Raw genomic sequence first — 57,671 nt, 5'->3', positions numbered from 1 at the left:
GAAAGATGCGCGCGCGAAAACTCTCGGGAATCCCTTCACCTTGATCACGAACCAGAATACGTAGTCGATCGGTGCCTTGCCACTCGGTGGAGATCAGCACCCGGCCCTGTTCCGGCGAAAACTTGATGGCATTGGACTGCAGGTTGAACAAGGCCTGCAGCAGTCTGTCCCTGTCTGCCTGCACCCGCGCCCCCGCCGCCATGGTGCCCATCTCGAGGCGGACTCCTCGCTCCTTGCCCAATGGGCGGTTCATTTCCACCGCCTCATGGACCAGCTCTGCCAAATCACAGGCTTGCAGACAAAACGGCATCTTGCCGGCCACCAGCTTTTCCATATCGAGCAAGTCGTTGATCAACAAATTCAGTCGCTTGCTGTTGTTATGCGCCACCCGTACCATCTGGCCGGCTTTGGCCGGCAGGTCACCCAGCACCCCCTGGTTCAACAGCCCGAGTGAGCCGGTAATGGAGGTCAGCGGGGTGCGCAGTTCGTGGCTCACGGTGGCCACGAATTCCTTTTGCATCTGCTCCACCTGCTTCAGCGCGGAAATATCCTCGACCAGCGACCAGAGCAGCGTTCTGCCTGCCGCATCGCGGATCAGCATCCCCTGCTGGCGAACCGGAAAGCGCGAGCCGTCCCGGCGAATATATTCTTTTTCATAGGGCGCGTAGCGGCCATCCAGCTTCAGTTCCACCAGTGCTTGCCGATCCCGGGCCTTATATTCCGCCGGCGTCAGTTCCCGAAAGTCCAGCCGCAGCAGCGACGCCTTGTCGTAACCGATGGCGGCCAGCAGCGCCCGGTTGACATCGATAAAGGCGCCGGTCGAAAAATCATTGAGGGATATGCCGATGGAAGACAGCTCGAACAGCCCCCGCAGCCGCTGCTCGCTGTCGGCCAGCGCCAGTTCCGCCTGTTTTTCATGCTGAATATCGGTCAGGTAGCCGTGCCAGATGGTGCTGCCATCATCCAGCCGTTCGGGCCGGGCCCGCCCTTCCACCCACCGCAGGGAGCCGTCTTGCTGCACGACCCGGTACTGGGTATGCCAGATGGCAAGGTGGCGCTCCGATGCCTGAATAGACGCGCTGACCTGCTCCAGATCCGGCGCATAAATACGCTCGAACACCACGTCGGCATTCTCTTTCACCGCCTCGGGCGAAACCCGATAAATCTGCTCGATGCCGCTGCTGCTGTAAGGAAAGGCGCTGTGACCATTCGGCCACAGTCGGTACTGGTACAGCATGCCCGGAGTCTGCTCGACCAGCTTGTCCAGCCGCTCCTGCTGCGCCCGCTTGCCCAGCATGTCTCCGAGCCAGTGCGCCAGCAGTCCGATGAACATGCGGTCGGTGTCATCGAAAGGCCATTCCCTCGGTGCAACGGCAGAAAAATTAAGGGTACCGAACAACTGGCCATCCACCAGCAGCCGAATGGCGATGTAGCTTTCGAGCCCTAACTGGCGATAACACTCGGCCTGTTGAAACGACGAATGACCCATGTGCTGGATGGCCAGCACGCCAGGTTGTTGCAGCAACAGGTGGCAGTAGGTTTGTTCCAGCACAAAGTGCAATCCGGGCGCAACTTCGGCTTCGGGCGGCGCCGCCACCCATCGCACCGCATACACCTCGCCCAGGATCTCGCTGACGATCCCCAGCTCCAGCTGCAGATAATCGCACCCCAGCGCCAGTGCCTGGGTGATTTGTTGGTCCAGGCTGCCGTCCAGCTCAAAGGCGATACGATTAAGCAACTGGAGCGCCCGGTTCTTGCGCTCCAGCTGGGCCAGCGTTTCTCGCTCGGCGGTAATATCCGCATGGGTGCCATACATCATCAGCGGCTGCCCGTCGTCGTCACGGCTGAACAAGCGGCCCCGGCTTTGTAACCAGACCCAGTGCCCTGCCTTATGCTTCATGCGAAACTTGCCTTCGTAGACCGGGGCGTTGCCCGCCAGATGCCGCTCCATCGCCACCATAGCGCATGCCACATCGTCCGGATGAACCCGGCTTTTCCAGATATCAATGGTCAAGGGCCCCAGCTCCGCCAGCCGATAGCCCAGCATATCGGCCCAGCGCTCGTTGAATTCGCAGCTGCCGGTTTGCATGTCACACTGCCAGACGCCGATGTTCGCGCCCTCAATCACCAACTGGGCGCGGGATTCGCTTTCCTTCAGGCTGCGACGCAGCTCGGTCAGCTGGGACTGGTTGATTTGCTCTTCCACACTGTCGGCCATGATCCGTAACAGCTCGCTCTCCGCCGCGCCGAAGGCGCGCGGCTTGCTGTCGATGATACAGAGGGTGCCGATGCGATAACCACCCGAGGTATGCAGGGGCGCGCCCGCATAAAAACGAATATGCGGCGGTTGCAATACCAGCGGGTTATCGAAAAACCGGGGGTCGAGATGGGCGTCTTCCACTACCAGCAGGCCGCTGTCCAGGATGGCATGACCACAAAACGAGATCTCGCGGCCGGTTTCACACACATCTCCCAGCCCCTGAGCCGATTTGAACCACTGTCGTTCGCTGTCTACCAGCGATACCAGGGCAATATCGACGCCAAAGCTGCTCTGGGCAATGCGGGCCAGTCGATCGAAACGCGCTTCCGGTGGGCTGTCCAGCAGACCGGTGGCCATCAGCGCCTGCAACCGCTGCCATTCATCGGTCGGTACAGATGGGATGATCATCACTCATATCCTCAATAATCCGATGCTCGGTACTATCGCTCGAAACCGCCCCCGGCAGCTCCACCCACAGATGGGCCCCTTCCCGGTTATAAAAACCGATGCGCCCTTCCATCAATTCCACCAGTTCCTTGCAAATCGCCAGGCCCAGCCCGGTTCCTCTGCTGGCACGCATGGTGCCGTGTTCGGCCTGGGCAAAACGCTCGAACAGACGAGCACCAAAGGCTTCCGGAATGCCCTCACCCTGATCGCTGACGATAATCCGCAGCCAGTCGGGGGGGTGCCACTCGACCCGTACCGTGACGGTACCGCCGGGCGGAGAAAATTTGATGGCATTGCTGATCAGGTTATCCAGAATCTGTCGCAAGCGCAGCGGATCGAGATACGCCGCCGGCACCGGGGCGCCGGCACAGCACAGGGTGACCCGGTAGTCATCGGCCATGGGCCGGTTACCGGCTATCGCCTCCTTGACCAGCGTCATGATACAGCAGGACTCGGGCGCCAGTTCCAGCTTGCCAGCATTCAGCTTGTTGAAATCCAGCAGGTCATTGATGATAGTCTGCAAACGCTCGCCGTTGCGTAATGCCAGTGACGTCAGGTTATCGGCTTTTTCCGGCAGGGCGCCCACCGCTCCCGACTGCATCAGCTTCAGCGCCCCGTTGATCGAGGTCAGCGGAGTACGCAGTTCATGACTGACCACCGCCACGAAGTCATCCTTGACCTCGCTCAGTGCCTTGCGCTCGGCGGTCAGCTGGTTGAAGGCGCGCGCCAGCTCCGCCACCTCGGTTACGCCGGTTTCGGGCAACTGCGGATTATTCGTGGCCTGGGTCGCCATGCGCCGGATTTGTCGGGTCATGAATTCCAGCGGCCGCATCGCGGTCCAGGCCAGCCAGAATGCCAGCAACGCCAGTCCGCCGCCAATCAGCACACTGATGCCGGCAAAGCGCAGAAAAAATGCTCGGGCCGGGGCAATCACCTGGTCGTAGGGCACGGCACGAACGAACACCCACCGCAATTGCTCCAGATGGGTGGTGGCAAACAGCATTCGCTGCCGGTCTCCATTCTGGGTGATGCCGATACTGAAACCGGACATGGCCGCATCTATCAGCGGGTCGTCTCCGGGGGCCGGCAATGGTTGCAGCTCACTCGACAAATCGGCACCGTTATAGACATACACCAGGTTGTCGGTGTCCAGAATCCTGAAAGTCACCCCTTCCCGCAGGGCATCGGCCAAGCGCCGCTTCGGCAGAATGGAGGTATTGGCCAGATTGAGCACCCCGCCCACAATACCGAGCAAATCGCCGTCATCCGACAGAATCGGACTCAAAAAAGACACCAGCGGCGCCCCTGTGGTGCGCCCGATAATGGGGTGACTGATCACCGGCTTGCGGGTAGTAAAGAGCCGCCTGAAATGCGGCCGATCCGCATAATTGGTACCCACTCGCCCCGGTACCAGGGTGCTTTCGGCAATGGCGGTGCCGTTGCTGTCAAAGACCATAAGACCGTCCGGAAAGAATCTTCGTAGATGGCGCTGCCGCTCCATCTTGGTGAGCAACTGGCTATCGGAGTCGAGTGTGAGTCCGTTGGACAACTGGGCACTGAAGCTTTCCAGCGCATTCAGCCTGAGGGCCAGCACCTGCTCCACCTGCTCGGCCGCCCTGACCGTTTCCTCCGCCTGGCGCTGGCGGTGCAACTGCTCGAAGTCGTCCACCAGCGAGTGATAGACGGTCGCCAGCACGGCCACGACCGTCAGCACGGCACCGGTCATGATAATGAGCGCTATTCGTCCCTTCAGCGATAATCGCATGTGCTATCTCGTCCTTGTCGTGGTAGTGCATAACGGATACGGTGTCAAACATGGGTATACCACAATCGGCAACCTCATGATAAGTTTCGCATGGGGCTTTATAGCCTATCATCCCTGCTGTCATCCCCCGATGGCCGCAGAAACACAAGCCGAGTACCGGAGGTAAAAATGCCGCCTGATCCGAGCGTAATGGAGAGCAAGCTTGCCCTGTTGAAAACCCGGTTTGCCGAGAGAACGGCCCCCCAGCTCGACGCCATGGTGCTGGAAGTTCAACAATGGCAACAAGCAGGCGGCCGATGTGGCGATATTGCCGCCCTCTACCAGTTACTGCACCGGCTGGCCGGCTCTTCCGGCACCTTCGGCTTTGTCGAACTGGGGCAGAAGGCCCGCAGCCTGGAGCATCGCCTCACGTCATTGCTGGAATGCCCCGACCTGTCTGCTGCCCACATTTAGAGCGTGATCGACGCCGATTTTATGACGCAACTGCAACGGTTAACCTCGCTGCTGCACCAGGATGATGAATCAACCCCGCCCTCGGCCACAACGCCACTCACATCGCCTTCAACCGCAGCAGAGGCGACCGAAGTGTTGCTCCTGGGAGCCGAGCTGACCGAGCTGGTTTCGGCCCTCGGCCGCTACGGTTTCAACCTCGCGCACCATGTTGCCGTTGATGATATTCCGGCCCGGTACTGGCATCACAACACCACCATCGTCACCTGTGCCCATCATCTGGAGCCGGCCGCCACCTGGAACACGGCCCAGGCCCGTCGTTGCCGGCAGAAGAAGGCCCCGATTATCTGCATCGGTGCCGATGACGACTTTGACGCCCGCTATCGCCTCGCCGAACTGGGGGCCAGTGGCCTGTTCACCCTGCCGGTAGAGATACCCGGCCTGGCAGAACGCATCGAGCAACTGAATCGCGAGCAACAGCAGGCACAGGCCGCCAGGGTATTGTTGCTGGACGACGATGAAGAACTGGCCGAGCATTATCGCCTGGTGCTGACCACCGCCGGCATGAATGTCAGGGTCATGACCCGGCCCGCCGCCCTGCTGAGTACGCTGGCGGAGTTTCGACCGGACATAGTGCTGATGGACATCAACATGGCGCCCTATTCCGGCGTGACCCTGGCGCGAATGATCCGTTTTGAACCCCAATGGCTGAGTCTGCCGATTATCTACCTCTCTTCGGAGCAGGACCGGGATCAACAGCTCAGCGCCCTGGCCCAGGGCGCCGATGAATTCATCACCAAGCCGATTTCCGATCAACAGCTGATCCGTACCGTGCGTATCCTCTATTACCGGGCCCGTCAGCTGTCGAAACTGGTGTCCTGCGATGGCCTGACCGGGTTGCTCAATCACACGCACATCAAGCAGGCCCTGAGCCACGAGTTTTCCCGGGTGCAGCGGCTCGGTCACAGCACTACGGTGGCCATGCTGGATCTGGATCACTTCAAACAGATCAACGACAATCACGGCCATGCCATTGGCGATCAGGTGATCAAGGCGCTGGCCAACCTGCTGCACAAGCGGCTGCGCATTACCGATCATCTGGGTCGCTACGGCGGTGAAGAGTTTGTGGCCATACTGCCCGACTGCGATCTGTCACAGGCCAAAACCATGTTCGAGCAGATCTGCCGTCATTTTGCCGCCCTGAGCTTCAATGGCAGTGAACACAAGTTCGGGGTGACCGTCAGTGTCGGCCTGGCCGATCTGAATCAATTTATATCGGCAGAACATGCACTTAATGCCGCCGACGAGGCGTTGTATCAGCGAAAACATCAGGGCCGAAACGGAGTCAGCTGTTATTATTTACCTACCTTGCCTGTCGACAACGGATAAACCATGAACATACTGCTGCTGGAAGACGATTTGCTCATCGCCGATCTGGTGGAAATGGTGCTGACCAATTCGGTTGCCGGGGCCCGAGTGACCCAGGCGACCAGCGTCGGTCAGGCCAAAATGGCCTGGCGCCGACAGCCGGCACAACTGGTGCTCTGCGACTGGAATCTACCGGACGGCTCGGGGCTCGAGCTGGTCAAACTCATTCGCAGCACCGACACGGCCACCCCCATCGTCATGATCAGCGCCAGCTCCGACCGCCAGCACGTGATGGCCGCCGCCCGTTATGGCATCAGCGACTTTATTGCCAAGCCGTTCGATGTGGCCATGCTGCAACAACGCCTGATGCCGCTGCTGCATGCCGATCTGCCCGTCGGCCAGCAGCCGTCTGCGCTGCCGTCGCTGGACGACTGGCTGAACCAGGCACTGACCGACAAGCTGCGCCTGCCAACCGAACTCGATCAGAACGCCGTGCTGCCCCTGCTGGCCGACAGCGACAGCCTGTCACCGACCGACCTGGCCCAAAACTGGAAAAACCAGCCGGCATTGACCGCCCGCTTGCTGAAACAGGCCAACGGCGCGTCGCTGAAACGCAGCGGCAAGCCGGTGAGCCGGCTGGACGAGGCCATTGCCACCCTGGGCGTGGATCTGTCGTTACGCACCGCCATGGCACTGGCGCTCGACGTTACCGGCTCCCTGCACGATGAACGCCTGATCGAGCTGGCCCGTCACTACCAGACCACCGCCGAGCAGGTCGCCACTATCGCCCGGGCCATGGCACTGAGCATCGGCCTGAATGGCTTGAACTGTTATACCGCCGGTTTGCTGAGTCGCAGCGGAGAGCTGGCGGTATTGCGCGTACTGCAGGATTTTATTACTCGCGGCGGCAGCCTCGATGACGCGCCGCCGGAACAGTTGCTCGCCCAGTGGGCGCCGAACTACGGCAACCGGCTCAAGCAGCAATGGGGGCTACCGCTACCGACAAGGGAGCTGATTGGTGCCATACATATTGCCCCGGCCCATGCTACCCAGCGCGCTCTGCTGATCATGCACCTGGCGGGGCTGCGGGTTGCGTCAAAACTGCACGGCCGCGACGCGCTGCGCATGTTGCGCCAGGCCGGGCTGGAACCCGAAAAATGGCTGGCCGACACACCGGAATAAATCTGACACCAGACGACAAGGACGACATCATGCTCAAGACCGCCCCCCAACGTATTCTGTATGTGGAAGACGACGACGACATTCGTGAAATCGCCCAGCTGGCGCTGGAGACCGTCGGCGGTTTTACGGTACTGCTGTGCGCCTCCGGCGAGCAGGCCCTGGAGCAGGTGGCCGATTTTGATCCCGACATGATACTGCTGGATGTGATGATGCCGGGCATGGACGGCCCCTCTACCCTGACGGCGCTGCGGCAGAATCCCGCCCAGGCGACCACTCCGGTGGCCTTCATGACCGCCAAGATACAGCCGCAGGAAATTGCCGCCTACAAGGCGATGGGCGCGCTGGACGTGATCGCCAAGCCCTTCGACCCCATACAGTTACCCGAGCAGATCAAGGCCATCTGGCAGTTAAGTCATAAGCGACCCTGAGCAGTCAACTGTCGAGTCTGAACGGCGGTTCTGGGAAAACTCTAAAACGGTGGTCACTTTTTGTTGACCACTACAGTATTAAGTAATGCTGCATAACAGGTGTGGTTCTGTCGTCATTCCCGCGAAGGCGGGAATCCAGGGCCTGTGGCGCAGATTTGTCAGCCTGCGCTTCTCCTGCAAAGACACTGGACCCCCGCCTTCGCGAGGGTGACGAGAAAGAAAAGCGAGCCCCAGTATCCACATAAGTTATGAGATATTACTTACGCGGGCGTAATATATAACGAAGAGCCGAATGCGCCAGTCCCGCACATTCTGACCCGTGGGAACGATTGAAATAACTTGCCAGCCTATCACTACTACGTAAAAGGAGTTTATATTTAGTGAGTAAAATCATAGATAAAGCTGTTTCTTTTGTTCATAAAGCAAAAAAATGGATGTCGTTTTTCGTACTTATATTAATGTCCATAATTGTTGCTATTGCGATAGTAGAGCTTGGTATAATTCTTTACTTGGATATATTTGACCCTACTGACGATGTCATTTTTCTTGAAATAGATGAATTATTCAGAATATTTAGCTTCTTTTTTATTATCCTCATTGGATTCGAGCTTGTAGAAACAGTAGAAATGTATTTCAAGGATAACATCATACATGCAGAAGTCGTTTTATTAGTCGCAGTTATAGCAGTTTCTCGAAAGGTGATTCTACTTGATCTAGAAAAATATGATCCCTTAGCAATAATAGGTTTGGGTTTTATTATCCTTGCGCTGGGAGGTTGTTATTGGTTTATCAAACAGAGTTACAGAGTCAAAACGTAAGTAGTTCGGCGTAATAGATGTGGTTAAGTAATCACGCATAACCGGTATGCTTCTGCGACCTTCCCGCGCGCCCTCTCTTGTCATTCCCGCGAAGGCGGGAATCCAGAACTTGTAATGCAGAATGGTGACTGTGAGTCGCCTGCAAAGACACAGCCCCCCGCCTTCGCGAGGGTGACGATAAAGGCAAACCGGACCCAGTGTCCACATCAGTAATGAGAAATTACTTACTGGCAAATAGATCGTTTGTTCAGTCGGCTTGGTATACCACAGCCCTTTAGTCTTCTTCCCGCTTGCGAGGCGAGCTGCCCAGCCGGTGGGTCTTGAGGTCGTAGCGTTCCTTGATCACGTCCTTGACCGTGCCTTCCCACAGCTTGATGCCCACAAAGTAACCGGCCCGGGCCAGCACATGGGCCGCCACCGGAGCGGTGACAATCACAAACACCACCACCGCCAGGGCGCGCACCACCACACTGACGTTATCGCCATAAAACACCGCGAAGCCGCAGGCCATCAGGCCAATGCCCAGGGCCCCCGCCTTGCTGGTCGCGTGCATGCGGGTCAGCAAATCCGGCATGCGAATAATGCCGATGCCGGACAGCAGCATCAAAAAGGAGCCGAGCAACAACAGCAGACTGGTAATGATTTCAGTCATCATGGCGCTTGCCTCCCCGCTCCAGGTAGCGGGCAAAGCCCACCGCCGTCATGAAAGAAGTCAGCGCCAGCGCAATGGCCACGTCGATAAACTGGGGCACCTGGTAGCTGATGCTGTACAGCAGAATAAAGCCCACCGTCAGCGAGGCGATCACTTCCAGTGCCACCACCCGATCCGGCAGGGTCGGGCCACGCAGCAAGCGTATCGTGGCCAGCACCAGCCCGACACTCAAAAACACAAACGACAAGGTAATAACAAATTCAAGCATCGGCTTATCTCAACAAGTCCAGTACACGGGCCTCCAGGGCCTTCAATTCCGCCAGTTGGCGGGCCTCGCTATCCAGATACATCATATGCACATACAACACCTTGCGATCGCTGGACACATCCAGCGACAGTGAGCCCGGGGTCACGGTGATCAGGTTGGCAAACAGCGATATGCCGGCATCATCCTTGAGATCCAGCGGTATGGCGATCACCCCGGGGCGCATCAGGTGCGTCGGCGTCAGCACATCGTAGGCGACCCGGGCGTTGGCCTTGATCAGATCCCAGATAAAAAACAGGATGAAGCGAATGATTTTCGGCAGCTTGCCGAAATAATTGGCAAACATCGGCTTGTCCCGCGCCACATAGGCCAGCACCAGATAGCTCAGCAACATGCCGGCCACCAGGTTGCTGATGCTGTAGTTGCCGGACAATATGACCCACAGCAGGGCCAGCAGCATATTCCAACCAAAGGCTCTCATCGGCTTACTCCCAGTACCGCCTCGATATAACCGGCCGGCGTCAGCAGCTGCTCCGCCGTATCCAGCGCCAGCTGCACAAACCACTCGGCACCAAAGCCGATGGTCAGGGTCAGCAGGGCCAGGCTCAACACCGGCAGATACAACACATACCGGCTCGGATCCTCGGCGCCACGCAGCGACTTGGCCTCTTCCGGCAACGGCTTCCAGAACGCCTCGGCCCAGATTTTGACCATGGAATACAGGGTCAGCAGGCCGACGATCAGCGCTATGGTCACCATCAGCCAGGACTGCGCCTCGATACCGGCCTTGATCACCGTGTATTTGGCGAAAAAGCCCGACAGGGGCGGCAGTCCCGCCAGCGACATGGCCGGGATCAGAAACAGCAGCGCCAGCCAGGGGGTGGAACGGTACAGGCCACCCAGTCGCGCCAGATCATAGCTGCCGTGATAGCGATACATGATACCGCTGATCAGGAACAGGTTGGTCTTCACTATGATGTGATGAAAGATATAGAAGACGCCGCCGGCAATGGCCAGCGGCGTAAACAGCGCCAGCCCCACCAGCATGTAACCAATCTGGCTGACGATATGGAAAGACAGGATGCGGCGCACCTCGAACTGGGCCGCCGCCCCCAGCACCCCGGTCAGCATGGTGAAAATGCCCATGCCCATCAAGATGCCGTGGTGGGTCAGCCCCACATCCTGCACGAAGATCAGGCTGAATACCCGATACAGCGCATAGACCCCCACCTTGGTCAACAGACCGGCAAACACCGCCGAAATGGCCACCGGCGGCGTGTGGTAGGAGGCGGGCAGCCAGAAGAACAGCGGAAAGGCCGCCGCCTTGATGCCGAACGCCACCAGAAACAGCATGGCGATCACCGTTACCAGCCCCGGCTGCTCGCCGTTGCCCAGCTTCAGCGCCAGATCCGCCATGTTCAGGGTACCGGCGTAACCGTACAGCAGGCCCACGGCGGTCAGAAACAGCGCCGACGAGATCAGGTTCAGGGTCACGTACTTGACCGCCCCCTCCATCTGGGCGCGCTCGCCGCCCAGTATCATCAGGCCGAACGAGGCCACCAGCATGATCTCGAACCACACATAGAGGTTGAAGATGTCACCGGTGAGAAAGGCGCCCACCACCCCGGCCAGCATCAGATGCAGCAAAGGGTAATAGCCAAAGGCTTCATGGCTGCGGCTCATGGTGGCCAGCGAGTACACCGCCACCGCCAGGCCGATGATGCCGGTCACCAGCACCATGATGGCACTGAGCAAATCCGCCACCAGGGTAATGCCGTAGGGCGCCGACCAGTTGCCGACGTAGGCCACCAGAATGCCCTCTTGTCGCACCTGAATGAACAGATAGAGGGCGGCCAGCAGCAGACCGCTGCCGGACAGCACCGAAATCCAGCGCTGGACCAAACGCCAGCGCCAGCAGATCAGGGTCAGGGCACCGGCCAGCATGGGGATAAATATGGGTAGGATAACGGCTATATTCACGAGTCTGTGCTCTTCATTTCGTTCATGTCATCGGCCCCGATAACTTCATAGGCGCGATGGATCAGCACCACGGCAAAGGCCAGCACACCGAAACTGATGACGATGGCGGTCAGGATCAGCGCCTGAGGCAGCGGGTCGGCGATGATGCCGGCCGGTTGCGACAGTCCTTCCGGAATCAGCGGCGGTGCGCCCCGCACCAGGCCACCCCCGGTCAGGATCAGCAGGTTGGCGGCGTTGGACAGAATCATGAGCCCGATCACCAGTTTGACGATGCTGCGTCTGAGCATCATGAACAGCGCCGTGGCGTAGAGGCCGCCAATCACGAAAGCAAACAGGTTTTCCATTTATTCCTCCACCTTGTCCAGTGACAGCAATATGGTCGACACCACGCCGATCACCACCAGGTAAACACCGATATCGAACAGCAGGGGGGTACTTACCGCCAGCTCGCCGATGCCCGGCACATAGAGGGTGCCCCACTGGCTGGTCAAAAAGGGCTGGCCCCGAAACACCACGCCGACCATGCCGCTGAACAGCGCCAGTAACAGGCCGACGCCCATCAACAGCTGACTTTCCACCTTCATCAGCTTCTTGGTACTGCTGGCATCAAAGGCGAACAGGTGCAGGGCAAAGGCGCTGGACGCCACCAGCCCGGCGATAAAGCCGCCCCCGGGATCGTTATGGCCGCGCAACAGCAAAAAGATGGAGAACAACAGCAACAGCGGCACCAGCATGCGGGTAGCGGTCTGCAGTATGATGGAGGTATCCGATCTCATTTCTGCGTCTCCCAACGAAAGCGAATCATGGCATTGACGCCGATGGCCGCCAGCGCCAGCACGAAGATCTCGCCCAGAGTATCCAGCGCCCGGAAGTCGACCAGTATGACGTTGACGATGTTGCGCCCGTGCGCCACCACATAGCTGTTTTCCACCAGATAGGCGGTAATGCCCTCGCCCGGCAGGGTCGACTGGTTCACGGTGAGCACCATCATGGTCACCAGCACCCCGAAGGCACCGGCCACGGCCGCATCGCGCCAGCGTACCAGCGGGCTCGACAGATCCTGAAAACCGGGCAGACGAAACAGCACCAGTACCAGCATGATCACGGTCAGGGTCTCTACCAATACCTGGGTAATGGCCAGATCCGGTGCGCTGAAGAACACGTAAATCATCGCCATGGCAAAACCCAGCACCCCGATGGCCGCCACCGCGCCCAACCGCAGATGGGTGGCGCTGGCATACACCACCGCCACCAGCATCAGCAAGCCGATCACTACTTCGTAAAGCCGTACTCCCTCGAACGACAGCGAGTAGACAAAGGCGTCTTCCGACCAGAAGGCATAGGTCAGCAGGACGATGGTGGTCAGCAATATGGTCAGAATATAGTGGGTCATATAGCCATTCTGCAGTATGCGGGTCTGGCCCTTCGCCACCACCTGAAGGCCATCCATCATTCGCTCATAGCTCCGCTCGGGGCCATAAGCCAGGGGATTAAGGGCGGCGGCCAGCGGATCGCGTATGCGATCCCAGTGATGATAAAGCAGGCCGCCACACGCCAATGCCAGCGCACTGAGCAGCAGCGGCAGGTTGAAACCGTGCCACAGCGCCAGTTTCAGCTCGGCCGCCGGGGCGCCGCCAATGGCGGTTACCGCCGCCTGCAGCAGGGGCGTCACCAGACTCGGCATCAATCCCAGCAACAGACCGACAATGGCCAGCAGGGTAAAGCCCAGTCGCATCGCCAGTGGCGCTTCGTGGGGCGTTTTGGGCGTGGGCTTCAATGGCCCGTAAAAGGGTTTTATCGCCACCAGCGCGGCCGACGCCACTATGCCGATGGCGGTGATGACCGACAACCCGATCAGCAGGTTCGACAACCAGGGCGCACCCAGCGCCGCCTCGAACATCAGTTCCTTGGCGATAAAACCGAACAGCGGTGGAATACCGGCCAGCGACAGCGCGGCCAGGGTGATGAACAGCGCCGTTTGCGGCATGTATTTACGCAGCCCGCCCAGATCGCGTACATCCTTGGTGCCGGTGGCATGATCCAGGGTGCCCGCCGCCATGAACAAGGCGCCCTTGTATAGTGCATGGGCCAGCAGGAACACCATGGCCGCCTCCAGCGCATGGGGGGTACCGATGCCGATCAGCATGGTCAGGGTGCCCAGCGCCATGATGGTGGAAAAGGCGAGAATACGCTTGAGATCGGTGCTGCATACCGCCATCAGGGCGCCCACCGTCATGGTCACGCCGCCAAACAGCGACAGGGTCATCATCCAGGCCTCGCTACCGGCCATCATCGGCTGCAAGCGCGCCATCAGATAAACACCCGCCTTGACCATGGTGGCCGAGTGCAGATAGGCGCTGACCGGGGTCGGCGCCGCCATGGCGTTGGGCAGCCAGAAATGGAAGGGGGTCTGAGCCGACTTGGTAAAGGCGCCCAGCAGGATCAACACCATCATCGCCAGAAACAGCGGGTGTTGCTGTATATCCACATCTTGAGCCAGCAGTTCATTCAGCTCGAAGCTGCCACCGATGTTGCCCAGCAGGATCAGACCCGCCATCAACGCCAGGCCGCCACCGACGGTAATAAAGAACCCCTGCAGCGCCGCCTTGCGGGCTTTTTCCTGCTCGTGGTTGAAACCGATCAGCAGATAGGAGGTAAAGCTGGTCAGTTCCCAGAACACAAACAGCGAAATCAGGTTGCTGGACAGCACCAGCCCCAGCATGGCGGCCATGAAGGCCAGCAGGTACATCAGCAACTTGTGAATATCTTTATGGCCCTGCAGATAGCGGCCGGCGTAAATAAAGATAAAGGTACCGATGCCGGTGATCAGCAGCGCGAACATCAGGCTGAGGCCATCCACCATGAAGCTGAGGTTGATACCCAGGCTGGGAATCCATTCATGGCTCTGCAGCACGGTCTGACCCGTGGTCACCTGTGGCCAGAAACCCAGAAAGTAGCCAAACAGGGCAGCCGGCAGCACCGCCAGGACCCAGCCGATTTTCGTCCCCAGAACAGACGACAGGCGGGGCACCAGCGCCGCTAACACAAAACCCGAAATAACAGCAAAAAGCATAGGCAAACGGCCTCATTTCCATGCCTGTTCAGGCAACAGAATTAGCGAAAAAACAGAGGGAGAACGGCACAGGGCGCAGGCTATATTAGGAAGCATTTCAATTAACTTTCAAGCAGTTAATCGAATGTTTTTTTAAGTTGTTATGGCGGTCGATACTACAAGCCACCCCATCAAAACGCAAGCAGAGCCCGGTAATGGCGGCTCTGCGTGCGATACCGATCGCTATTTATGCCATTCCTTCAGCGCGAGAAGAAATGCTCCACCGGCCCTCGCCCCTGGCCGATGCGCAAACTGCTGCCGGCCAGAATGGCCTGATCGATATAATGCTTGGCGGTGGAGACCGCCAGATCCATCGCCAGCCCCTGCCCCAGATAGCAGGCCAGCGCCGCCGACAGGGTGCAGCCGGTGCCGTGGGTATTGGGGGTGATCACCCGCGGCGTATCGAAGCAGTGTACTTCGCCATCCTTCAATAACCAGTCCGGACTGCGCGACTCCTGCTGCAGAAAACCGCCCTTGAGCAGCACAGCGGCACAGTCCAGGTTGGCGAGTCCGGCAAACAGAGACTCGACATCGGCCAGGGTTGCAGGCACTGGGCTGCCGATCAGCGCCGCCGCCTCCGGCAGGTTGGGGGTGATCACATCGGCCAGTGGCAGCAGTTCTTCTCGCAGGCTGATGACCGCATCCTCGGCCAGCAGCATGTCGCCATTGGCGGTGACCATCACCGGATCCACCACCAGATGGGCCGGACGATAACGACGCAGCACCTCGGCCACGGTACGAATGGTGGCGCTGTCGCCCAGCATGCCGACCTTGACCGCCGTGACCTGCAAATCACTGAATACCGCTTCCAGCTGGGCGCGGATCATCTCCTGCGGTACCGGATGCACGGCGCTGACACCGCGGGTGTTCTGGGCGGTCAGGGCGGTGATCACCGAGCAGGCATAGCCGCCGGTGGCAGAAATGGCCTTGATGTCGGCCTGAATACCGGCACCACCACCGCTGTCGGATCCGGCAATGGTCAGCACTATCGGTTTGTGACTGGCGGCTTGATGATCTTGGGGGGTGTGACTGGTCATATCCTTATGGTCCTCCGGGCGAAGGCACCACCGGCAAACTGACGCTTGCCCGTTAGTTTCCTACGCCAGCATTAACTGGATCAGGTACGGCGGGTCCGGCATTGATACCGTCTCAGCCTCGCGGCTCCCCGACTAACAAGACTCGATAATAACGACCCGGGACCGTAAAGACCAGAAATCCCCGCTGTACGCTGTAAGTCATACCAACCCCACTAAACAAATGATCTATTTCATTCTTGTATAAAAGTCGAACAAAGGGTCCGCTCCGCCGACTCGCCGTGAATCCCTCCCTGGAGGCTCAGCCGCGCCATCCGTGGCGCGGATGGTCGGCTGAACAGCTCCCTTTGTCCTCCTTGATGCACCGGAGTTGTCTGTTAGCGCCGTCTACAGACAACTCGATGCTCGAGAAGAGGCAGCAGAGATCGCCTCCCACGACCGTGAAATGCCATGGATGGCATTTCCGAGCCCCCATGGGGCAGCTTGCTGCCGTGTATCTTTGTTGGGTAATGGACCGAATATCCAGTGAATATTCGCAGCCGTTACCCAGCAAAGATGGCTAGCCCAGTGGCGTGTCGAGGGAGGCGGCTGTGTTGCCTCTGAGCTCGGGTTTAAAAATGATCAGATCTTTATTCAAGTTGGTATCACACATAAAAAAACACCGAGCCTGCTGGTTCGGTGTTTGGTTTTTAACTGACGGCTTATAGCTTACGGCTGCAGTTAATGCGCCTCGTCCCAGTTGTCGCCTTCGCCAACTTCCACCAGCAGCGGCACATCCAGGCTGGCGGCCTGCTCCATCAGATCGCGGATCTGCTCCTTGAAGGATTCGACCTTGTCTGCGCGAATTTCGAACACCAGCTCATCGTGCACCTGCATCAGCATCTGTACTTCATCGATTTGTTGCTGCTCCAGCCAGCCGGAAACCTGAATCATCGCCTTCTTGATGATATCGGCGGCGGTGCCCTGCATCGGCGCGTTGATGGCGGCCCGTTCGGCACCCTTGCGGCGGGCACCGTTCTTGGCATTGATCTCCGGCAGGTACAGTCGGCGACCGAACAGGGTAGACACATAACCCTTGTCGGCGGCCAGGGCACGGGTGTCTTCCATGTAGCGCAGCACGCCCGGATAACGCTCGAAATAGATATCCATGTACTGCTGGGCCTCATTACGGCCGATGCCAAGCTGGCGCGACAGTCCAAAGGCGCTCATGCCGTAGATAAGGCCGAAGTTGATGGCCTTGGCCCGACGGCGCTGTTCTGTGGTCACCTGATCCAGCGCCACGCCGAATACCTCGGCGGCGGTGGCCTTGTGAATATCCAGCCCCTGGGCGAAGGCGTCCAGCAGGCCCTTGTCTCGCGACAGGTGCGCCATGATGCGCAGTTCAATCTGGGAGTAATCCGCCGCCACCACCCGGTAACCGGGCGCCGCCACGAAGGCCTGGCGAATACGCCGTCCTTCCGCGGTACGGATGGGAATGTTCTGCAGGTTGGGATCCGACGACGACAGCCGGCCGGTGGCGGTATTGGCCTGATGGTAGGAGGTATGAATGCGACCGCTGTGCTCGTTGACCATTTGCGGCAACTTGTCGGTATAGGTCGACTTGAGCTTGCTCAAGCCCCGGTATTCCATCAGCAGCTTGGGCAGCGGATAGTCCAGCGCCAGTTCCTGCAGTACTTCTTCGGCGGTAGAGGGTGCGCCCTTGGGGGTTTTCTTCAGCACCGGCAGTTCGAGCCTGGTAAACAGGATTTCGCCCAACTGCTTGGGTGAGCCCAGATTGAAGGGTTCGCCGGCCAGCTCAAAGGCTTCCAGCTCCAGCTCTTTCAGGCGCTTGGCAATTTCTTCGCTCTGAATGGCCAGCAGGCCGCTGTCGATGCGCACCCCGGTATATTCCATTTGCGCCAGAATCGGTACCAGCGGCATTTCGATATCGCTGAACACCTGCTGCAGCTCGGGTTCGACCGCCAGTTTCGGTGCCAGATGGTGATGCAGCCGCAGGGTGACGTCGGCGTCTTCCGCCGCATAGGGACCGGCCTGCTCCAGCGGTATCTGGTTGAAGGTCAGCTGTTTGGCGCCCTTGCCGGCAATAGACTCGAATGACATGGTGTTATGGTTGAGATAGAACGCCGCCATGCTGTCCATGTCGTGCCGGGTTTGCACCGAATTCAGTACATAAGATTCCAGCATGGTATCCAGGCCGATGCCTTTCAGCTCGATACCGTGATTTTTCAGCACGTTGGCATCGTATTTCAGGTTCTGGCCCAGCTTGACGACTTGTTCGTCTTCCAGCAGCGGCTTGAGCGCGCCCAGCACGGTGGCTTCGCTCAGCTGTTCGGGCGCATCCAGATAATCATGGCCGAAGGGCACATAGGCGGCCTGACCCGGCTCGACGGCAAAAGACACGCCCACCACCCGGGCATCTCTATAGTTGAGGCTGGTGGTTTCGGTGTCGAAGGCAAAATAAGGCGCCTGCGCCAGCCGCTCGACCCAGTCGTTCAGCTCTGCTTCGGTAAGAAGGGTCTGATAGTCGGTGGCCATGGCCGGCGCCGGTGCTGTGGCGGGTTCCTTGTTCTGGCCCGGCTCCAGCTCTTCCAGCAGGTTGCGGAACTCGTATTCCCGGTAAAGCGCCTTCAGGGCCTCGGTGTCGGGCTCGCTTTGCTGCAGATCGGCCGGGCCCCACTCCAGTGCCACGTCGGTCTTGATGGTCGCCAGCTCGCGTGACAGCCGGACCATCTCCTGATGTTCGACGAATTTGGCGGCAAACGTCTTGGAGCCGCGAAAGCCCAGCGCGGCCACCTTGTCGGTATTGGCGGCAATCTCGTCGATCGAACCCAGCCCCTGCAACAGGGCCAGCGCGGTTTTTTCGCCCACTCCGGGCATGCCCGGTATGTTGTCGACCTTGTCGCCAACCAGCGCCAGCAGATCGATGATCAGCTCCGGCGGCACGCCAAACTTCTCTATCACGCCGTCGCGATCCATGAAGCTGTTCTTCATGGTATCCATCAGCAGCACATGATCCGACACCAGCTGGGCCATGTCCTTGTCGCCGGTGCTGATCACCACATCCAGCTGCTGTTCGGTCGCCTGGCGGGCCAGGGTGCCGATCACGTCATCCGCCTCAACCCCATCTTCGATCAACAACGGCAGCCCCATGGCTCGAATGATGTCATGAATGGGCTGAACCTGGCTGCGCAGATCGTCCGGCATCGAGGGTCGTTGCGCCTTGTATTCCGGGTAGATTTCGTCGCGAAAGGTTTTGCCCTTGGCGTCAAATACTACCGTCACCCGGGAGTCGGGAAACTGCTTGTGCAGGCTGCGCAGCATGTTGGTGACCACTCGGATCGCACCGCTGGGACGACCGTCGCTGGTGCGTAAATCGGCCTGCTGGGAAGCAAAATAGGCACGGTACAGATAGGAAGATCCATCGACCAGGATCAGGGGTTTGGCAGGAATGGCAACCATGACATCTTTCTCGTTAATGCGTTGGCCGCTAGCATGCCACAGCCGAGCCGCCGACACCACGATGGCCCCGGACAAGCCTGTGGATAACTCTGTGCAAAGCGGATCGCGGCAAGATCCTGATAAAATAAAAGATCCATTAAATATCAAAAGCTTATATTTTAAATGTGGATCTTGCTTGCGGATCTGAAAATGTGGAAAATCGACAGCAACGAAGTTCTGAACAATTGTTGAGCGAAATAAATGCTAGCATAGTTCTGACGGATCGCCCGGTGCGGGATCACAGATTGTGAATGCCAAATAAGGAGACTGACATGAAAAAAGTTGCCGTTATTCTGAGCGGCTGCGGCGTCTATGACGGAGCAGAAATTCACGAGGCCGTGTTGTGTCTGCTGCACCTGGCCAGGCAAGGGGCCAGCTATCAGTGTTTTGCCCCCGACAAGCCCCAGCATCATGTGATCAATCATCTCGGCGGTGAGGAGGAACCGGGCAATCGTAATGTGCTGGAAGAAGCCGCCCGCATCGCCCGTGGCGACATCAAGCCGCTCACCGAGCTGAACGCGGACGACTTCGATGCCCTGTTGCTGCCCGGCGGCTTCGGTGCCGCTAAAAACCTGTGCGATTTTGCCGTCAAGGGTGCCGACGCCCAACTGGATCCGCAGGTGCTGCGCGTCTGCAAGGGCTTTGCCGCCGCACGTAAACCCGCCGGTTACTGCTGTATCTCGCCGGTCATGATCCCTCGCGTTTATCCGGCGGGCGTCAAGGGCACCATAGGTACCGAGGCGGCGGTGGCCGAGGCCTTTACCGCCATGGGCGGTGAACACATCGGCTGCGCGGTGACCGACGTGGTGGAAGACAGCCATTACCGGGTGATCTCCACCCCCGCCTACATGCTGGCCCAAAACATCACCGAAGCCGATACCGGCATCGGCAAGCTGGTGAAACGACTGCTGGAAATGTAAGAAGCAAAAAAAGGCCGGCATAAGCCGGCCTAAAACTCTGGAAGCAATGTGAGCAATGTCGTGCCTTCGCAAGCTGTCTTCACCTACCGCTGGAAAGAGGCTTCACCTACTGCAGAAGAGAGTGGAAGTCATGTTCCGAAAGCAAGTTAACGATAATCGTTATCATTTATAATTGCAAACAAATTTCTTCATTTATACCAAGCAGATGAAATAACTGATCTATTTGGTTGCTCTGCAAAGGTCGGACAAATGGCCCGTTCCACCGACTCGCTGTAAATACCTCCCTGTACGCTCTCTGTTTCATCCCTGAAACAGAAGGTCGGCGGAGCAGATCCCTTTGCCCTCCCTGATACCAAGGAGTATGCCACTACAGAGTTCCTTGGGCCCGCCGCTGACTCTCCCCCGATGACAGCTTGACTACAATGGATGAAAGACAGCCGGAGGGAAGCAGATGAACAAACCGTATTTATGGATTGGGTTATGGGCGGGGCTCTTGCTGCCCGGTGCACCGTTCGCCGATGAGACCGACACTCAAGCCGAAACCAACGCCGACATCAGGCAGGCCATCACCGAAGGTAACCGGGCCTTTGAAGCCGGCGAGCTGTCACAGGCGGCGGCACAGTTCGATTATGTCGCCACCCTGATCCGTCAGCTGCAGGCCGGCGAACTCGGCACCCTGTTTCCGGAGCCACTTGCCGGCTGGCAGGCCGAAAAGGTAAATACCCAGGCCGGTTCGGCGGCCTTTTTCGGCGGTGGTATCAACGCATCCCGCCGTTATCGTAAAGACGGCGGCAGCCTGGAAATCAGCATTACCAAAGACTCACCCCTGCTGCAGACCATGGCGGTACTCTTTACCAACCCCAGCATGGCGGCCATGGGGGGTTACAAGATAAAGCGCATTCAGGGACAAACCGCCATGATGAAAGAGGAAGGCAGTCGCCGGGAGCTGCAGATGCTGGTGGCCAACCGCATCCTGATCCAGCTCAACGGCCGGAGCGTAACGGAAGAGGACCTCAACGCCTATGCCGAGGCCCTCGATATCGCGGCAATCACCCGGCTTTAACGCCAACCTCGACGCCGGTGTTGGCGTGGCCGACAAACTTGCTGCTCAGGTATTTGAGCAGCAAACCATAGGCGGGCACGAACAACACCAGACTGAACACCAGCTTGACGCCGTAATCCACCCAGGCAATTTCAACCCAGTGCTCGGCCATGAAGGGATCCGGTGAGCGATAAAATGCCAGACCGAAGAACACCAGAGTATCGACCAGGTTACCGAAGATGGTGGAACAGGTGGGTGCCACCCACCAGGTCTTTATCTGCCGCAGCCGGTTGAATACCGAGACATCCATGATCTGTCCCAGCACATAGGCCATGAAGCTGGCCAGGGCGATGCGGGCCACAAACAGGTTGAACTCGGACAGCGCCCCCAGCCCCTGATATTGCGCCTCGAAAAACAGCACCGATAACACATAAGAGGTAGCCAGTGCCGGCAGCATCACCAGAAAGATAATGCGTCGCGCCATGTCGGCACCGAAGATGCGTACCGTCAGATCCGTGGCCAGATAGATGAAGGGAAAACTGAGCGCGCCCCAGGTGGTATGAAAGCCGAACAGGGTAAAGGGCAGCTGCACCAGATAGTTACTGGCGGCAATGATGGCAACATGGAACAGCGACAGCCGGATCAGCGCCGTGCGGTATTGAGCGGGGGAAATAACCATTTTTTACCTTTTTGATTAATGGGGTCAGGGAACCCATCCCGGAAACGGCGCCCAGTATAACCAGCCGTTCGGCATTGATAAATGCGTTTTTTTTAACCACCGGAATGCGTGCGGCGCCATCTTACCCTGTCATCGCTTTTTTGTCTTTACCTGAAATTAGTTTCCAGAGCCGCACGCCAAACACAGTCAGCCCCGGTCATCAGTCCTTGGGGTCATGCGGGCGGTTCCACTGGGTGGTCAGCCAGTCGGCCACATCCCGATCCTTCTCGCTCAACGGCTGCAGCCAGGCACAGTCCGCATAGTGCTGAAAGCACAGAAACAACCGGCTTTCTTCAAAGCTGACCAGCCACTGGTAATAATCGGCGCCCTGCTCCTGTTCGAGCAGTTCGAGATCCAGTTCCTTGATCAGTGCCTCGGCCCAGGCGGGAAAGTTTTCCATGGTCAGGGGGGTATCGCTGTTAAGCATCGTGGTCGTCGCCATCATCAGGAACTACAGGAAATACAGAGTGATTCGGCCCATGCCGGCGCCGGCATGGCGTAATGATCCAGTTCGGGCTGCTCGTCGAAGGGACGGGCCAGCAGCATCAGCAGCCGGTCGGCCTCGCTCATGTCGCCCTGCTCCGCCTGCTCTATCGCCTGCTGAGCCAGATGGTTGCGCAGTATGTATTTGGGATTGACCGCATTCATCTGTACGACCTTATCGGCCTGGGCCTTGCCCTCGCGCGCCAGCCGGGCCTGATAACGGCCAAACCAGTCACTCCAGGCTTCGGGATCGGCAAGCAGGGCCAACACCGCATCGGGTACAGAACCGCTTGATGCCAACAGCGCCAGGCGGCGAAACCAGCAGCTGTAATCCACCTTCTGGCGCTGCATCAGGTCAAACATCTCCCGGAACAGCGCCGGATCCTCGTCTTCCCAGCCATCCAGCCCCAGCTTCTGGCGCATGCCCTCGGAATAGGCCGACAGCAACAGGTACTCGTATTTACCCAGCGCCTGCTGCAATGCCTCCAGCTCGATCACCCCGGACAGCGACTGGGCCAGTCGCTGCAGGTTCCAGTTGCCGACCGCCGGCTGTTGATCGTAGGCGTAGCGGCCCCCCGGATCCGAATGATTGCAGATATGGTCCGGATCGTAGGCATCGAGAAAACCGTAGGGGCCATAATCCAGCGTCAGTCCCAGCATCGACATGTTGTCGGTGTTCATCACGCCGTGACAGAAGCCGACCAGTTGCCATTGGGCAATCATCGTTGCCGTCTTTTCCACCACCCGTTCGAACAACGCAGCATAACCGGCCTGATCCTTGGCGAGATCGGGCCATTGGGTATCGATCAGATAGTCGAGCAGTTCGGGGATCCGTTCCGGCTGGCCACTATAATAGAAATACTCGAAGTGACCGAAACGCAGATGACTGGGGGCGGCCCGCAGCACGGCGGCACCCGGCTCCACCCGCTCCCGGTATACCGGCTCTTCACTGCCGACCAGGCTTAACGCCCGGGTGGTGGCGATGCCCAGATGATGCATGGCCTCGGAGGCCAGGTATTCGCGCAAGGAGGAGCGCAGCACGGCCCGGCCGTCACCAAAGCGGGAATACGGTGTCTTGCCGGCCCCCTTGAGATGCAGATCCCAACGCGCACCGCTCGGCGCCACCACCTCGCCCAGCAGCAGGGCACGGCCATCACCCAGCTGGGGGCTGAAGCCGCCAAACTGATGGCCGGCGTACACCTGGGCAAAGGGCTCCATTTCCGGCAGCAACCGGTTACCACCGGTCAGATCCCGCCACTGTGTTTCAGACAGGTCCATGCCCAGCTCGTCGGCAAGGTCTCGATTGAGCAACAACAGCCGGGGCGATAACAGAGGAGTCGGCTCGACCCGGGCACCGGCCCAGTCAAACTCTGCATATCTATTGTTTAATATCATGTTTTGGTCCTGTAGCCATCAACGGCATTTTCTTTTTGGCCTTGGCTTACTTTATACTGCTTTGGTGAAATAAATAGCGATTACTGATCTCCACCATACAGGCGCCGGATAACAACCGTAAGATAGTCAGTTCAAATCCGGTCTTGTCCTCAGCTATCGCCATTTAACGACGTCCGGAAGCAATACCTCTACTAAAAAAAATGGAGTTCTATCATGAAAAAATTGATGACCGCCGCCGCCGCTCTGGCCATGCTCAGCGCCCCGGCCTTCGCCGCCGGTGATGCCGAAGCCGGCAAAGCCAAGTCTGCCGTTTGTGCTGCCTGCCATGGTGCCGAAGGGATTTCCGCCGTGGAGATCTACCCCAACCTGGCCGGCCAGAAAGCGACCTACATCGTCAGCCAGCTGAAAGCATTCAAGGCCGGCGAGCGTAACAACGCCATCATGGCCCCCATGGCCATGCCGCTGTCCGATCAGGACATGGAAGATCTGGCTGCCTACTACGCCAGCCTGTAAAACGGTTAGGGTCCGCTCAGGCGGACCCGCTTTTTTATTTCCACACCTAGTCTTGCCGGCGCAGCAGCGCCAGAAAAGCCTCGCCGTAGCGCTCCAGCTTGCGTTGTCCCACCCCGTTGATACCCAGCAGTTCCGGCTCGGTTTTGGGTCGATAACGGGCAAGCTCGGTCAGGGTCGCGTCGCTGAACACCACATAAGGCGGCACATCTGCCTCTACCGCCAGCTGCTTGCGCAGTTGCCGCAGCTCCTTGAACAAGGCTCTGTCTTCGGGCCGGCTCAATACCGCTTCACCCTTGTCTTTCTGCTTTACCCGCACCAACCGGGGTTCCGCCAGTTGCAAACCGGCCTCGCCGCGCAATATCGGTCGTGCCGCCTCGGTCAGCTGCAGCACCATGTTGCGGGTGATGTTCTGGGTCAGCAGGCCGGAATGAATCAACTGACGAATCACGCTGACCCAATGTTCCTGACTTTTGTCTTTGCCCAGCCCATAGGTAGAGAGCTTGTCGTGGCCGTGTTCGCGAATACGCTGGGTGTCTGCACCACGCAACACCTCCACCACATAGATAACGCCGAAGTGCTGACCCACCCGATAAACACAGGACAACGCCTTTCGCGCATCTTCGGTGCCATCGTAGCTTTTGGGCGGGTCCAGGCAGATATCGCAGTTGCCACAGGGCTCGCGCTGGTATTCGCCGAAGTAATTGAGCAACACCTGACGGCGACAGGTCAGCGACTCGGCAAACGCCGCCATCACGTTGAGCTTGTACAACTCCACCTGCACCTGCTGTTCGTTGTCGCTGTTTTCCAGCAAGCGGCGCACCCGCCCCACATCACCCGGATCGTACAGCAGCAGTGCCTCTGCCGGCAGGCCATCCCGGCCGCCACGGCCGGTTTCCTGATAATAGGACTCGATATTCTTGGGAATGTCGTAGTGCACCACATAGCGCACATTGGGCTTGTCGATGCCCATGCCGAAGGCAACGGTAGCCACCACTATGTCCAGATCGTCGCGGATAAAACGCTCCTGCACCGACTGACGCAGTTCCAGCGGCAGTCCCGCATGATAGCTGGCCGCTTTGTGCCCCCGGGCCAGCAGCCGTTCGGCCACCTCTTCCACCCGCTTGCGGCTGGAACAATAGACGATGCCACAGTGGCCCGGCTGTTCGGCCACGTAGCGCAACAGCTGCTCGATGCCCTTGAATTTATCCACCAGGGTGTAGCGAATATTGGGCCGGTCGAAGCTGGAGATATGAATAAGCGGCTCGGTCAGGCTCAGCCGGCTCAGCATGTCCTGCCGCGTGGCCTCGTCGGCGGTGGCGGTGAGCGCCATCACCGGAATATGGGGGAACCACTGCTTGAGTCGGCCGAGGGCGGCGTATTCGGGCCGGAAGTCGTGCCCCCACTGAGAGATACAATGGGCCTCGTCGATGGCGAACAGTCCCAGCTCCAGTTCGCCGATGCGCTCCATGAATTCGTGCTGCAGCAGCCGTTCCGGCGACACATAGACCAGCTTGAGCTCGCCCCGGCGCATGGCCGCAAAGTGGCGCAACATCTCTTCCCGGCTGAGCGAGCTGTTGATATAGACCGCCGCCACCCCGTTGGCGACCAGGGTATCCACCTGATCCTTCATCAATGAAATCAGTGGTGACACCACTATGGTGAGCCCGGGACGCAGCAGTGCCGGGATCTGGTAACAGATGGACTTGCCGCCACCGGTGGGCTTGATCACCAGGGCGTCGCGCCCGGCAATCACGGTGTCGATGATCTCCTGCTGGCCGTCACGAAAGCTCTGGTAGCCGAACACCTGCTGCAACACCGCCTGTGGTGTGTCGGGAATGGGAACGGAATCAGATTCTTCGGGTAAGGAGTTCATTTCGGCCTGCCGGGTAAAAGCGAAGCGACATTGTAAAGCAGAGCCCGACAACAATAAACCAGACCGGCCACGGGGTCATGGCCAGCCTCTTGGCTGGGAAAAAAAGTATCCACACGAAACCACTCTAATTCCCTGCCATAGTGACATTTGCTGCTGGTCAGTCCTGGCATATTGTCGTTACACTGGCCTTTTCTCCCCTAGCCAGATTTATGACCATGGAAAAAGACCAGGCCACTCAGGGTGCCATTTTTGCCCTCGGGGCGTACTTCCTGTGGGGCATAGCCCCTATCTACTTCAAACAACTGATGCACGTACCGGCTTACGAAATTCTTACCCATAGGGTGATCTGGTCGTTCCTGCTGTTGCTGGTGCTGATAAGCGCTCTCGGTTACTGGCCCCGCGTCCGGGCCATATTGAAAGAGCCGAAGCATCTGCTGATGCTGATGCTGTCATCGGTCATCATCGGGGGGAACTGGCTGGTCTATATCTGGGCGGTGAACAACGGCCATATACTGGACGCCAGCCTGGGTTATTACATCAATCCGCTGTTCAATATCGTGCTGGCCATGCTGTTTCTGGCCGAACGCTTTCGTCCTATCCAGTGGCTGGCGGTGGGCCTGGCGGCCAGCGGGGTGGTGATTCAACTGCTGGTATTCGGCAGCCTGCCCTGGGTGGCTCTGGTGTTGGCTATCTCCTTCGGCTGCTATGGTTTAATCCGCAAGAAGGTGCCGGTAGACCCCTTTACCGGTCTGATGATGGAGACCCTGGTTCTGCTGCCCCTCGCCACCGTTTACCTGTGGGGCTTTGCCGACAGCGCCACCAGCCAGATGAGCAACAACTCGCTCAACACCAACCTGTGGCTGATCTCCGCCGGTATCGTGACCACGGCACCGCTGCTGTTGTTTGCCGGCGCCGCCAAGCGGCTCAAGCTGTCGACCCTCGGCTTTTTCCAGTACCTGGGCCCCAGCCTGATGTTTCTGCTGGCGGTGTGGCTGTATGACGAACCCTTCACCCAGGACAAAATCATCACCTTCGCCCTGATCTGGGTGGCACTGGTGATTTATACCCTGGACGGAGTCAGGCAGCGGCGACGCAATTCTTTACAAAACAGCGGCGCCCCCGGCACGATAAAATAATCTAATGAGCAGCGTAAAATACTGGAAATACCCTGGCTTGGCCGGCCTGGAGTTATGCCTGGCAGACCATGCCGGCTTCACCTATGGCCGCCATATCCATCTCGACTACCATATCGGCTTGGTTGAGCTGGGAGCACAGAAATTTATCCATAAAGGTAGCTCGGCGCCGCTGGCGCCGGGTCAGCTTTCGCTGCTCAACCCGGATATCGCCCACGACGGCAGTTGCTTCGACGAGCGGGGCTTTCGGGTACGGGTGTTTTCCATCGCGCCCGAGTTGATGGCAGGCCTGGCCGAAGAGCTGCAGCAGGCCACGCCCTACTTCGGACAACCCCTGCTCAACCAACCCCGGCTCTATCGGCAGAGCCTGACGCTGCACCGGCAAATGGAGCAGGAGCAACTCAGCCGGCAGGAAGCCGAAAACCGCCTGCTGGCGCTGTTGTCCACCTTCTTCCCCCATCAGGAACTACAGCCGCTGGCGCCGCCCGCCCTCACTCGCATCAGGGACAAACTGCTGGCCGAGCTGGACGCAACCCATCACCTGGAACAGCTCGCCGCCGAACTCGGTCTGTCCCGCTTTCAGTTCTTGCGCCGGTTCAACGCGGCCATGGGTATCACCCCCCACGCCTACCTCAAGCGACTACGACTGGAGGCGGCTAAAAAATACCTGGCCGCCGGCACCACTATCGCCGACACCGCCCAGGCTGTGGGCTTTTTTGATCAGGCCCACTTTCACCGCGCCTTCGTGGCCGCCTACCGGCTGACGCCGGCCTGCTTTCGCACCCAAATGCAATAACTTACAAGCCGGCCACTGACCTGCTCCCTAGGCTGTGGTCTCACCATTGCCGGAGCCGAACATGAATCTCTCACTGCTTGTTACCATAGGACTTATCCATCTCGTCGCGCTGGCCAGCCCAGGTCCGGATATAGCGCTGATGCTGCGTTTTGCTACCCAGCGTCGAGCAGCTCTGGGGGCCGCGTTCGGCATTGCCGCCGGCATACTGGTACACAGCATACTGAGCCTCACCGGCATCAGCCTGCTGATCCAGGGACATCCGCTGCTGTTTACCCTGGTTCGGCTGGCAGGCGCGGTTTATATGGGCTGGCTGGGTTGGGGGGCGTTGCAGGCGGCACTGACCCCGGCTGCCGCTCCAGGAATGCCGACCGCTGCCGGCGGACTGCCCGGCAATGGCTTCTGGTACGGGTTTAATACCAACCTGTTCAATCCCAAGGCATTGGTGTTTTTCATCGGTCTGCTCGCCGCCCTGGTCGGCCCGGAGGTCAACTGGCTGACCCGTACCGCCCTGGTGGCAGAGCTGTTTTTACTGAGCCTGATCTGGTTTGTGTTGCTGGCCTACTGGTTGTCCTCATCCCGGGTGCAGGCCGGGCTGCAGGCCTGGAGCCGGTCGATCAACGGCCTGTGCGGCCTGTTGTTCTGCGGCGTAGCCGGCTCCATACTGTGGCTGGTCATCAAGGCAGAATTTGCCTGACGGCCCACGCCGAGGCGAGCTCCGCCATGTTAAAGCGCTTCCAGCCGGGCGTAGGCGGTTACCAGCCATTTGCTGCCGCCGTCATTGAAGTTGACCTGCACCCGGCTGTGATCACCGGCGCCTTCGAAGTTGAGCACTATGCCCTCGCCAAATTTGGGATGCGCCACCCGCTGGCCCAGCCTGAACCCGGTTTCATTGAAGGTTTCCTGCACCCGATCCTGGCTGAAGCGGCCATTGGGCACGGCACGGCTGACACTGGCCTTGAGCCGAATCTCTTCCAGACAATCGGCGGGCAGCTCCTTGATGAAGCGGCTGGGGCGGTGGAACATTTCCCGACCGTAGAGACGGCGACTCTCGGCGTGGCTGATATAGAGCTTGCTCATGGCGCGGGTCATGCCCACGTAGGCCAGCCGGCGCTCTTCTTCCAGCCGATGGCTTTCTTCCGCCGACTGCTGGCTGGGGAACATGCCCTCTTCCACTCCCACCATGAATACCAGCGGGAATTCCAGGCCCTTGGCCGAGTGCAGCGTCATCAGCTGCACCGCATCGTCAAACTGATCGGCCTGACTCTCGCCCGCCTCCAGCGCCGCATGCGACAGAAAGGCCGACAGCAGCGGCATGTCGTCGTCTTCCGACGGGGTGAACTGGCGGGTGGCGCTGACCAGTTCTTCCAGGTTTTCTACCCGCGCCTGAGCCTTTTCGCCTTTCTCGGCCTGATACATGGCCTTGAGGCCGGACAGCTCGATCACCCGGTCGGTCTGCACATGCAGCGGCAGCTCACGGGTTTCGTCTTCCAGCTGATTGATCAGGGCCAGAAAACGGCTCACCGCCGAGGCGGCACGACCGGTCAGTACTTTTTCTTCCACCAGCGTCCAGGCCGACTGCCACAGGGTCACCTGCCGATCCCGGGCCGCCTCGCGCACCAGCCCCAGGGTTCGTTCACCGATGCCACGGGTGGGAGTGTTGACGATACGCTCGAACGCCGCCTCGTCACCCCGGTTGTTGACCAGCCGCAGGTAGCCCAGTGCATCCTTGATTTCCTGCCGATCGAAGAAGCGCAAACCACCGTAGATGCGATAGGGCAGCCGCGCCTGGATCAACGATTCTTCCAGCACTCGTGACTGGGCATTGTTGCGGTACAGAATGGCCGCCTCGCTCAGCAGTCCGTCCTGCTGACGCCACTGCTTGATGCGCTCGACCACGAAGCGGGCTTCATCCACTTCATTGAAGGCACCATAGAGGGCGATGGACTCGCCTTCTTCGCCGTCGGTCCACAATTCCTTGCCCATGCGCTCGGCGTTGTTGGCAATCAGGGTGTTGGCGGCCTTGAGAATGGTGCCGGTAGAGCGATAGTTCTGCTCCAGGCGTATGGTCTCGGCGCCGGGAAAGTCGCGCAGAAAACGGGCGATGTTCTCGACCCGGGCGCCGCGCCAGCCGTAGATGGACTGATCGTCGTCGCCCACTATCATCACTCGGGCCTGCTGCCCCGCCAGCATCTGCAACCAGGCGTACTGAATGCTGTTGGTGTCCTGAAATTCGTCCACCAGAATATGGCGGAAGCGGTCCTGATAGTGGGCCAGAATATGGGGTTTATGCAGCCACAACTCGTGGGCGCGCAGCAACAGCTCGGCAAAATCCACCAGCCCGGCCCGATCACAGGTGTCCTGGTACACCTGATAAATACGCTGATAGGTTTTTTGCAGCGGATCGTTGAGCACCTGAATGTCTTTGGGGCGCAGGCCTTCATCCTTGCGGGCATTGATGAACCCGGCGGCCTGCCGGGGCGGCCACTGCTTTTCATCCAGGTTCATGCCCTTGAGGATGCGCTTGAGCAGGCGTAACTGATCGTCCGAGTCCAGAATCTGAAAGTCCTGCGGCAAATTGGCATCCAGGTGATGCGCCCGCAACAGCCGGTGCGCCAGACCGTGAAAGGTACCGAGCCAGAGCCCGAACAGCCGGCCGCCGAGCAACTGCTCGACCCGGCCGCGCATCTCGGCCGAGGCCTTGTTGGTAAAGGTGACCGCCAGAATGGCAGAAGCCGGAACCTGCTCCACCTGCATCAGCCAGGCGATGCGATGCACCAGCACCCGGGTCTTGCCACTGCCGGCACCGGCCAGCACCAGCATGTTCTGGGCGGGGGCGGCAACCGCCTCCCGTTGCTTGTCGTTCATGCCGTCAAGCAGGCTGGATACATCCATCTTGGCTCCTATTCTTTTTCAATGAGGTGCAATGCCGGAGAGGGTCGGAGGGATTGCCTAAGCCGACCGTTGGCGCCAGGGATGGCGCCGTCGAGCTTACAAGGATGTATTCACAGCGTGTCGGTGTGGCAACCCTCCGTCCCTCTTGCATCCCGGAATTACAGTATGGTGGCGATTATAACAGCTCCAGCATTTGCTCCAACCGCTCCAGGGCAACATGGGGCAAACAGCGTAAATCCGCCTCGGTCCGGCCATGGTCGTTAAGCCACACCGCCTGGCAACCACTGTGCACGGCGCCGGCTACATCGGTGTTGATATGGTCACCGATGTGCAGGATCTCCGCCAGGCTCACGCCGGTCTGCTCGGCCAGCCGGTTGAACAAATCCGGTGCCGGTTTCATGCGGCCGTCAACGCCGGCCCGCAGCACGATATCGAAATAAGGCGCCAGCTCGGTATGCTCAATCGGCAGGTTGCCGTTGGTGATCACCGCCAGCCGGTACTTCTGACCCAGCGCCGATAACACTCGGTGAGTGGCCTCCGGCACCATGATTTTACCGCGCTGATCCAGAAAGCCCTGGTAAAATTCCTCGGCCAGAACGACGGCCCGCGCAGCGTCCAGCCCCTGTTGTTGCAGGCCTTCGCTCAGCACCCGCAGGCGGCAGGCGCTGACGTCGTGACTCAGCTCGGGCTGTTCCAGCAAAATCCGACGCTTGATTGCCGCCAGGTTGTCTTTGCCAAGCAGGGTCGACTCCGGGTGCTGCTGCTTGAGTGCATCCAGCAGCCAGGCCTCCGCCGCCGCGATCACCGGCACGTTGTCGTACAGGGTATCGTCCAGATCAAAGCTGAGTACCTTGACCTTCGTCAGTCGTTTGTAAAAGCGCATGTGGGTTCCTAATCATGAAAACAAAGCTGGAAGCCGTCAGCTATAAGCTGTCAGTTAAGGGCAGTTTGTCTTTAACTGACAGCTTACGGCTTAAGGCTTACCGCTGCCCGAAGGGCTAGTCCTTGCTGCGTTTGGCTCTGGGGTGGGCCTGATCGTAGGCCTTGGCCAGATGCTGAAAGTCCAGATGGGTATAGATCTGGGTGGTGGCCAGATCCGCATGGCCCAGCAGCTCCTGCACCGCGCGCAGGTCGCCGCTCGACTCCAGCATGTGGGTGGCGAAGGAATGGCGCAGCTTGTGCGGATGAATATGGCTCGACAGCGCCTGCTTGCCGCCCCATTGGGCCAGCCGCAACTGCACACTGCGATGGCTGATGCGCCGCTGCCGCTGGCTGACAAACAGCGCCGGCTCGTCGGCACCCGCCAGAGCGCCGCGCACCAAAAGCCACTTGCTCAGCCAATCCAGCGCCATACGGCCCACCGGCAGTATCCGCTCCTTGTTGCCCTTGCCGATCACCCGCACCTGACGCTCGTCAAACTGAATATCCCCCAGGTTCAGGTTAACCAGTTCGGCCAGCCGCAGGCCGGATGAATACATCAGCTCCATGATGGCCCGATCGCGCACCGCCAATGGGTCGGCCTCGTCGATGTTCATCAACTGATGCAGCTCGTCCACGTCCAGATTCTTGGGCAGCGGCCGCCCCTGCTTGGGTGCGCTGACGCCCCGGGCAGGATTGGCAGACAGTTGCCCCTGCAGGGTCAGCCAGTCGCAAAAACTGCGCAGACTGCTGAGTTTGGTGGCGATGGATCGCGGCGACAGGCCACTCTTGTGCATGCGGGTGGCAATGCCCCGCACATGACTGACCGTAAGCGCCGACCAGGAAGGCAGCGACAACTCGGCCAGTTGCCCGGCCATGGCGTTGAGGTGGCGGCCGTAACCGGCGCGGGTATGCACACTCAACTGGCGCTCTACCCGCAGGTATTCGAGAAACTCGGTAATGGCCGGGGTCAGCTCAGCGGTGGTCATCGACCACCGCTGCCGGTCGTTCCGAGGCCGATAACACCAGCCTGGGCAGCAGCAGCGCGAGAATGTCGGCCAGCTGGCGGATCAGCAGGGTATCCATGCCCGAGCGATAATGCCCGCTGTCGATACTGCCAAAGGCCAGCAGGCCCATTTCACCCTGCTTGCCCAGCCGGATCAGGGCGCAGGAGTTCACCATGGCGTCCTGAAACAGCCGGGACTTTTCGTCCTTGCCAAGCCGCCCCAGATACACATCCTGGCTCGCCATTCGCTCGCGATAAAGCCGTTCCAGCTGCTCACCGGCCGAACTCTGCTCACTCGGATAGGTGCGCGGATCCAGCACCAGCCGCAGCGCCGAGATGCGCAGCTGCTCCTGCAGGGTGCGGCACATCAGCCGTTCCAGCTCGCTGATACTGGTGCATTCGAACAGGCGGGGTATGAGGTCCATGTAGACGCGAAAGATGCGTTCGTTTTCTCCGGCCACCGTCATCAGACCGGTGATTTCATCTTCCAGCTCGTGGATGCGTTGCCGCTGGCGATCCAGCTTCACCTCTACCAGCGACACGCTGCCCCGCTGCTCGTGAGGCAGCCGCAACTGCTCCAGCAGGGTGCGATGGCGGTCGAAGAAATGAGGCCGGGCGGCCAGATAGTCGGCTATCTGGCTGTCGTTCAGACCCGTTTCGGCACATTGGCGACTCTCGCTCACGTTTTCGGTCATAGGTTGATCTGTCCGTCAAATACGTGTTCTGCCGGGCCCGTCATGTACACCGGTTTGCCCGGCCCCTTCCAGGCGATGCTGAGGTTACCGCCGGGCAACTGCACCTGCACCCGATCCGCCAGCTTGCCCCAGCTCATGCCCATCACCGCCGCCGCACAGGCGCCGGTGCCGCAGGCCAGGGTTTCCCCTGCACCGCGTTCATGCACCCGCAGCTTGATCTCGCGGGCATTGAGGATCTGCATGAAACCGACGTTGACCCGGGCCGGAAAACGCTCGTGATTTTCCAGCTCGGGGCCCAGCAGCGCCACCTGATCGGTGTTGATGTCATCCACTTCCAGCACACAGTGCGGGTTGCCCATCGACACGGCGCCACAGAGCACCGCCTGCTGCTCGGCCCGCACCAGATAGGTTTTCTCGGCCTTCTGGGCCTTGAACGGAATCTTGGCCGGGTCAAACTCGGGCACGCCCATGTTGACCGTGACCTGATTGTCTTTCTCCAGCTGCAGCACTATGTTGCCTTTCTGGGTGCTGACGCTGATCCGGTCTTTATGGGTCAGCCCCTTCAGCCGCACAAAGCGGGCGAAGCAGCGGGCGCCGTTGCCGCACTGCTCTACCTCGGAGCCGTCGGCATTGAAGATGCGATAGTGAAAGTCGAGGTCCGGATCATAAGGCGGCTCGACCAGCAACAGCTGATCGAAGCCGACACCAAAATGACGGTCGGCCAGTTGCCGAATCACCTCGGGATTGAAAAATACCTTCTGGGTAACGCCATCGACCACCATAAAGTCGTTGCCGAGCCCCTGCATCTTGGAAAACTGGATCACGTTCACCCCTCAGGATTCGGGCAACAGGCTTTCGCCCCGCCACAAATCGGACAGCTGCTCGCGTTCACGCACTACCAGGGCCTGTTCGCCGTCCACCATCACTTCGGCGGCACGGGGGCGGCTGTTGTAGTTGGACGCCATCACAAAGCCATAGGCACCGGCAGAACGCACCGCCAGCAGATCACCTTCGGTGATCGCCAATTCCCGATCCTTGCCGATAAAGTCGCCGGTTTCACACACCGGGCCCACGATGTCATAGACGGCAGCCGGGCGTTCCAGGGTTTTATCCAGCGGAATAATGGCCTGCCAGGCACTGTACAGCGCCGGACGGATCAGGTCGTTCATGGCCGCATCGACGATGGCGAAGTTCTTGGCTTCACCGGGCTTCAGATGCTCGACCCGGGTCAGCAGCACACCGGCATTGGCGGCAATGGCCCGGCCCGGTTCAAATACCAGGGTCAGATTGCGATTCTGCAGCCGCGCCTTGAGCTGTTCGGCATAAAGGCTGGGCTCGGGCGGCGTTTCGTTGTCGTAACGCACGCCCAGACCGCCGCCCACATCCAGATGGCGAATATGAATGCCGTCGTCAGCCAGGGCATCAATCAGCGCCAGCAGCTTGTCTACCGCTTCCAGGAAGGGTGACAGCTCGGTCAGCTGAGAGCCGATATGACAGTCGACCCCGTGAATATCGAGGTGCGCCATCGCCGCCGCCTGGCGGTAGATCTCCTGCGCCTGCTCGATGGGAATGCCGAACTTGTTTTCTTTCAGCCCGGTGGAGATGTAGGGATGGGTGCCGGCATCGATGTCCGGATTCACCCGAATGGAAACCGGCGCCTTGCGACCCATGTCACCCGCTATCTGGTTGATACGCGAAAGCTCGGCGACCGATTCCACGTTGAAACAGAAAATGTTCTGTTCCAGGGCGAAGCGGATTTCATCAACCCGCTTGCCGACACCGGAAAACACCACCTTGCGCGGATCGCCGCCGGCGGCCAGCACGCGACTCAGCTCGCCTTTTGACACGATATCGAAACCGGAACCCAGGCGGGCCAGCACGTTGAGCACTGCCAGGTTGGAGTTGGCCTTCACCGCGTAGCAGATCAGATGATTGACCTCACCGGCCGCCTCGTCGAAGGCTTTCCAGTGCCGTTCCAGGGTGGCGCGGGAATAGACATAGAGCGGCGTGCCGTGTTGCTCGGCCAGACGAGTAAGATCGCAGGCTTCACCGTAAAGGCGGCCATCGTCCTGATAATTAAAATAATCCAAGGTATTTTCCTTTACGACTGCTCAACCCGGGGTTGCTGTTGCTCGGTATCCGGCAGGGTCAGCGGGCCTTTCAGGCCGCATGCCGCCAGACTCAGGAACAGGGCAACCAGTGCGGTTAGCTTGAATATGTTCATAGGATGACTGTGAATATGTTTCCAGGCTCTTATAATCGCATTCACATTCTCAAAAGCAATAGGAAGCGGGCGATGAAAGACAGTGAGTTCCATGCTCTGGCGGATGCCATTTACCAGCATATTGAAGAGTGCATCGATAGCAGCGGAGTCGATATCGACTGCGAAACCATCGGCGGCGTCATGACGCTGACCTTCGAGAACAACATCAAGTTCGTGATCAATCGCCAGGAGCCGTTGCATCAGATCTGGCTGGCCACCCGGGAGAACGGCCATCACTTCGCCCTGCAGGGTGACCAGTGGATCGATAACCGCCAGGGCGTGGAGCTGCTGAGCTGGCTCAGCCTGCAGGCACAACGCCAGGGTGACACCGAGCTGGCGCTCTAACTGGCCGGGCAGGGCCGGGGATCGTCCCGGTCCTCCTTGACGGTGCGGTAGGGCAACACCCGATATTGCCCCTCTTCTGCCACGATTTCGTAATATTGCGGCAGGTTGAAATGGGCAAAATGACTCTGGCCGGCCACCTGCTGGTCGGAGGTATAGAAACGATTGATGCTCTGCACCAACTCGTCCTTGCTGCCCGCCACCTGGCGGTAAACCTCTACCCGGTTGGCCTCGTCGAGAATATAGAGGTTGTAGTCGTCACCGCTGTCTTCAAAGAAGAACTGCATCAGCCCTTCACTGGCATAGACATCCACTATCTCGGGTATCGGTTTGCCCGCCTGCTGATCCAGCCGCAAGGTGCGATGGGTCGGCGGCAGCCGGGCTGGCTGCCGGCCAGCGTCTACCGCCGCTTCCCGCTTTTGTACGCTGACCCCGCGCCGCTCGAAGAAGATGCCGTACTCTTCGGTGCCCAGTTGCAGGGTCTTGACGGTGCTGCCCTGATCCCGCGCCAGTCGCAGACCGATACATTCATTGATCAGCTGTTCGAAACGGGTGCGGATCAGGCTGCGAAAATTAAAGCTGTAACAGAACACCTGCAGGCTTTCCGGGGCATTGGCGCCCTGGTGCATCTTGCCGAGAATGGTGGTGAGCGCGTCCACCACCGCGGTAGGCCCGCTGAAGTGCAGGGTACGAATTTCGTCCCAGGAGTTGCGATAGAGCAAGTCCACCGAGCCGACCAGGTTTTCCAGTTGCTGGCCGAAGCTGAAGGGATCGCTGGTTCTGGCGTTGAATTCGATGGGCCGGTCGCCCCAGCGGGCGGTGGGATCCTGTTCCAGATTGAGGAAGATGCCGAGCTGGCGCACCTCGCAGGGGCGGCTCAGCGCCAAATTACTGGGTGAAGGGGTCCGCACCGGGAAGAGTCGCGCCAGGTCATCGCAGTACTCCTGCAAATGGCGCTGGCTGACATCGGTATCCTGGTTGAACAGGTGCAACCGGGTATCCGTTACCAGCAGGCCGTTGAAGTGGGCCCAGGCGATCAGTTTGCCCACATAGCCGCTGTATTCCAGGGCGCTGCGGCCGAGGATGTCGGCGGGCGTCAGCCCATGCTTGTACAGGTACCAGCCGGCCTTGTTGACTCGGCCTTCGGGTACCTGCACCAGGCTGATATCCGGCTCGCTCAAGTCCGGCGCTATGTGCAGGTTGATCAGCTGCACCTTGCCCGACAGGTTTTCAAAGGCCGCATACAGCTTGCGCGACAGGATGCCGATGTCTTCCGGGTTGATCGACTCGCTGATGTTGTTGCGCCGGGCAAACTGGATCAGGTTGCGATAGCTCAGCATCAGGGCTTCCAGCAGCTCGCCGTAGGCGGACCTGACCTGCTCCACTTTCCAGTGGGCCCGGTCGTTCAGCAAGGCGACTTTTTCCGCAGGCCAGCCCCAGGCCGACACCAGCTGATTGATACGGGTTCGCCGCCAGCTATCCTGCTCCCGGTCATCATGGTCCGGGCTCAGATCCAGCCCTTCCGACACCTTGAGATAAAAACAGCGCCGCACCAGATCGAGCCGTTTGTCATCACCGATGGACTTGAGGTAGCCGGTCACCTTTTCCAGCATCAGCATGTAGTGATCCTGACGTTCATCGAGTCGGTCGGCGGTATGAAAATGCCCCTTGAGATCACGACAAAGCAAGCGGGTGTCCGGATATTCGTGGGAATAGGCTTCCATCAGCACCGTTTTCAGCACCGCCTTGTAGGGCGAGTCGATGCTCTTGTACAACTGCCACAGCGCCGAGCCGAAGTACTCTTCTGCCGGAATGCGGTCAAATCCGCCCAGATCCAGCCATTCGTCGTGATTCAGGGTGCCGTTGGCAAACTGTTCGGCCACAAAGCGATCGTAGCGCGGGCCCAGCTTGCCGGGCGCAAACATCCACACCAGCCGCTTGCCGGCAATGCGCAAATGACTGCGGTAAAACTCGTCCAGCAACAGCAGGTGCTGGGCACTACCACAGCTTTCGCCTTGAACCAGCTGTTGATTGTCGGTGCGGAATTTATTGTCCGGGATCAGAAACAGATTAAGCTCGACCTGGCGCTGCTCGGCCCACTGGGAAATCAGCAGACATTTCTGCTGCAGCCGGGCAACCCGCTCCGGCGCCATCAGGTGGGAATAACAGACCCAGACATCCAGATCGGAATGACGGCTCTGGCCGATGGACGAGGTGCTGCCCATGCAATAAATGCCGAAGATTTCGTTCTGACCGTGCTCCAGCCCCTGATGACCATTGGCGGCCTGGCAGAGTTCATCGATAAACTGCTGCTGACGTGAATTGGGCAGGAAATGGCACACGCCCGCAGGCACGTCACCCGGCACATAGCCCGGCAACAGGGGATGATGATAGTGCAACAGCACCGGCAGCAACTGAAAGACCTGCTGGCCATAACGGCTCATCACCGCCAGGGCTCGGTCCTGCTTCTGCTGGTTAAACTGCTCACATCGCTCGACGAGCCGGTGAAAATTCGCGTGCAAGGGTTCAGGCCTTTGGTGGACCGACACAGACCCGGAACAGGTCAAAAGTGTGATCATGGTAACAATTAGCCGGTAGATGAACAATATGTGTCAGGACACATTTCGATAACATGCCGCCGCGCCTCCTTCTCCCCCCTGTAAAGCGCCGACAGGAATGATAGTATCGGCGTATTAATGGACACAAAGAAGAGATTCACATGGCAAACCGCATCATCCGCATCGCCACCCGCAAGAGCCTGTTGGCGCTATGGCAGGCCCATTATGTCAAGGCCCGGCTGGAGCAACTGCATCCCCATATCGGTGTCGAACTGGTGCCGATGACCACCCAGGGTGATGTACTGCTCGACACGCCCCTGTCCAAGATTGGCGGCAAGGGGCTCTTCATCAAGGAGCTGGAGCAGGCCATGCTGGACGGTCGCGCCGATATTGCGGTGCATTCGATGAAAGACGTGCCGGTGGAATTTCCCGAGGGCCTGGGCCTGACCGTGATCTGCGAGCGGGAAGACCCGCGTGATGCCTTTGTTTCCAATCACTATACCCATCTCGAACAGCTGCCGGCCGGCGCCGTGGTCGGCACCGCCAGCCTGCGCCGGGAATGCCAGGTTCGTGCCCGTTATCCGCACCTCGAGGTCAAAACGCTGCGCGGCAACGTACAGACCCGACTGCGCAAGCTGGATGAAGGCCAGTACGATGCCATCATTCTGGCTGCCGCCGGCCTGAAGCGACTGGAGCTGGACGAGCGTATCGCCGGCCTGATGAGCCCGGAAGACAGCCTGCCCGCCAATGGCCAGGGCGCCGTGGGCATCGAATGCCGACTGGATGATGCCGAGTTGCTCGAACTGCTCGCACCGCTCGATCACCCGGAAACCCGGCTGCGCGTGGTGGCGGAACGCGCCATGAACCACGGCCTGCAGGGCGGTTGCCAGGTACCTATCGGCTCCTACGCCGAGCTCCAGGGTGACCAACTCTGGCTGCGCGGCCTGGTCGGTCGCCCCGACGGCAGCCAGATCATCTATGAAGAGATGACCGGCCCCGCCTCCCAGGGTGAGAGCATGGGCGCAGAAATGGCCAAGCGACTGCTGGCAAGGGGCGCCGACAAGATACTGGACGAGGTTTATCGGTCATGACACCGCTGGTGGTACGCGCCGAGCCGCAGGCCGCCAGCCTGAGTCAGGCCCTGCTGGCGGCTGGTCACCAACCGGTGACCAGCCCGCTGCTGAGCTTTGAGGCCGGTGCCGAGTTTGACCGGCTGCCGGCCCTGCTCGACGGCCTGTCGGCTCGAGATTATGTGATAGCGGTCAGCGTACAGGCGGTCCATTTCGCCGATAATGCCTTGAAACAACAGGGGCATGGCTGGCCCAAGGCCAACTATATTGCCGTGGGCGACGCCACCGGAAAAGCCTTTGCCGAGGTGGGGGTTCCCGGTGCCGCCGTACCCGACGATCCCCGCTCCGAGGGCATTATTTCACTGCCGGCCCTGCAGCAACTGGCCGGGCGTCGAGTGGTGATTTTGCGGGGCAATGGCGGTCGTCACCTGATCGCCCCCACCCTGATGCAAAGGGGCGCGCTGGTCGATTACTGCGAAGTCTACCGCCGCTGTTATCATAAAGATTCGAGCGGCGCCTTGGTTAAAAGCTGGCAGAGCCAGGATGTGGACAGTATTATCATCACCAGTGGCGGCCTGCTGCATCATATTGTTCAGCTGGCGGCCAATAGCGCAAAGGACTGGCTGCTAAGCCGTTTATTGATTGTTCCCAGCATACGGGTTGCCATCGAGGCCAGGGAGCTGGGCTTCACTCAAGTCATTAATGCAGAAGGTGCATCCAACCAGGCACTGATTGCCGCTCTGGATGAGAGGAAACGGAATGACAGACAAGACTGACAATAAACAGGATCATCAGAACACGGCGGTTGCCGGCGAGGTTGATGCCGAGCAACAGCAGGCATTATCGCCTGAAACGTCACCTTCTCCGGAGTCAAAAGCACCGGAACAACAAGCGCCTGAACAGAAGAAGACCTCTTCATCCGGCAAGATACTGGCCATTATCGCCATTATCATCGCCGTCGTGCTGGCGGCGATACTGTACTGGCACGGTCATAACCAGGCGCAGGCCCAGACCGAGCAACTGAACCGGATGCAGACCGAACTGCAACAGCAGCAGAGCCGCCTCGAACAGGCCGAAGCCGCCCAGAGCAGCAAACTGGCCGCCGTGGTAAGCAACCAGAACAGTACCAGCGAACAGCTAGAGGGCCTGTCGCACAAGGTGCTGGATCTGGACAGCAAGCGCCCCAACGACTGGATGCTGGCGGAAGCCGAATATCTGGTGCGCATGGCCGGTCGCAAGCTCTGGCTGGAACAGGACGCCGTTTCCGCCGCCATGATGCTGGCCAATGCCGACGAACGCCTGGCCGCGCTCAATGATCCCGGCCTGACCCCGGTACGCCGCGCGCTGGCTGATGATATCGCCAACATCAAGTCGGTGAAAAAAGTCGACCGGGAAGGTCTGGTGATCAAGCTCAACAGCATCAACGATCAGGTCGACAAGCTCACCCTGGCCGGTGTCATCATGGCCCGGGCCGAAGCGCCGGATTTCACCCTGTCCGAGTCGGTCAGCGACTGGAAGGAAAATCTGAAGAAAAGCTGGGCCAGCTTCAGCGACGACTTCGTAACCGTGCGCCGTCGTGACGGCAATGTGGAAGCCCTGTTGTCACCACAGCAGCACTGGTACCTGAGCGAAAATCTCAAGGGCAAGCTGCTGCAGGCTCAACTGGCGGTCTACCGCGAGCAGCAGGAAATCTACGACAGCTCCCTGACCCAGGCCGAGCAATGGCTGCAGGACTATTTTGCCGACGACAGTGTGCGCCAGTTCATGCTGGAGCAGCTCGCTCAGCTTGAGGGCCAGCAGATCAAGGTCGACTATCCCGAGCAGTTCAGCGCTCAGGAACGCCTGCAGCAACTGCTGGATGACAGGCTGCAACGCCTGCTGACCGGCCTGTAAGGGAGAAGTCCATGATACGTCTTGCCATTATCGTCGTCATTCTGGTCGCCGGCCTGGTCATAGGTCCGGATATTACCGGTCAGCAGGGTTATGTACTGCTGGCTGCCGGTAACTACACCATCGAAACCACCGTCACCGTGTTTCTGGTGGGCGTGGTGCTGTTTTATGTGTTGCTGCTGTTCATCGAATGGCTGCTGGGTCGGATCTTCGGCGTCAGCCATCGCACCCGCAACTGGTTTGTCGGCCGTCGCCGTCGCAAGGCCCTGAATTACACCCAGAGCGGCATGCAGGCGCTGGTGGCGGAAGACTACGCCACCGCCGAAAAGATGCTGCTCAAGGGGACCAAGGGCAACGATCAGGCGCTGCTCAACTACCTGAATGCGGCCACCGCCGCCCAGGCCCTGGGTCATGAAGAAAAGCGCGACGACTATTTGCGCCAGGCCCACGAGCAGAGCCCCGGTGCCGGTCTGGCCGTGGGCCTGACGCAGGCTCGACTGCAGTATCAGCAGGGGCAACTGGAACAGGCCCTGAGCGGTGTGCGCCAGCTGGAGAAAGAGTACGGCAGCCAGCCGGCGCTGCTCAAGCTGCAGAAAGACGTCTATTTCGCCACCGGTGAATGGTCATCCTTGCTGGGCACCCTGGAGGCACTGGCAGGCAAAGGGCTGCTCGAGGCCGACGAGCAGCAATTGCTGAAACAGCAGGCCTATGCCGGCTGGTTTGACAGCACCGCCAACGCCGATGGCAGCGAAGGGCTGATCGCCCTGTGGCAGGGTCTGCCGCGCAAGGAAAAATACCAGGCCGAGATTCTGGCCCCGCTGTGCGAGCGACTGATTGGACTCAAGGCCCATAAAGAAGCCCAGCAACTGTTGCTGGAAGGCCTGAACAAGAAGACCGATCCTCGGCTACTGGCCTGCATGACCCGGTTGCAGCTGAGCGATTATCATCCGCTGCTGACCATACTGGAGAAGCAGGCGAAGAAGGAAAGTCTGCCCGAACTGCACTCCACCCTGGGTCAGCTGTATCTGAAGGACGACAAGCCGGAAGAAGCGGAGACACACTTGCAGCAGGCGGTGGCACTCAAGCCCTACGCCGGCGACTATGTGCTGCTGGCCGCTCTGGCAGAGAAGCGTAAGGATCTGGCCAAGGCGAACGACTACTATCGCCACAGCCTGGCACTGGCTCCCTGAGCCGGTATTTATCAAGATGAAAAAAAAGGAGCCGCAAGGCTCCTTTTTGTCTTATGGAGTATGCACATAACTTCGCTTTAATCGGACAAATGGCCCGCTCCGCCGACTCGCCGTAAACCCATCCATGGGGGCTCAGCCGCACCATCCGTGGTGCGGATGGTCGGCGGAGCAGATCCCTTTGTCCTCCTTGATGCTACAGAGTCATCTGTTGGCACCGTCTGCAGGCAACTCGGAGCTCAGAAAGAGGCAACAGAGACGAGCTCCCACGACCGTGAAATGCCAGGGATGGCATTTCCGAGCCCTCAGGGATGAGTTTATGGCGTGTCGTGGGAGCCGACTGTGTTGCCTCTGAGTTCGGACTTGAGAAAGATCAGATCTTTGGTATTACAGCGTGTCGGTGGAGGTAATTTGGTTGCCTCTGGGCTTGGGCCTGAATGCTTAATCAAGTAAGAGTTAAGCGGAAAAAAGGAGCCTTTCGGCTCCTTTTTATCAATCCTTGTACAGCTTGATCAGGGTGGCCGGATCCCGTTCCAGGAACCCCTTGCTGCCGTGCTGGCGCATCAGCTGGGCGGCGAGACCCGACATGGGGGTGGCGCTGCCTTCACGCAGGCTCTGGGCTACCGCCATGTCCAGATCCTTGAGCAGGGTGCGCACATGCCACTTGGGATCCGGATCGGACTCTGCCGCCATCAGCGGGCCGGTGATCTGCATCGGCTTGGAGTCGGCAAAGCCGCCGGCCAGCGCCTCGGGGATCTTGTCGGCAGACACGCCGCTGGCCTTGGCCAGTGCCATCATCTCCGCCAGCACCATCAGGTTGCAGCCGACGATCATCTGGTTGCATACCTTGGTGACCTGACCGGCGCCAACCGGGCCCATGTGAGTGGCCCGTTGCGACAAGGGCGCCAGCATGGGGCGAATGCGTTCTATGTCTGCGGCTTCACCACCGCACATGATGGCCAGGGTGCCGGCTTCTGCACCGGCCACGCCGCCGGACACCGGCGAGTCGACCCACCCCATGCCGCACTGCGCCTTGAGGCGAGTGGCAAAGTCCCGGGTCGCTTCCGGATCGGAACTGGAAAAGTCCACCAGCAGCTGATCGGCACGACCGTGACCGGCCACACCACCGGCACCAAATACCACCTCTTCCACTACTGCGGTGTTGGCCAGGCACAACAGCACCAGATCCACCTGCTCTACCAGCTCGCTGATGCTGCTGGCCACAGTGGCTCCGGCGGCCTTGACCTCGGCCAGCTTGTCCGCACTGCGGTTCCACACCGAAACTTCAAAGCCGGCTTGCAGCAGCCGCTGCGTCATCGGCTTGCCCATCAAGCCTATTCCGATAAAACCCAGTTTCATCACACCTTCTCCCTGTCGGTCATGTATTTGGTCTGGTAATAACAAAAGCCGCGGCGTAACGCCAGGCACAGCCAGCAACTCAACACAAACGGCATGGTCAGCATCGGCAGCCCGGTTTTCAGCATGGCGGCCGTCATCAGGCCCGCCAGCACGGCAGCCAGTATGCTCCAGCCCGGCTTGAACTGATGCCAGAACATGGCCACCGCCGCCAGTACGCCGTTGTAACCGGTCAGGCCGAAGTTGATATAGTCGGGGTTAATCAGCAGGAAGGTGGCGGTGCCACTGGTGATCACGGCGCCGACGAAGGCCCAGCCCAAGTTACCGATGCCGGCCAGCAACAGGGCGGCACAGACCATGACCGCCGGTATGGTGTCCGGCAAAAAAATCACCTGACCGATGGCCGATAACGAAAACTCGTAATTGCTCGGTACCTCGTCGGCCAGACGCTGCCCGCTCCAGTATAACCAGGGCAAAATCAACAGGTTGAACGGCAGGGTATAGCAGGGAATATTGGCAACCTGGCGCAATAGATAATAGAGCGGGCACGACACGGCACCCACAATGGCTGCGGCAACCAGCATGCCGGCACCGGGCGGAGCAAACAGCGCCAGTGACAGCCCGACCAGCGCCGCGTTGAAGCCATAACAGCCTTCGGCCTGTAATTCGGGATCGTATTTAAGAAAGTGTGCCGTCAGAACTCCGCTCAGGGTCGCGATCAGCATGGCCAGTCCCATATAAGGGGACGCCCAGAACACACCCAAGGTAATTAACAAGCCAGCTAACGGACGGTTAACAAAATAGATCTGACTGATGGAAGCCAGTAAAGCAGACAACAGACCCATAGTGGGAACCCTGAAGATAATGAAGAAACGAGCAGGATTAGAGCAGGAAGTGGTATTTTTTTCAACAAAAAAATGTACACAATGTTAACGGCTTGTCAACTCAAGATGAGACTTCTGGCGTTAAATAGAGTGCCGGCAAGGGCCACAAGGGGCCCTTGTCGGCATGGCTTAATGAGCGAGGAAAAACTGGTAGGCGGGATCCTGCGTTACCTCATCCCAGCGGTAGCCCAGCTCGGCCAGGTGGCGTTCGAACGAGGCCAGATCTGCATCGGGCAGTTCGAAGGCACAGAGTACCCGGCCAAATTCGGCACCGTGGTTACGGTAGTGAAACAGGCTGATGTTCCAGTAGGTACCCAGGGTATGCAGAAAGCGCATCAGCGCCCCCGGCTGCTCGGGAAAACGAAAGCTGTACAGCCGTTCGTTCAACGCCTTGGGTGGCCGGCCACCCACCATGTAACGCACATGGGATTTGGCCAGATCGTTGTCGGTCATGTTGGCCACCGGATAACCGGCCTGCTCCAGTTCCATCATGATCTGGGCCAGCTCCCGGTCACCGTCACTGAGCCGCACCGACACCAGCAGCGCCGCCTTGTCTTCCGACGAGTAGCGATAGTTGAACTCGGTCACCATGCGGTTGCCGAGCACCTCGCAGAACTCGATAAAGGCCCCCTTGCGCTCGGGAATGGTTACCGCCAGCACCCCTTCCCGCTTCTCACCCAGCTCGCAACGCTCGGACACGTACCGCAGAGAATGGAAGTTGACGTTGGCCCCGCTGAGCACCGCCGCCATGCGGGCATGTTGGTAATCGCCCGCCTGGCTGTACTTCTTCAGCCCGGCCAGAGACAGGGCGCCCGACGGCTCGGCGATGGCGCGGGTATCTTCGAAGATATCCTTGAGCGCGGCGCAGATCTCGTCGGAGCTGACGGTCACTACCCCATCGAGATATTGCTGACACAGACGAAAGGTTTCGGTGCCCATACGCTTCACCGCCACCCCGTCGGCAAACATACTGACCCGGTCCAGGGTGACGATTTCACCGGCCTTGAGCGCGGCATTAAGGCAGGCCGACCCTTCGGCCTCGACACCGATCACCTTGACCTGGGGCAACAGCTGCTTGATGTAGACCGACACCCCGGCCGCCAGACCGCCGCCGCCCACCGGCACAAACACATGGGTCAGGCGGGTATCCTGCTCCAGCAGTTCGCGCCCTATGGTGCCCTGACCGGCGATCACGTCTTCATCATCGAAGGGCGGGATCAGAGTCAGGCTATGCTCCTGCGCCAGTGCCAGACAACGGGCGTAGGCTTCGTCGAAGTTATTGCCATGCAATATCACCTTGCCGCCGAACCGGCGCACCGACTCCACCTTGATGTCGGGGGTAACCGTGGGCATCACTATGGTGGCGTCGATGCCCAGCTTGGAAGCCGACAAGGCCACGCCCTGGGCATGATTACCGGCCGACGCCGCTATGACCCCGGCCTGCTGCTGCTCGGGGCTGAGCTGGGCTATCTTGTTGTAGGCACCCCGTAGCTTGAAAGAATGCACCGGTTGCATGTCTTCCCGTTTCAGCGAAACGTGGTGCCCCAGCCGCTCGGAAATCTTCTTGAGCGGCGACAGCGGGGTCACCCGCGCCGCCTCGTACACCGGAGACAGCAGGATGCAACGCAGGTATTCGGTCGCCGACCGCAAGGCGGCGCCTTCTTTCAATGCCGGTTGTGCCATGCTTATCCTCCCAGCTTGCTGATGTCGCGTACCGCGCCCTTGTCGGCACTGGTGGCCAGCGACGCATAGGCGCGCAGGGCAAAGGACACTTCCCGCTCGCGATCAACCGGGCGCCAGCCCTGTTCACCCCTGGCGTTCATGACTTCGCGACGGGCGGCCAGTTCCGACTCGGCCACGTCCAGCACTATGCTGCGGCCCGGAATGTCGATATCGATGATGTCGCCGTTCTGTACCAGCGCTATGGTGCCGCCGTTGGCCGCTTCGGGAGAGACATGACCGATGGACAGGCCGGAAGTACCACCGGAGAAACGACCGTCGGTGATCAGTGCACACTTGGTGCCCAGCCCCATCGACTTGAGATAGGTGGTGGGATAGAGCATTTCCTGCATGCCGGGGCCACCTTTGGGACCTTCGTAGCGGATCACCACCACGTCACCGGCTTTAACTTCGCCCCCCAGAATGCCTTCTACCGCCGTATCCTGACTTTCATAGATACGGGCGGGACCACGGAACACCAGGTTGTCGTCGGACACACCGGCGGTCTTGACGATACAACCGTCTACCGCCAGATTGCCGGACAATACCGCCAGACCGCCTTCCTGACTGTAGGCATGCTCCAGGCTGCGAATACAGCCCTCACGACGGTCGTCGTCCAGGGTCGGCCAGCGGCAATCCTGGCTGAACGCTTTGGTGGTACGAATACCGGCGGGACCGGCACGGAACATGGATTTCACCGCTTCGTCTTCGGTCACCATTACATCGTACTTGGCCAGCTGCTCGGCCAGGGTCATGCCCAGCACGGTCGGCAGTTCGGTGTGCAGCAGACCGGCACGGTCCAGCTCGCCGAGAATACCCATGACACCACCGGCGCGGTGTACGTCTTCCATATGATATTTCGGAGTAGACGGCGCCACCTTGCACAGCTGGGGTACCTTGCGCGACAGCGCATCGATGTCGGCCATGGTGAAGTCGACACCGGCCTCGTGAGCGGCGGCCAGCAGGTGCAGCACCGTATTGGTAGAGCCGCCCATGGCCACATCCAGCACCATGGCGTTTTCAAACGCCGCCTTGGTGGCGATGTTGCGCGGCAGGGCCGAGTCATCATCCTGCTCGTAGTAACGCTTGGTCAGCTCGACGATACGATGACCGGCCGACTTGAACAGTTGCTCCCGATCCGCGTGGGTCGCCAGCAAAGAGCCGTTGGCCGGTTGAGACAGGCCCAGCGCTTCGGTCAGGCAGTTCATGGAGTTGGCGGTAAACATACCGGAGCAGGAGCCGCAGGTCGGGCAGGCGCTGCGCTCGACCTGCTCACTCTGAGCGTCGGACACGGTAGGATCGGCGCCCTGTACCATGGCATCCACCAGATCCAACTTGATGATCTGCTCGGACAGCTTGGTCTTGCCGGCTTCCATCGGGCCACCGGAAACGAAGATCACCGGAATATTGACCCGCAAGGCGGCCATCAGCATACCGGGGGTGATCTTGTCGCAGTTGGAGATACACACCATGGCATCGGCACAGTGGGCATTGACCATGTATTCGACCGAGTCGGCGATCAGATCCCGGCTGGGCAGGCTGTAGAGCATGCCGCCGTGACCCATGGCGATGCCGTCATCCACGGCGATGGTGTTGAATTCCTTGGCGACACCACCGGCGGCCTCGATTTCACGCGCCACCAGCTGGCCCATGTCTTTCAGGTGCACATGGCCCGGCACAAACTGGGTAAAGGAGTTGACCACCGCAATGATCGGCTTGCCGAAGTCACCTTCGGTCATGCCGGTGGCGCGCCACAGGGCGCGGGCGCCGGCCATGTTGCGGCCGTGAGTGGTGGTGGCGGAACGATACCTTGGCATTCTTTAAACTCCTGTAAAAACAATTGAGTAAAACAGGGGCGCCGCGCGCCCCTCTCTCTTATCTGAAAATTAATCTTTCACCGGGGTCAACCAACCCCATTTGTCCCTGGTGCTGCCGTCGAACAGCCCGAAGAAGGCTTTCTGCAATTCGGTGGTGATCGGGCCTCGTTTACCGGCCCCGAGCTCGATGCCGTCTACGCTGCGTACCGGGGTCACTTCGGCGGCGGTACCGGTCATGAACATTTCATCGGCCAGATACAGCGCCTCGCGAGAGATGGCTTCTTCCCGCACCTGATAACCGGCTTCACGCGCCAGGGTCATCAGGGTATCGCGGGTGATACCGGGCAGGATACAGGCGGTAACCGGCGGGGTATAGAGCACCTTGTTCTTGATCAGGAACAGATTCTCGCCCGCCCCTTCACTCAGGTGGCCATGCACGTCCAGTGAAATACCCTCGTCATAACCGTGGCGCTTGGCTTCACCGGAGATCAGCTGGGAAGACAGATAGTTACCACCGGCCTTGGCACCGGTAGGCATGGTATTGGGCGCCAGTCGGTTCCAGGAGGTCACACAAACGTCCACGCCCCGCTCCAGCCCTTCTTCGCCCAGATAGGCGCCCCAGGGAATGGCGGCAACAATCACGTCGCACGGCACGTCTTTGGGCGCGTTGAGGCCCATGCCGACGTTGCCGATAAACACCAGCGGCCGCAGGTAGGCGCTGTTCAGCTCGTTCTCGCTGACCGCTTTTCTGCAGGCGTCCATCAATTCTGCATGGGTATAGGGGATCTGCATTCGATAGATTTTGGCGGAATCGAACAGGCGTTGTACGTGCTCTTCCAGCCGAAAAATCATCGGGCCCTTGGGGGTCTCATAGGCACGAATGCCTTCAAACACCGAAGAGCCGTAGTGCAGCGCATGACTCATTACATGCACCTGGGCTTTCTCCCAGGGCACCATATCACCATTGAACCAGATGTATTTGGCAGTCGACATTGGTTGCTCCCTCACGCCGTTTTTCTGAATCGTTGCTCCACAAGCTGCGCATCGACACGGGTTATATCCATCAGCTTTTCCAGTTGACGACTCAACAGCTGAATGGCCCTGTCACTGCTGACAGTAACCCTAATATTAAGGTGTTTACAATCAACCGAGGTGGACATTTCCATGTCATCCACGCGAAAGCCGCGATGACGGATCAAACGGAGCACTCGTTCGAGAACTTCGGGACGAAACTGGGTTTCTATCTGCAAGTTATGCTGGTTCATGCTTTTTTCTCCATCATCTGGTCGTTGGCAACGCCGGGTGGCACCAGGGGCCAGACGTTTTCCTGTTCTGAAATACGCACATGCAACAGATAGGCGGTCTCGGACGCCAGCATGCGCTGAATGGCGGGCTCCACTTCCTCTTTGCGGGTGATGGTTTCACCGGGAATATTGAAGGCGGCGGCCATGGCCACGAAGTCGGGGTTATCGGTGAGGATGGTTTCGCTGTAGCGACCGTCGAAGAACAGTTCCTGCCACTGGCGCACCATGCCCAGACGCTGGTTGTCGAGCAGCACCATTTTTACCGGCAGCTGGGCCCGCTTGAGGGTGCCCAGTTCCTGCACGTTCATCATGAAGGAGCCATCGCCGGACACCAGTACCGACTCGTGTTCGGGCCGAGCCAGCTTGGCACCGATGGCCGCCGGCAGACCAAAGCCCATGGTACCCAGACCTGAGCTGCTCAGGTGATTGCGCGGGCTGGTAAAGCGCATGTGCTGCGCCACCCACATTTGATGCTGACCCACATCACAGCTCACCATGGCGGTATCCTGCAGGGCCTCGCTCAACTGCTTGAGTGCCAGCGGCGCGTAAATGGCCTCGCCCGGATGATCGTAACGCCAGCCATGATCGGCTATTAGCGCCTTGCAGTGCCGCCGCCAGTCGTCGATAGCCAGTCCGCCATTACCCAACTTATCACTTACCAACAGGGGCAATACCGTTGCCAGCTCCGCATCTATGCTCACCTGAGCGTCGCGTACCTTGCCAAACTCGGAAGCGTCCTTGTCCAGATGAATCACCTTGGCGTTGACCGCAAAGGCGTCCAGCTTGCCGGTCACCCGATCGTCGAAACGCGCCCCAACCACAATCAGCAGATCACTCTGCTGAACCGCCAGGTTGGCGGCTTTTGTACCGTGCATACCGAGCATGCCCAAAAACAGCTCGTCATCCGGATTCAGGGTGCCGATTCCCTTGAGGGTGGTCACGGCAGGAATGCCACTCTTCCGGGCAAAAGCGCGTAATTCTGCTTCGGCGTTGGCCATGCCGACGCCGCCACCAACATACAACACCGGCTTCTTCGCCGAGGTCAGCATGGCCTGAGCCTGAGCCAGGGCGTCTTCATTCAGAGCATTGGCTGCGGTGCTGAAGGTCGGCGTTGGCTTGGGCTCGACCGGGGCAACCTGAATATTCTTGGGCACGTCGATCAACACGGGGCCGGGTCGGCCGGAGCGGGCCACTTCAAAGGCTTCGGCGATCACTGCGCCCAGATCCTCGACGTTCTCGACCAGATAGGAGTGTTTGGTGCAGGACAGCGACATACCCAGTACGTCCACTTCCTGAAAGGCATCGGTACCGATGGCGGCCATCGGTACCTGACCGGTGATGGCCACCAGCGGAATGGAGTCGAGCATGGCATCGGCCAGACCGGTGATCAGGTTGGTTGCGCCGGGGCCGGAAGTGGCCATACACACGCCCACCTGACCACTGGCTCTGGCATAGCCCACGGCAGCCAATGCGGCCGCCTGCTCGTGACGACACAGCAGATGTTCCACCCCACCGTCGTAGAGGGCGTCATAGAGCGGCATGATGGCGCCGCCGGGGTAGCCGAAGATCTGGGTGACTCCCTGTTGTTTCAGAGTCTGAACGATGTACTGTGCGCCATTCATTTTATTACTGTCCATGTGTTGCTGCCAAAGCCGGTTTAAAAAAAAACCCCCGAGTGGGTGACTCGGGGGTTTTGTGTTGTGTCTGCCGGTTGTTTTACGTTTCGTCAGACCACAGTACCCCGAGTGGAGATTTAATAATCACCACTAGGACCACGATAATGCTGACGAAACGTACAAACGAATTCATGTCACCGACCACTCAATAGGATTACGAGCCAGAACCTCCGACTCAGCTGGCCTATAGAACTAGCATGATGAACTAGACTAGACAAGACTTTATTGTTTACAAAATAAAAAAAGCGACCGAATAGGGCCCCATAAACGTAGTTAAAAAATCTAAAAACAGTTATTTTTAAAAAACAAAACACCAGGGAGACCGGATGTCACTCGCCGTTGTTTTTGCCCGCGCCAGCCTGGGGGTTGTCGCACCACTGGTCACCGTTGAAGCTCATCTTGCCAATGGCCTGCCCGCCTTCAATATCGTCGGCCTGCCGGAAACCACGGTCAAGGAAGCCCGGGACCGGGTACGCAGCGCCCTGCTGAATGCCGGTTTTGAATTTCCTGCCCGGCGTATCACCGTCAACCTGGCCCCCGCCGATCTGCCCAAAGACGGTGGTCGTTTCGACTTGCCTATCGCCATGGCCATTCTTGCCGCCTCCGGCCAAATCCCCACCACCAGCCTGGAGCAGCTGGAGTTTTTGGGCGAGCTGGCCCTGACCGGAGCACTGCGATCGATTAAAGGGGCCCTGCCGGCGGTACTGGCCGCCCGCGACAGTGAGCGAATACTGGTACTGCCCGCCGGAAACGGTATCGAGGCCGGCGTAATCCATCCCTGTCCTGCCAGACTGGCTCCCCACCTGCTGGCCATTACCGCCTGGCTGCAGCAAGAAGGCGAATTGGCGACGCCTGAACGAGTTATGTCGAAAGATCGCGATTACTCCACCGATCTTTGCGATGTTATCGGTCAGGAGGGCGGTAAGCGGGCATTGGAAATTGCCGCTGCCGGTGAGCACAACCTGCTGCTGCTTGGCCCTCCAGGAACCGGCAAAAGCATGCTGGCCAGCCGTTTGCCGGGGCTGTTGCCACCGATGAGCGAAGAAGAAGCCCTCGAAGCCGCCGCCATCAAATCCATCAGCGGTCTGAGTCTGGATCCCGAAAACTGGTGCCTGCGCGCCTTCCGTCAGCCTCATCATTCGTCCTCTGCCGTGGCGCTGGTCGGCGGTGGCAGCTATCCCCGCCCCGGGGAAATCTCTCTGGCCCATAACGGGGTATTGTTTCTCGATGAAATGACCGAGTTTGAACGCCGGGTACTGGATGCCCTGCGCGAGCCGCTCGAAACCTGCCGTATCTCCATCGCCCGGGCGGCGCACCGGGTCACCTTTCCCGCCCGCTTCCAGTTAATTGGCGCCATGAATCCCAGCCCTTGCGGCCACTACGCCGACGGCTACCGCCGCAGCTCTTCCGAGCAGATACTGCGTTACCTGAGTAAAATATCCGGGCCTTTTCTGGATCGTTTCGATTTGTCGGTAGAAATACCGTTATTACCACCGGGTGAGCTGAGCCGTGCCCGCCCCAAAGCCGAACGCTCTGCCCAGATCCGCCAAAGAGTACTGGCAGCCAGAGAGCGACAACTGAAACGTGCCGGCAAGACCAATGCCCGGCTCAGTGCCGCCGAACTGGACAGGTTTTGCCCGCTGGAGCAGGAAGATGCCGAGTTTCTGGAGCAGGCGCTGCACCGAATGAAGCTTTCCATTCGCGCCTGGCATAAATTGATCCGGGTCGCCAGAACCATCGCCGATCTGGAGCATGAGGAAAAGATAGGCCGTCATCACTTAATCGAAGCATTGGGCTATCGGGCCATGGACAGGCTGCTGCAGCAGTTACAGAACTGATTCGGCAATAACTGCTATACCTAAACAGACAGCCTCGATCTAAAGGAGTAATGGATGAAAAGTGCGAAGGAATTTGCCATTTGGCTGCATGAGCGTTTCAAGGAAGTGCAGACCGGAGTTTATCTGACCAAATCGGATATCGCCTTGCTCTCAGGTCGACAACGCTTTACTCACGAGTTCATTACCGATATTCATTATGAACTGGCTTTACAAGGCATGGGATTTGTCACCGATACTCATCGGGAAAAATATTATCTGTTTCACCTGCCGACCACCTATTGGCAAACTCAGGGAGAAGGCTATCAGGAAGACAGCCAGTCCAACGTGCGTACCATCACCCCGAGCAAGCGCCATAACTGACAGCCCCCATGATGCGATAAACCGCATCATGGGGTTATGCATCAGCCCGCAGACAGCAGATATTCCACTACCCGGTAAAACCGCTCTTCCGAGCCGATTTCACTCATGTTCAGTTCATACTTGTCTCTGACCACTATGGTGGGCGTGCCGCGCACATTGAAGCGCTCGGTGGCCTTGTCGTACTGGGCGATCATGCCATTAAGTGCAAAGCTGTTGATCACACCATCGAAGTCCTTTGCTGCCACATCATTAGCAACGAAGATCGACTTGATATCATCCAGGTCGCCGGGCATTTTTTTCTGCCGATGAATTCGGTCGAAGATGGCCGGCGTCAGCTTGTCTTCCACCTTGAGCAATACCGCTGCCCCGTAGGCACGCTGCAGCACAGGGCCCAGTTCCCGGCCGAGAAAAGGCACCGGTACTTTCTTCAGCTGTACTTGTGGCACCCGCTCTTGCAGTTTTTGCATCAAGGGTTCAAAGCTGTAGCAATGCGAGCAGACATAAGAGAAAAATTCGGTCACTTCCGGTTTGCTGCTGGCAACGTCATTCACCACCTTGTATTCAACACCCTCCTTGAATTCGGGAGCGGCACTGACCAGCGGAGCCAGCAGCAGGGTAAACAAAACAACAATATATTTTTTCATACGGGATCTCGTTCAGTAGAGGCTGACTCACGTTAAGTAATCAGTTCCAGGAGGTCAAGGATAATGGTAGCGCATCCAGACTCTGCAATTGATCGGATAACACACTAATCTGCTGTTGCCAGTAGTCTTCGGTATTAAACCAGGGAAAATTGGCCGGAAAGGCAGGGTCGGACCAGCGCGCCGCCAGCCAGGCCATGTAGTTAACCATACGCATGGCTCTGAGCGGTTCTATCAACGACAGCTCTGCCGCATTGAATTCCCGCACCGTCTCGTAACCGGCCAGCAGAGTATCCAGTTGCAGCAGCTGCTCCTGACGCGTACCGCTGAGCATCATCCACAAATCCTGTACCGCCGGCCCGGTGCGACAATCATCGAAGTCGAGCAGCCAGAGTCCGTCACGCCACAGTATATTGCTGACATGGCAATCACAATGCAGGGTCAGCTGCTGTTTGGGTCGGTACAAAGCGGTCGTTTTTTCTACCACGTCATTCAGCCGGGCAAAAAATTCGCCTCGCAGCCGCTTCGGTATTATCGCCTCTTGCTCAAGCACACCTCGAGCCCGCAGCAGATAGTCATCGCTACTCAACTGTGGTCGATGGCGCAAGACAAACCGCTCTCCGACCCTGTGTAGCCGCCCCAGCTGCTCTCCCAGCGCCTCCAGCTGGTCGAGGTTATCGGCCTCGAACTGACGACCGGAGACCGAGGGCCAGACCGCAAACAGCATGTTGCCAAACTCGAACACACTGTTCTGATCGCGTACCAGCGGGACCGCCACTCGCACGCCGGCGTCATCCAGCGCGAACAGAAAATCATGCTCCTCCTGGATTTGCTGCCGGCTCCAGCGCTGGGGCCGATAAAACTTGGCCACCAGAATGCCATCGCTGTCACTCTTGAATCGGTAGACCCGGTTTTCATAGCTGTTCAGGGCCATGAGTCCCGAATCAATATAAATACCGACACTGACCAGCGCATCGGCTATCACGTCGGGGGTAAGTTGATAGTAATTCATACCGCTCCAAAAAAAAGACCGCAGCAAGGGCTGCGGTCCGAAGTATGCGTTATTAAAGAGTATCAGTTAATCGAACTGAAGAACTTGCTCTCGCTGCGTAATGTGGCCTTGCTGTCGTTTTCATCCAGCCCGGTATGCGTCATCACGAAGGTGATGTCCTTGACCGGCGTTGACAGCAGATAAGGGTCGGCCGCCAGACTAATCGGCACACTCAACACCTCGCCACCGCGAACCACCACTTCTTCGGGGCCAATCCAGTCCACGTCATCCATCCCTTCTACATTGAGCCGATAGGTTTCGGTGCTTAGCGTCTTGTTCATGATTTTCAGGGTATAGGTATTCTCCACCAGCCCTTCGGTGGTTTCGCGGTATAACTGGTTGCGATCCCGAATAATCTCGATGCCCATCGGCATGATGTTCGATGCCATATAGGCAAAGGCGACCAGCATCAACACCATGACAACACCATAACCAATCAGCTTGGGACGAGCGACATGGGTCTCTCTATGTCGTAACTGATGCTCGGTGGTGTAGCTGATAAGGCCTCTTTCGTAGCCCATTCTATCCATGGTCTGGTCACAGGCGTCCACACAGGCACCACAGTTGATGCACTCATATTGCAGGCCATCACGAATATCGATGCCCGCCGGACAGACCTGAACACAGAGATTGCAGTCGATACAGTCTCCCAGACCCAGCTTTTCGGGATCGGCCTTGCGCGGACGCGGGCCACGGCTCTCGCCTCGCTCGGTATCATAGCTGACCGTATAGGTATCTTTGTCGAACATCGCCGACTGAAAGCGGGAATAGGGACAGATGTGGGTACACATGATGGTGCGCATCCAGCCCGCATTGCCATAGGTACAGAACGCAAAGAACAACACCCAGAATCCAATCCAGAAGCTGGTCGAGAACGTCAGCAGATCGACCGCCAGCTCTCTTGCCGGAACAAAATAGGCGATGAAGGTAAAGCCGGTAAAGAGTGATACCGCCAGCCAGGCAAGGTGCTTGGCACTCTTGCGCCATATCTTGTTGAAGTTCCAGGATGACTTGTCCAGCTGGCGGCGTTTATTGGCACTGCCTTCCAGCTTTTCCTCGAACCAGATAAACAGAAAGGTCCATACGGTCTGTGGGCACAGATAGCCGCACCATACCCGCCCGAGAAAGGTGGTGATAAAGAACAGAGCGAAGGCCGCGACCATCAGCAACAAAGCCAGCAGAGTCAGATCCTGTGGCCAGATGGTGGTCGAAAATATCTGAAAGCGCTGCTGCTCCACATCGATCAGTATGGCCTGGTGTCCATTCCAGCTGATCCAGGGACCTACCGCAAACAACAGCATGAAAAACCAGCCCATCAGCTTGCGCAGCTGCTGCCATTTTCCCTTTTGTGCTCGTACGTAAATATGACCTTCATCTGTAGGCCTGTGAGAACGCACCGCCTCGGTGACATCCTTGATGTCTATCTGCTTATGTTTATCGTTCATTATGCTCACATAGTTATTCTGACTGACTGCGATCAAATTACCTGCTCGAAAAAAGAGCTTAACTTGCAGATAAAATACGAGTTATGCCGCATTCTGCAGCAAAATCCCCGGCAAAAAGGTGATATGGATCACTCTTTTTACGCCAAAGCCAGCGCCTGCCGTCCAGTCCGTCATGATAGAGCATTATGAGTCTCATAAACCATGACAGTGATCAGCAAATGCCGTGAAACAGCGAAGGATGCTGGTCGCCATCAATACCGCAACCAGTAGACAAGGCGGAACAAAAAACAGGAACGCAAAAAGCCCCGCTCTTTGAGCGGGGCTTGGTAATAGGCGTTTGACTGTGACCTACTTTCACATGGCAGCTGCCACACTATCATCGGCGCGGGTGCGTTTCACTTCTGAGTTCGGCATGGGATCAGGTGGTACCACAACGCTATGGCAGTCAAACAAAACTGGTTTTTCTAATCTAAAACTGGTGCTGATACCCGGATTCGAACTGGGGACCTCACCCTTACCAAGGGTGCGCTCTACCAACTGAGCTATATCAGCGAAATTGGGTGCCTGGCAGTGACCTACTTTCACATGGCAGCTGCCACACTATCATCGGCGCGGCTGCGTTTCACT

Annotated in this window: 51 protein-coding genes, 1 tRNA gene, 1 rRNA gene and 1 riboswitch (1 of these 54 running past the window's edge); of the genes, 18 read left to right on the top strand and 35 right to left on the bottom strand. The window is 58.8% G+C overall.

Annotation, left to right across the window (positions count from 1 at the left end; genetic code table 11):
* Both ABD827_RS08240 and ABD827_RS08235 read right to left on the bottom strand, forming a co-directional pair.
* Positions 1-2,668, bottom strand: the 5' portion of a protein-coding gene (locus tag ABD827_RS08240) for a PAS domain-containing protein (protein WP_344963991.1). 167 nt of this gene lie to the left of the window's left edge; the window shows 2,668 of its 2,835 coding nt (coding positions 1-2,668); its start codon is at positions 2,666-2,668; the stop codon falls past the left edge of the window.
* Positions 2,640-4,472: an ATP-binding protein gene (locus tag ABD827_RS08235; RefSeq protein ID WP_344963989.1), complete on the bottom strand. Its 1,833-nt coding sequence runs from the start codon at positions 4,470-4,472 to the stop codon at positions 2,640-2,642. The genes ABD827_RS08240 and ABD827_RS08235 overlap by 29 nt, the downstream gene beginning before the upstream one ends.
* 168 nt (positions 4,473-4,640) lie before the next feature.
* Here ABD827_RS08235 and ABD827_RS08230 point away from each other — a divergent pair, with 168 nt between their 5' ends.
* The 5 genes from ABD827_RS08230 (at position 4,641) to ABD827_RS08210 (ending at position 8,718) form a co-directional block, all read left to right on the top strand.
* Positions 4,641-4,925 (top strand): Hpt domain-containing protein, encoded by a 285-nt coding sequence (locus ABD827_RS08230; protein WP_344963987.1) that lies wholly within the window; start codon positions 4,641-4,643, stop codon positions 4,923-4,925.
* 21 nt (positions 4,926-4,946) lie between these two features.
* Positions 4,947-6,311: a GGDEF domain-containing protein gene (locus ABD827_RS08225; RefSeq protein ID WP_344963985.1), complete on the top strand. Its 1,365-nt coding sequence runs from the start codon at positions 4,947-4,949 to the stop codon at positions 6,309-6,311.
* Between the two features lie 3 nt (positions 6,312-6,314).
* Positions 6,315-7,472, top strand: a complete 1,158-nt coding sequence (locus ABD827_RS08220; protein WP_344963983.1) for a response regulator — start codon at positions 6,315-6,317, stop codon at positions 7,470-7,472.
* A complete protein-coding gene (locus ABD827_RS08215; RefSeq protein WP_344963981.1) occupies positions 7,448-7,900 on the top strand; it encodes a response regulator in 453 nt (150 codons plus the stop codon). The genes ABD827_RS08220 and ABD827_RS08215 overlap by 25 nt, the downstream gene beginning before the upstream one ends.
* A gap of 380 nt (positions 7,901-8,280) precedes the next feature.
* Positions 8,281-8,718 carry a phosphate-starvation-inducible PsiE family protein gene (locus tag ABD827_RS08210; RefSeq protein ID WP_344963980.1) on the top strand — a complete coding sequence of 146 codons (438 nt, stop codon included), beginning with the start codon at positions 8,281-8,283 and terminating at the stop codon, positions 8,716-8,718.
* A 274-nt stretch (positions 8,719-8,992) separates the two neighbouring features.
* Here ABD827_RS08210 and mnhG read toward each other — a convergent pair whose 3' ends face one another.
* The 9 genes from mnhG to polA all read right to left on the bottom strand — a co-directional run bounded on the left by mnhG (position 8,993) and on the right by polA (position 19,220).
* Positions 8,993-9,373, bottom strand: a complete 381-nt coding sequence (mnhG, locus tag ABD827_RS08205) for a monovalent cation/H(+) antiporter subunit G (RefSeq protein WP_344963978.1) — start codon at positions 9,371-9,373, stop codon at positions 8,993-8,995.
* Positions 9,363-9,638 carry an MrpF/PhaF family protein gene (locus ABD827_RS08200; RefSeq protein WP_344963976.1) on the bottom strand — a complete coding sequence of 92 codons (276 nt, stop codon included), beginning with the start codon at positions 9,636-9,638 and terminating at the stop codon, positions 9,363-9,365. The genes mnhG and ABD827_RS08200 overlap by 11 nt, the downstream gene beginning before the upstream one ends.
* Positions 9,639-9,642: 4 nt before the next feature.
* Complete coding sequence (locus ABD827_RS08195) at positions 9,643-10,116, bottom strand: Na+/H+ antiporter subunit E (protein WP_344963973.1); 474 nt, start codon at positions 10,114-10,116, stop codon at positions 9,643-9,645.
* Positions 10,113-11,615, bottom strand: coding sequence for a Na+/H+ antiporter subunit D (locus ABD827_RS08190; protein ID WP_344963971.1), 1,503 nt, complete (start codon positions 11,613-11,615; stop codon positions 10,113-10,115). The genes ABD827_RS08195 and ABD827_RS08190 overlap by 4 nt, the downstream gene beginning before the upstream one ends.
* Positions 11,612-11,959 carry a Na+/H+ antiporter subunit C gene (locus tag ABD827_RS08185; RefSeq protein ID WP_298721320.1) on the bottom strand — a complete coding sequence of 116 codons (348 nt, stop codon included), beginning with the start codon at positions 11,957-11,959 and terminating at the stop codon, positions 11,612-11,614. Before ABD827_RS08185 ends, ABD827_RS08190 begins: the two co-directional genes overlap by 4 nt.
* Positions 11,960-12,391 carry a Na+/H+ antiporter subunit B gene (locus ABD827_RS08180; RefSeq protein WP_344963968.1) on the bottom strand — a complete coding sequence of 144 codons (432 nt, stop codon included), beginning with the start codon at positions 12,389-12,391 and terminating at the stop codon, positions 11,960-11,962.
* Entirely contained in the window at positions 12,388-14,688 is a 2,301-nt protein-coding gene (locus tag ABD827_RS08175; RefSeq protein ID WP_344963966.1) for a putative monovalent cation/H+ antiporter subunit A, read from the bottom strand. The genes ABD827_RS08180 and ABD827_RS08175 overlap by 4 nt, the downstream gene beginning before the upstream one ends.
* Positions 14,689-14,927: 239 nt before the next feature.
* The gene (gene thiD / locus ABD827_RS08170; protein WP_344963964.1) at positions 14,928-15,764 is read right to left on the bottom strand and encodes a bifunctional hydroxymethylpyrimidine kinase/phosphomethylpyrimidine kinase; all 837 of its coding nucleotides are present in this window, start codon (positions 15,762-15,764) and stop codon (positions 14,928-14,930) included.
* A 40-nt stretch (positions 15,765-15,804) separates the two neighbouring features.
* Positions 15,805-15,905, bottom strand: a riboswitch (TPP riboswitch).
* Positions 15,906-16,481: 576 nt separating this feature from the next.
* Positions 16,482-19,220, bottom strand: coding sequence for a DNA polymerase I (polA, locus tag ABD827_RS08165; protein ID WP_344963962.1), 2,739 nt, complete (start codon positions 19,218-19,220; stop codon positions 16,482-16,484).
* A gap of 311 nt (positions 19,221-19,531) precedes the next feature.
* Here polA and elbB point away from each other — a divergent pair, with 311 nt between their 5' ends.
* Together elbB and ABD827_RS08155 are read left to right on the top strand one after the other, a co-directional pair.
* Positions 19,532-20,179, top strand: coding sequence for an isoprenoid biosynthesis glyoxalase ElbB (gene elbB / locus ABD827_RS08160; RefSeq protein WP_344963960.1), 648 nt, complete (start codon positions 19,532-19,534; stop codon positions 20,177-20,179).
* Between the two features lie 451 nt (positions 20,180-20,630).
* Entirely contained in the window at positions 20,631-21,242 is a 612-nt protein-coding gene (locus ABD827_RS08155) for a hypothetical protein (RefSeq protein WP_344963958.1), read from the top strand.
* Here the strand turns inward: ABD827_RS08155 and ABD827_RS08150 are convergent.
* The 3 genes from ABD827_RS08150 to ABD827_RS08140 form a co-directional block, all read right to left on the bottom strand.
* Positions 21,229-21,900 (bottom strand): 7-cyano-7-deazaguanine/7-aminomethyl-7-deazaguanine transporter, encoded by a 672-nt coding sequence (locus tag ABD827_RS08150; RefSeq protein WP_344963956.1) that lies wholly within the window; start codon positions 21,898-21,900, stop codon positions 21,229-21,231. The two genes, ABD827_RS08155 and ABD827_RS08150, sit on opposite strands and share 14 nt — an antisense overlap.
* Before the next feature lie 199 nt (positions 21,901-22,099).
* On the bottom strand, positions 22,100-22,366 hold the full coding sequence (locus tag ABD827_RS08145; protein ID WP_344963954.1) for a DUF3630 family protein: 267 nt from the start codon (positions 22,364-22,366) through the stop codon (positions 22,100-22,102).
* Positions 22,367-22,383: 17 nt separating this feature from the next.
* The gene (locus tag ABD827_RS08140; protein WP_344963952.1) at positions 22,384-23,817 is read right to left on the bottom strand and encodes a protein adenylyltransferase SelO; all 1,434 of its coding nucleotides are present in this window, start codon (positions 23,815-23,817) and stop codon (positions 22,384-22,386) included.
* Between the two features lie 213 nt (positions 23,818-24,030).
* Between ABD827_RS08140 and ABD827_RS08135 the strand changes: the two genes are divergently transcribed.
* A complete protein-coding gene (locus tag ABD827_RS08135; protein WP_344963950.1) occupies positions 24,031-24,330 on the top strand; it encodes a c-type cytochrome in 300 nt (99 codons plus the stop codon).
* A gap of 46 nt (positions 24,331-24,376) precedes the next feature.
* Here ABD827_RS08135 and recQ read toward each other — a convergent pair whose 3' ends face one another.
* Complete coding sequence (gene recQ, locus ABD827_RS08130) at positions 24,377-26,203, bottom strand: DNA helicase RecQ (protein ID WP_344963948.1); 1,827 nt, start codon at positions 26,201-26,203, stop codon at positions 24,377-24,379.
* 215 nt (positions 26,204-26,418) lie between these two features.
* On the opposite strand from recQ, the gene rarD reads away from it, so the two are divergent.
* The 3 genes from rarD (at position 26,419) to ABD827_RS08115 (ending at position 28,826) form a co-directional block, all read left to right on the top strand.
* Positions 26,419-27,339 (top strand): EamA family transporter RarD, encoded by a 921-nt coding sequence (gene rarD, locus ABD827_RS08125; RefSeq protein WP_344963946.1) that lies wholly within the window; start codon positions 26,419-26,421, stop codon positions 27,337-27,339.
* 4 nt (positions 27,340-27,343) lie between these two features.
* On the top strand, positions 27,344-28,132 hold the full coding sequence (locus tag ABD827_RS08120) for an AraC family transcriptional regulator (RefSeq protein WP_344963944.1): 789 nt from the start codon (positions 27,344-27,346) through the stop codon (positions 28,130-28,132).
* Between the two features lie 61 nt (positions 28,133-28,193).
* Positions 28,194-28,826: a LysE family translocator gene (locus tag ABD827_RS08115; RefSeq protein ID WP_344963943.1), complete on the top strand. Its 633-nt coding sequence runs from the start codon at positions 28,194-28,196 to the stop codon at positions 28,824-28,826.
* A 29-nt stretch (positions 28,827-28,855) separates the two neighbouring features.
* Here the strand turns inward: ABD827_RS08115 and uvrD are convergent, their stop codons facing one another.
* The 7 genes from uvrD to lptM all read right to left on the bottom strand — a co-directional run bounded on the left by uvrD (position 28,856) and on the right by lptM (position 35,867).
* Positions 28,856-31,024, bottom strand: coding sequence for a DNA helicase II (gene uvrD, locus ABD827_RS08110; protein WP_344963941.1), 2,169 nt, complete (start codon positions 31,022-31,024; stop codon positions 28,856-28,858).
* 175 nt (positions 31,025-31,199) lie between these two features.
* Positions 31,200-31,907 (bottom strand): HAD-IA family hydrolase, encoded by a 708-nt coding sequence (locus ABD827_RS08105; RefSeq protein ID WP_344963939.1) that lies wholly within the window; start codon positions 31,905-31,907, stop codon positions 31,200-31,202.
* Positions 31,908-32,022: 115 nt separating this feature from the next.
* Complete coding sequence (xerC, locus tag ABD827_RS08100; RefSeq protein WP_344963938.1) at positions 32,023-32,931, bottom strand: tyrosine recombinase XerC; 909 nt, start codon at positions 32,929-32,931, stop codon at positions 32,023-32,025.
* Positions 32,918-33,643, bottom strand: coding sequence for a DUF484 family protein (locus ABD827_RS08095; RefSeq protein WP_344963937.1), 726 nt, complete (start codon positions 33,641-33,643; stop codon positions 32,918-32,920). The genes xerC and ABD827_RS08095 overlap by 14 nt, the downstream gene beginning before the upstream one ends.
* Positions 33,640-34,467, bottom strand: a complete 828-nt coding sequence (gene dapF / locus ABD827_RS08090) for a diaminopimelate epimerase (RefSeq protein ID WP_344963935.1) — start codon at positions 34,465-34,467, stop codon at positions 33,640-33,642. The genes ABD827_RS08095 and dapF overlap by 4 nt, the downstream gene beginning before the upstream one ends.
* 9 nt (positions 34,468-34,476) lie before the next feature.
* The gene (gene lysA, locus ABD827_RS08085; protein ID WP_298721268.1) at positions 34,477-35,733 is read right to left on the bottom strand and encodes a diaminopimelate decarboxylase; all 1,257 of its coding nucleotides are present in this window, start codon (positions 35,731-35,733) and stop codon (positions 34,477-34,479) included.
* 11 nt (positions 35,734-35,744) lie between these two features.
* Positions 35,745-35,867, bottom strand: coding sequence for an LPS translocon maturation chaperone LptM (gene lptM, locus ABD827_RS08080; RefSeq protein WP_298721265.1), 123 nt, complete (start codon positions 35,865-35,867; stop codon positions 35,745-35,747).
* A 72-nt stretch (positions 35,868-35,939) separates the two neighbouring features.
* On the opposite strand from lptM, the gene cyaY reads away from it, so the two are divergent.
* Positions 35,940-36,251, top strand: a complete 312-nt coding sequence (cyaY, locus tag ABD827_RS08075; RefSeq protein WP_344963932.1) for an iron donor protein CyaY — start codon at positions 35,940-35,942, stop codon at positions 36,249-36,251.
* Here cyaY and ABD827_RS08070 read toward each other — a convergent pair.
* Complete coding sequence (locus ABD827_RS08070) at positions 36,248-38,770, bottom strand: class I adenylate cyclase (protein WP_344963930.1); 2,523 nt, start codon at positions 38,768-38,770, stop codon at positions 36,248-36,250. The two genes, cyaY and ABD827_RS08070, sit on opposite strands and share 4 nt — an antisense overlap.
* A gap of 197 nt (positions 38,771-38,967) precedes the next feature.
* Here ABD827_RS08070 and hemC point away from each other — a divergent pair, with 197 nt between their 5' ends.
* The 4 genes from hemC to ABD827_RS08050 are packed head-to-tail and all read left to right on the top strand — an operon-like array spanning position 38,968 to position 42,956.
* Positions 38,968-39,897 (top strand): hydroxymethylbilane synthase, encoded by a 930-nt coding sequence (hemC, locus tag ABD827_RS08065; RefSeq protein ID WP_298721258.1) that lies wholly within the window; start codon positions 38,968-38,970, stop codon positions 39,895-39,897.
* Complete coding sequence (locus ABD827_RS08060) at positions 39,894-40,652, top strand: uroporphyrinogen-III synthase (protein WP_344963927.1); 759 nt, start codon at positions 39,894-39,896, stop codon at positions 40,650-40,652. Before hemC ends, ABD827_RS08060 begins: the two co-directional genes overlap by 4 nt.
* A complete protein-coding gene (locus ABD827_RS08055; RefSeq protein ID WP_344963925.1) occupies positions 40,636-41,769 on the top strand; it encodes a uroporphyrinogen-III C-methyltransferase in 1,134 nt (377 codons plus the stop codon). Before ABD827_RS08060 ends, ABD827_RS08055 begins: the two co-directional genes overlap by 17 nt.
* Positions 41,770-41,780: 11 nt before the next feature.
* Positions 41,781-42,956, top strand: coding sequence for a heme biosynthesis HemY N-terminal domain-containing protein (locus ABD827_RS08050; protein ID WP_344963923.1), 1,176 nt, complete (start codon positions 41,781-41,783; stop codon positions 42,954-42,956).
* A gap of 489 nt (positions 42,957-43,445) precedes the next feature.
* Here ABD827_RS08050 and ABD827_RS08045 read toward each other — a convergent pair whose 3' ends face one another.
* From ABD827_RS08045 to ilvG, 7 genes are all read right to left on the bottom strand, one after another.
* Positions 43,446-44,312: an NAD(P)-dependent oxidoreductase gene (locus ABD827_RS08045; protein ID WP_344964262.1), complete on the bottom strand. Its 867-nt coding sequence runs from the start codon at positions 44,310-44,312 to the stop codon at positions 43,446-43,448.
* Positions 44,312-45,154 carry an urea transporter gene (locus tag ABD827_RS08040; RefSeq protein WP_344963921.1) on the bottom strand — a complete coding sequence of 281 codons (843 nt, stop codon included), beginning with the start codon at positions 45,152-45,154 and terminating at the stop codon, positions 44,312-44,314. Before ABD827_RS08040 ends, ABD827_RS08045 begins: the two co-directional genes overlap by 1 nt.
* Positions 45,155-45,322: 168 nt before the next feature.
* Complete coding sequence (gene ilvA, locus ABD827_RS08035) at positions 45,323-46,843, bottom strand: threonine ammonia-lyase, biosynthetic (protein ID WP_344964261.1); 1,521 nt, start codon at positions 46,841-46,843, stop codon at positions 45,323-45,325.
* 35 nt (positions 46,844-46,878) lie between these two features.
* Positions 46,879-48,729 (bottom strand): dihydroxy-acid dehydratase, encoded by a 1,851-nt coding sequence (gene ilvD / locus ABD827_RS08030; protein WP_344963919.1) that lies wholly within the window; start codon positions 48,727-48,729, stop codon positions 46,879-46,881.
* A 69-nt stretch (positions 48,730-48,798) separates the two neighbouring features.
* Positions 48,799-49,722, bottom strand: a complete 924-nt coding sequence (locus ABD827_RS08025; protein ID WP_298721233.1) for a branched-chain amino acid transaminase — start codon at positions 49,720-49,722, stop codon at positions 48,799-48,801.
* Between the two features lie 11 nt (positions 49,723-49,733).
* Positions 49,734-49,994, bottom strand: coding sequence for an acetolactate synthase 2 small subunit (ilvM, locus tag ABD827_RS08020; RefSeq protein ID WP_298721230.1), 261 nt, complete (start codon positions 49,992-49,994; stop codon positions 49,734-49,736).
* Complete coding sequence (gene ilvG, locus ABD827_RS08015; protein ID WP_344964259.1) at positions 49,991-51,655, bottom strand: acetolactate synthase 2 catalytic subunit; 1,665 nt, start codon at positions 51,653-51,655, stop codon at positions 49,991-49,993. Before ilvG ends, ilvM begins: the two co-directional genes overlap by 4 nt.
* A 380-nt stretch (positions 51,656-52,035) precedes the next feature.
* Here ilvG and ABD827_RS08010 point away from each other — a divergent pair, with 380 nt between their 5' ends.
* Together ABD827_RS08010 and ABD827_RS08005 are read left to right on the top strand one after the other, a co-directional pair.
* Positions 52,036-53,547 (top strand): YifB family Mg chelatase-like AAA ATPase, encoded by a 1,512-nt coding sequence (locus tag ABD827_RS08010; protein ID WP_344963917.1) that lies wholly within the window; start codon positions 52,036-52,038, stop codon positions 53,545-53,547.
* 54 nt (positions 53,548-53,601) lie between these two features.
* Positions 53,602-53,907 (top strand): hypothetical protein, encoded by a 306-nt coding sequence (locus ABD827_RS08005; protein WP_298721222.1) that lies wholly within the window; start codon positions 53,602-53,604, stop codon positions 53,905-53,907.
* Between the two features lie 41 nt (positions 53,908-53,948).
* Here the strand turns inward: ABD827_RS08005 and ABD827_RS08000 are convergent, their stop codons facing one another.
* The 5 genes from ABD827_RS08000 to ABD827_RS07980 all read right to left on the bottom strand — a co-directional run bounded on the left by ABD827_RS08000 (position 53,949) and on the right by ABD827_RS07980 (position 57,596).
* On the bottom strand, positions 53,949-54,551 hold the full coding sequence (locus tag ABD827_RS08000) for a thiol:disulfide interchange protein DsbA/DsbL (RefSeq protein ID WP_298721219.1): 603 nt from the start codon (positions 54,549-54,551) through the stop codon (positions 53,949-53,951).
* A gap of 40 nt (positions 54,552-54,591) precedes the next feature.
* Positions 54,592-55,560, bottom strand: a complete 969-nt coding sequence (locus ABD827_RS07995; RefSeq protein ID WP_344963912.1) for a serine/threonine protein kinase — start codon at positions 55,558-55,560, stop codon at positions 54,592-54,594.
* A gap of 62 nt (positions 55,561-55,622) precedes the next feature.
* Complete coding sequence (gene ccoG, locus ABD827_RS07990) at positions 55,623-57,044, bottom strand: cytochrome c oxidase accessory protein CcoG (protein WP_344963910.1); 1,422 nt, start codon at positions 57,042-57,044, stop codon at positions 55,623-55,625.
* A gap of 335 nt (positions 57,045-57,379) precedes the next feature.
* Positions 57,380-57,494, bottom strand: a 5S ribosomal RNA gene (gene rrf / locus ABD827_RS07985).
* Positions 57,495-57,520: 26 nt separating this feature from the next.
* Positions 57,521-57,596 (bottom strand) — tRNA-Thr (locus ABD827_RS07980).
* Positions 57,597-57,671 lie beyond the last annotated feature (75 nt).

The sequence above is a fragment of the Oceanisphaera sediminis genome (genome assembly GCF_039539745.1).
Classification (GTDB): Bacteria; Pseudomonadota; Gammaproteobacteria; order Enterobacterales; family Aeromonadaceae; genus Oceanimonas; species Oceanimonas sediminis.
This window is presented reverse-complemented; position numbering and strand designations above follow the sequence as displayed.

Bases quoted from the DNA above. Each gene is read 5' to 3' on its own strand.
- ABD827_RS08235 (WP_344963989.1), bottom strand. From the start codon at position 4,472: ATGCGATTATCGCTGAAGGGACGAATAGCGCTCATTATCATGACCGGT.
- ABD827_RS08230 (WP_344963987.1), top strand. From the start codon at position 4,641: ATGCCGCCTGATCCGAGCGTAATGGAGAGCAAGCTTGCCCTGTTGAAA.
- ABD827_RS08225 (WP_344963985.1), top strand. From the start codon at position 4,947: ATGACGCAACTGCAACGGTTAACCTCGCTGCTGCACCAGGATGATGAA.
- ABD827_RS08220 (WP_344963983.1), top strand. From the start codon at position 6,315: ATGAACATACTGCTGCTGGAAGACGATTTGCTCATCGCCGATCTGGTG.
- ABD827_RS08215 (WP_344963981.1), top strand. From the start codon at position 7,448: ATGGCTGGCCGACACACCGGAATAAATCTGACACCAGACGACAAGGAC.
- mnhG (WP_344963978.1), bottom strand. From the start codon at position 9,373: ATGATGACTGAAATCATTACCAGTCTGCTGTTGTTGCTCGGCTCCTTT.
- ABD827_RS08200 (WP_344963976.1), bottom strand. From the start codon at position 9,638: ATGCTTGAATTTGTTATTACCTTGTCGTTTGTGTTTTTGAGTGTCGGG.
- ABD827_RS08195 (WP_344963973.1), bottom strand. From the start codon at position 10,116: ATGAGAGCCTTTGGTTGGAATATGCTGCTGGCCCTGCTGTGGGTCATA.
- ABD827_RS08185 (WP_298721320.1), bottom strand. From the start codon at position 11,959: ATGGAAAACCTGTTTGCTTTCGTGATTGGCGGCCTCTACGCCACGGCG.
- ABD827_RS08180 (WP_344963968.1), bottom strand. From the start codon at position 12,391: ATGAGATCGGATACCTCCATCATACTGCAGACCGCTACCCGCATGCTG.
- ABD827_RS08175 (WP_344963966.1), bottom strand. From the start codon at position 14,688: ATGCTTTTTGCTGTTATTTCGGGTTTTGTGTTAGCGGCGCTGGTGCCC.
- thiD (WP_344963964.1), bottom strand. From the start codon at position 15,764: ATGACCAGTCACACCCCCCAAGATCATCAAGCCGCCAGTCACAAACCG.
- polA (WP_344963962.1), bottom strand. From the start codon at position 19,220: ATGGTTGCCATTCCTGCCAAACCCCTGATCCTGGTCGATGGATCTTCC.
- elbB (WP_344963960.1), top strand. From the start codon at position 19,532: ATGAAAAAAGTTGCCGTTATTCTGAGCGGCTGCGGCGTCTATGACGGA.
- ABD827_RS08155 (WP_344963958.1), top strand. From the start codon at position 20,631: ATGAACAAACCGTATTTATGGATTGGGTTATGGGCGGGGCTCTTGCTG.
- ABD827_RS08150 (WP_344963956.1), bottom strand. From the start codon at position 21,900: ATGGTTATTTCCCCCGCTCAATACCGCACGGCGCTGATCCGGCTGTCG.
- ABD827_RS08145 (WP_344963954.1), bottom strand. From the start codon at position 22,366: ATGCTTAACAGCGATACCCCCCTGACCATGGAAAACTTTCCCGCCTGG.
- ABD827_RS08140 (WP_344963952.1), bottom strand. From the start codon at position 23,817: ATGATATTAAACAATAGATATGCAGAGTTTGACTGGGCCGGTGCCCGG.
- ABD827_RS08135 (WP_344963950.1), top strand. From the start codon at position 24,031: ATGAAAAAATTGATGACCGCCGCCGCCGCTCTGGCCATGCTCAGCGCC.
- recQ (WP_344963948.1), bottom strand. From the start codon at position 26,203: ATGAACTCCTTACCCGAAGAATCTGATTCCGTTCCCATTCCCGACACA.
- rarD (WP_344963946.1), top strand. From the start codon at position 26,419: ATGGAAAAAGACCAGGCCACTCAGGGTGCCATTTTTGCCCTCGGGGCG.
- ABD827_RS08120 (WP_344963944.1), top strand. From the start codon at position 27,344: ATGAGCAGCGTAAAATACTGGAAATACCCTGGCTTGGCCGGCCTGGAG.
- ABD827_RS08115 (WP_344963943.1), top strand. From the start codon at position 28,194: ATGAATCTCTCACTGCTTGTTACCATAGGACTTATCCATCTCGTCGCG.
- uvrD (WP_344963941.1), bottom strand. From the start codon at position 31,024: ATGGATGTATCCAGCCTGCTTGACGGCATGAACGACAAGCAACGGGAG.
- ABD827_RS08105 (WP_344963939.1), bottom strand. From the start codon at position 31,907: ATGCGCTTTTACAAACGACTGACGAAGGTCAAGGTACTCAGCTTTGAT.
- xerC (WP_344963938.1), bottom strand. From the start codon at position 32,931: ATGACCACCGCTGAGCTGACCCCGGCCATTACCGAGTTTCTCGAATAC.
- ABD827_RS08095 (WP_344963937.1), bottom strand. From the start codon at position 33,643: ATGACCGAAAACGTGAGCGAGAGTCGCCAATGTGCCGAAACGGGTCTG.
- lptM (WP_298721265.1), bottom strand. From the start codon at position 35,867: ATGAACATATTCAAGCTAACCGCACTGGTTGCCCTGTTCCTGAGTCTG.
- cyaY (WP_344963932.1), top strand. From the start codon at position 35,940: ATGAAAGACAGTGAGTTCCATGCTCTGGCGGATGCCATTTACCAGCAT.
- hemC (WP_298721258.1), top strand. From the start codon at position 38,968: ATGGCAAACCGCATCATCCGCATCGCCACCCGCAAGAGCCTGTTGGCG.
- ABD827_RS08060 (WP_344963927.1), top strand. From the start codon at position 39,894: ATGACACCGCTGGTGGTACGCGCCGAGCCGCAGGCCGCCAGCCTGAGT.
- ABD827_RS08055 (WP_344963925.1), top strand. From the start codon at position 40,636: ATGACAGACAAGACTGACAATAAACAGGATCATCAGAACACGGCGGTT.
- ABD827_RS08050 (WP_344963923.1), top strand. From the start codon at position 41,781: ATGATACGTCTTGCCATTATCGTCGTCATTCTGGTCGCCGGCCTGGTC.
- ABD827_RS08045 (WP_344964262.1), bottom strand. From the start codon at position 44,312: ATGAAACTGGGTTTTATCGGAATAGGCTTGATGGGCAAGCCGATGACG.
- ABD827_RS08040 (WP_344963921.1), bottom strand. From the start codon at position 45,154: ATGGGTCTGTTGTCTGCTTTACTGGCTTCCATCAGTCAGATCTATTTT.
- ilvD (WP_344963919.1), bottom strand. From the start codon at position 48,729: ATGCCAAGGTATCGTTCCGCCACCACCACTCACGGCCGCAACATGGCC.
- ABD827_RS08025 (WP_298721233.1), bottom strand. From the start codon at position 49,722: ATGTCGACTGCCAAATACATCTGGTTCAATGGTGATATGGTGCCCTGG.
- ilvM (WP_298721230.1), bottom strand. From the start codon at position 49,994: ATGAACCAGCATAACTTGCAGATAGAAACCCAGTTTCGTCCCGAAGTT.
- ilvG (WP_344964259.1), bottom strand. From the start codon at position 51,655: ATGAATGGCGCACAGTACATCGTTCAGACTCTGAAACAACAGGGAGTC.
- ABD827_RS08010 (WP_344963917.1), top strand. From the start codon at position 52,036: ATGTCACTCGCCGTTGTTTTTGCCCGCGCCAGCCTGGGGGTTGTCGCA.
- ABD827_RS08005 (WP_298721222.1), top strand. From the start codon at position 53,602: ATGAAAAGTGCGAAGGAATTTGCCATTTGGCTGCATGAGCGTTTCAAG.
- ABD827_RS08000 (WP_298721219.1), bottom strand. From the start codon at position 54,551: ATGAAAAAATATATTGTTGTTTTGTTTACCCTGCTGCTGGCTCCGCTG.
- ABD827_RS07995 (WP_344963912.1), bottom strand. From the start codon at position 55,560: ATGAATTACTATCAACTTACCCCCGACGTGATAGCCGATGCGCTGGTC.
- ccoG (WP_344963910.1), bottom strand. From the start codon at position 57,044: ATGAACGATAAACATAAGCAGATAGACATCAAGGATGTCACCGAGGCG.